Below are 57,671 nucleotides of genomic sequence, written 5' to 3' on the forward strand. Positions count from 1 at the left end.
ATCTAATGTAATATATGATCCTAGAGGATTGGTTTTTAATAAAAAGAAAAAATTCCTTTGGGATATGGTAGATTATTCTGCTCCAAAAATTAAAACATTTTTCAATTTTAAGACTGAAGAGAATGAAGAAATAATGGTAAAAATTGCAATTTCTTCTGTATCAATGAAAAATGCTTTAGAGAATTTAGAAACTGAAATTCCTCATTGGAATTTTACCAAAATTAAAAAAGAAGCTAGTCAAAAATGGGAGCAACAACTCCATAAAATAGTGGTAAAAGCAACGCCAGATATAGAAGCTAAATTTTATGCTGCTTTGTATCATAATAACATACATCCTACTATAAACCATGATGTAAATGGAGAATATAGGGGTATGGATCAAGAGGTTCATAAAACCAAAGATTTTACACATTACACCATGTTTTCTTTGTGGGATACTTTTAGAGCAGCACACCCACTTTTTACAATTATTCATCCAGAAAGAACAAAAGACATTGTGAGTACAATGCTTAATTTTCAAAAAGAAAATCCACGTAAAATGTTGCCTATGTGGTCTATGTATCAAAACGAAAATACGTGTATGATTGGCTTACATGCATTACCTGTTATTGCTGATGCCTATTCTAAAGGATTGATAAAAGAGGATGCAAAAGATTTACTAAAATCAATGGTAATAAGCGCCAATCAACCCGGAATAGATAGTACAGCACACAGAAATATTTATCCATCTTATTATGGACAACAACACTATCTTAAAAAAGGATACCATCCAAATGATTTGGTAAGAACAGGCGTTTCTGTAACATTAGAACACGCTTATGATGATTGGGCTGTAGCTTTATTTTCTGATAAATTAGGTGATAAAAAAACCACAGATACTTTTTTGAAAAGAGCACAATCCTTTAACAATGTTTGGGATGCTAATTCTAAATTTTTTCGGGCAAAACTCAATAATGAAAAATTTATAGAACCTTTTAATCCAAGAGCGTATCACAGAGAAGATTTTCATGATAGAGATTATACAGAAGGAAATGCGTGGCAATATTTATGGTTTGTGCCCCACGATGTATACGGTTTAGCAGATTTATTAGGAGGCAAAAAAGCGATGAGTAAAAAGTTAGACAAACTTTTTACTTTACCAGAACAAGATTCTAAAGTTGGTGATGTTTCTGGTTTTATTGGCGATTATGCTCACGGAAATGAACCTTGTCATCACGTAGCGTATTTGTATAATTATGTTGGACAATCTCATAAAACACAAAAACTAATTCATCAAATAGATAAAGAGTTTTATAAAGCTGCACCAGATGGATATATTGGTAATGAAGATGCTGGCCAAATGTCTGCTTGGTATGTGTTTAGTGCTTTAGGCTTTTATCCTGTAAATCCTGCTGGTGGAATTTATGTATTTGGTTCTCCTCTGGTTGAAGAAGCAACTTTAAATTTAGAAAATGGCAAAATATTTAGTGTAAGAGTAAAAAATTATGGAGATAAAAATATCTATATTAAATCTGTACAGTTAAATGGACAACCATATAACGAGGTATGGGTTAAACATGAAGATATTGTTAGAGGTGGGATATTAGAATTTACAATGTGTGCTAAACCTACAAAATGGGGTAAAAAATCAAAACCTGTGCCTTATGCAAACGGTAAAGTAAATTAATTTTTTTGTTAATGAAGAATTTTAAACTAATTATATTTTTATTGCTTATTGTAGAAATATCTGCTCAAGGAATTATTGAAAATTCGAGTGGTGATTTGGAATTAGATGAGATTCGAAAAGAAATAACTTCTAATATTACACAAAGAAAAACCTTTAAATTAAGAGCTATAAAAATGAAGTTATGGGCTGCTATGTTGCAACAACAAGGCATTCCTTTAAAAGAGTATGTTGCTATTGATAATAGGTTAAACAAAGTAACAAGATGGAATAATCTTTGGAGTGGAAATAAACCACAACAATTTTCAGACAAGCAAATGCAAAAAGTTTGTTTAATTATTGATGCTGGTTATGCTATTTTAGAAAAATATCAAGTGATTGCTAATACTCGAAAATCAACAGATTTTACCAGTAATCTAAATCTTTTAAACTACAACAAACAAAAAGAAATTCCTTGGACATCATACAAAGGAAATGAGGGTTTATCTGGTTATACAGGTGCTTTTGGACCAACAAAAGGTGAGAAAGCTTGGAAATTCCCTATTGGTTTAGCTTGGGAATCAAAACCAGCTATAGAAGGAAGTCGTGTGTATATTTCATCACCAGGAATTAGAACCAAGTTGTATTGTTTAGATTTAAATACAGGAAAAACAATTTGGAAAACCCAACAAGAAATAGAAATTATGGGTGATCAATTATACCACGCTCCTAATAACCAGTCAAGTCCAGTTATTTTAGAAAATTATATTATGTATAGAGAAATGGGTGCAAGAGGGAACAAAGGCCCAACAAAAGACGTGGTTTTGGTTGATAAAAAAACAGGGAAAATTACTAAAGAAATTGAAGTTGGTCATGTAGATTATAGAGCTGGTCATGCTCCTTTTACTGCTAATAATGATGTAGTTGTTTACCCTTTTGGTGTGCAAGATATTCATACAACACCCCCTTTAACACAAGCTTTTGACAGGATGATCGCCAAGAATATAAAAACAGGTCAAAAGTTATATGAAATGTATATTGGTTACACGTTTTCAGAACCTCATTTAGATAAAGAAAATTGGGCATATCAAGGAACTGTAGAAGGGTATTTATATGCTTGGAAAGCTGATGAAAGATTGCACAATAGGCCCAAGCCTAATTGGATGTTTAGAGCAGAAGGAGCTATAAATGATAAAGTAATTACCAGTGGAAACTTTGTTTTGTTTGGGGCAAATGATGGTGTTTTTTACTGCCTTAATAAAAGAACTGGTAAATTAATTTGGAAGCATAAAGTAGATATAATTGAAACTAACGCTTTCAGGCATTTTTCTGCACCTTATGTTGCAAACGGAAAAGTAGCTGTAGGTAGTGCAGACAAACATTTCTATGTTTTTGATATTAAAACTGGTAAAGTTTTAATCAATAAAAAGGCAGATGATTGGATTCGTTCAGCTCCAGTTGCATCAGAAAATAAATTCTTTTTTGCTACAATGAAAGGTACTTTATATGGTGTAGAATTTCATAAAAACAAATCCAAAGAATTGTTTAAAATACAAATTAGTCATCATCCTATTTTTGCTGATTTAAGCATAAAAGATGATAAAATTGTCATTAATGATTCTGATTTATACACGCATTGTTACAATACAAAAGGTGATAAAATTTGGAAAATTAGCACCATAGATAGTTTTGTAAAAGATAATACAAGAATATTTTCTGATCAAATTGCAGGAGGTGCATATTACCAATCTAAACCAACAGCCGCAGATGATATGGTTTTTGTAGGTTCTCCCTCAAGGTTTATTTATGCTTTAGATGCTAAAACAGGAAAAGAAATTTGGAAACATGAAATTGGAGCATCTATTTCTGGAGCACCAACTTATTATCAAGGTAAAATTTATGTAGGTCAACAAGGAGGTGAAGATGATTTTTACTGCTTGGATGCAAAAACAGGTAAACTCATTTGGAAACAAAATGTAGATTGGGTTTGGGGTTCTGCTACTTGTTCTGATAATATGGTTTATATCCCAGGAATAGATGGTTATGCCTGGGCTTTAGATTCAAATACTGGAGCTATGATTTGGAAAAAACCATTTTCACGTTCAGTTTGTAGTGAACCAGCAGTAGAAGGAAATATCGTTATTTTTGGAAGTTGGGACGATTATTTAAAAGCGTTTAATAAAAAAACTGGAGAATTACTTTGGAAATATAATGGAGGAGGTACAGATTCTGGTGTAGCTGTCATAAAAGATGGCAAAGTGTATTTAAAAAATAAATGCCTCGATTTAAAAACCGGGAAATTGATTTGGGAGTTTAAAGATGGTAATAACATTTTTAATATTACACCAGCTGTTCACGATGGAAAAGTGTATATGTCTTGTTGGCATGGTCTGGGTTTAGGTGGCGTTTGTATAGAAGCAGTTGTGTATTGTATAGATGCAAAAACTGGTGATTTGAATTGGACACAATTAGGTGCAGGATTAAGCAGTCCTGTTATTGGTGAAAAAGGTAATGTATATTTCTCAAATATTGCAGACCCATATTTTTACTGTGTTGACAGTGAAGGGAATTTTGATGGCACAACCAACATAAAATGGAAATATAAAATGGGTAATAAGGTAGAAGAATCTGCACCAGCTTTATATAAAGGAAGAGCATATATTATGTCTTCTGATGGATATTTACATGCTATTAAATAAAAAATAACAACGACCATAAACAGCTAACTATTTTTCTAATGGTTGAAGCATTTTAATGATTTGTAATGTTTCCTGAACTATTTGTTTTAGTTTATCAAAATCTTTGTTTTGGATAATGTCCTTTGAAATCAGTTTAGACCCCACACCTACACAAGTAACACCAGCATCAAACCATCCTTTTAGATTTTCCTTTGTTGTTGACACGCCACCTGTTGGCATAATATTGGTCCAAGGTTGAGGACCTTTAATAGCTTTTATGAAGTTTGGCCCATAAGTATCTCCCGGGAATAATTTTACTATCTCACAACCCAATTCTTCTGCATGGGCTATTTCTGTTAATGAGCCACAACCTGCAGACCATAATACTTTTCGGCGGTTACAAACAATGGCAATATCCTCTCGTAATACGGGGGTTACAATAAAATTAGCACCCAATGACATATATAAAGATGCTGCTGCCGCATCGGTTATAGAGCCAACACCTAATATCATTCCTGGTAATTCCTTTATTACATATTTGGTAAGTTCTCCAAAGACCTCATGAGCAAAATCTCCTCGTGCTGTAAATTCCAATAACCTGGCTCCTCCATCGTAGCAAGCTTTTAAAATGTTCTTACTTAATTCTATATCTTTATGAAAAAATAATGGGACTAACCCTGTACTTTTCATCACTTGTGCTACTTCTATTCGTGTGTATTCTGCCATTGTATTTTGTTTATCGTGCTACGCGTCCAGAGGCATCACCTTCCATTAATTTTTCTACTTCTTCAATCGTTACTAAGTTGGCATCTCCTTTAATGGTATGCTTTAAACAAGAGGCTGCTACTGCAAAATCAAGTGCATTTTGGTTATCTTCTGGATATTTAAGTAATCCATATATTAAACCTCCCATAAAAGAATCTCCTCCTCCAACTCTATCCACAATATCTGTAATTTGATATTGGCGAGTATAGAACATTTTTTTTCCATCGTATAAAACACCAGCCCAAGTATTATGAGATGCAGAAATAGAACCTCTTAATGTTGTAATTACTTTTTTTGCGCTTGGGAATTTTTTTATCATTTGCTTACAAACAGATAAAAATGCTTCTGCTTTAATATCATGTCCATGTTTGTGCACATCTAACCCTTCTGGATGAATACCAAAATGCTTTTCTGCATCCTCTTCATTTCCTAAAATGATATCGCAATAAGATGTAATTTCTGTCATTATTTTTTCTCTATGTGCATCACCACAATACTTCCAAAGTTTAGCTCTATAATTTAAATCTGTAGAAATTGTAATTCCTTTTGCGCTTGCAATTATAACGGCTTCTAAACAAACATCTGCAGCTCCTTGAGATATCGCAGGTGTAATTCCTGTCCAATGAAACCATTCTACACCATCAAAAACTGCATCCCAATCGATCATTCCTGATTCTATTTCAGCAATAGCAGAATGTGCTCTGTCATATACCACCTTAGATCCTCTAGACACAGCACCTTTCTCTAAAAAATATATTCCGAGGCGATTGCCACCCCAAATAATTTTATCAACCCCAACGCCTCTTTTACGCATTTCCATCATTGCACTTTCACCGATATCATTTTTCGGTAAACGTGTTACAAAATCTACATCTACTCCATAGTTTGCTAGTGAAACTGCTACATTAGACTCTCCTCCTCCGTATATGACATCAAAACTTGACGCTTGCGAAAATCTTAAAAATCCTTGAGGAGCTAAGCGCAACATGATTTCCCCAAATGTTACTACTTTTTTCATATTAAAAATAATTAGATTTTAAATTTATAAATTAAATAATCTTGTTAAAACATTGATATTTCTGGAATATAACTTACCAACATTAAAATAATTATTATTATCATCAGACTCGAACCTTTAACATGGCAAAACCAACATAAAGTGTAAATATATAATGGTTAATAAGGTAGAAAAATCTACACTAGATTTATGTAAAGGAAGCGCATGTATTATGTCTTCTGATGGATATTTACATGCAATTAAATAAAAAATAAATTGCTTATTCTACAGCGTGCACATATCCATCACCAGCAAGCGCAAACACTTTATCTCTATAAATACAAAGGGTAGATTCTTCAATACGAGTTCCCATTTTATAATTCCATAATAATTTTCCTGTTTCTTGATCTAAACAGTACAAATACGGATAGTTTCCAGAACCAATATACAGTCGTCCATTAGCTAAAGCAGGTGCAGATAAACCTCCTCCATCAGGAAATGTCCAATTTACTTTGGCTGTTTTTGCATATACGCTATACACTTTTGAGGTTAAAGGAACTCCTTTTAAACCAATACCAACTCTTGCTGTAAAAAAGCCTTTTCCGTTATGAAAAGCCGGGCTTGCATTAAAATTTGTATACTTTCCTTTATCACTTTCATTTGTGTTTCCTTCAGTTAAAATTTCACCAGTTTTAGAGTTAAAACTCATAAAAATATTACTGTGATGAGGCAAATAAATTTTACCGTCTTGAGAGATAAGGGTACCAGAATCTAAACCAACACCATTGGCTTTCCATATAATTTTTCCAGTTTTTTTATTGAAGGCGTATAAAGATCTACTCCAAGATCCAAAATAGACAATATCCCCATCAATAGCAGGTTCTGCAGGAACTGATTTTGCAGTTGGGTACATCCAAACAATATGGCCGGTTTTCCCGTCTAAACAAACTGCATAACCATTAACTGTGGGCACGTAAACTAAGCCGTCATCTACTGTTGCAGAACCCCAAACCCATCCACCTGGAACAGTTTGCTTCCAAACCACTTCGCCAGTTTCTGCATCTAAACAATAGAAGAAGCGTTCTCCTCCTTGTTGACCGACATATACTTTTCCGTCCATAATTGCAGGCCCAACTGAAATGGCTCCTCCCATTTCAAATTTCCATTTTTCTTTGCCTGTATCAGCATCAACAGCATATAAAAAACCAGCAGGATTTCCAAAAAATAATTTATTATTTGCTGCTGTAGGTTTAGATTGATAATAGGTGCCACCAGAAAGTACATCCGTAAAAATACGTTCTCCTTCGTTGTTCCAATAAGCTGATAAAATGCTGTGTTTCCAAATTACTTTTCCGTCTAAATTCAAGCAAAACGTTAATAAATTACTGTCGTTTAAAACAATTTTATCTTCAGAAATTGTTAAATCTGCAAAAATAGGATGCGTGCTAATTTGCTTGCACCAAACTTGTTTTCCGTTTTTCTTATACTTGTAAATATTTCCTTGTACATCAGCGAAATAAATGTGCTTTTTAGTAGCAACTGGTTTTGCTCTTATCCAATCTTTTGTTTCTTTTTTCCAAAGAATATCACCTGTATTTACATCAATTGCGTATGCATTTTTATTTGCAGAACCTATGAATAAAACGCCATTATCAATTAACGGATTTGTAAAATGTTTACGCGCTCTTTTTTCAATTTTGTTTACTTTTTTAGACCAAAGTAATTTTCCATCAACTTCATTTAAACAATAGATAACACCATCATTTGCGCCAAAATACACTTTTCCATCGTCCAATAATACTTTTGTATTTATAGCACCTTCAGCTTTAAAATTCCAAGCAATTAATTTTTTTTCATTGGTTGCTTGTTCGTTGTTAAAGTTTTTTTGACCCGAAACACCAGGCTTTAAGTTTAAAGCGTATAAATAACCTTCAGTAGTGCCTTGAAAAACTTGATATTTAGACAAAACAGGTTCTGCAAGTGCATCAATATCACCTACATTAAAATCCCACATTTGTTTTTTATTATTTTTATCTTTACAAATTAATCTATTAAAATTTTGACAAACAGGCGGATATTGGTAAATATCTGAAACTCCAAAAGGATAAACCACATAATCGTCATTACTTGCAACAGGTGCATTTTGCGTTCTATAATCTACATGACCTGCATAAGATTTTGAGATGGTTTTACCTGTGTTTTTATCAATATACACTAGGTTTTTTGCTTGTCCTTTATTTCCTCCGTGACTATTTACCTCACGTAAAATTATTTTATCACCTTGAATTACAGGTGTTGACATCATTGCAGGATATTTGTAAATACCAAACAAAGGATGCTCTTGTGTTGATTTCCAAAGAATTTTCCCTGTTTTTAAACTTAGCTTAAAACACGTAGTGTACATTCCTGGTGAAGTTACATAAACACTACCATTTTCAATAACTGGACGCACATACCAACCCAAACCTACGGGGAATTTCCAAGCAGTTCTTCCATATTTTGGACCTGGTGCCTCTGAATATCCATTGTTGTGTTTGTTGGATTGAAACATGGGCCATTCAGCATCCATATTTCCACCTTTTGGAAATCCTTTTCCATCACTTTCAAAAGGTTTAAAAATTGAACCATTTTTTAAATACTCATTGTGAATCTCTTCTAATTTTGCAAAACCTGCATCAATTAAAACAGTCATTTTTTGAGTTGCTTCTATTTTTTCTTTTCCTTTTTTTCTATTTACTTGGTTTTCTAGCTGATAATATTTTTTATCAATATCATAAAATGAACGTAAATCTGCACCTAAATGTTGCAATGTTCCTACCCACATATACATCAAAACAGAATGTTCTCTAAAATTTTCTTTGGTTGTTGAATTGATAACAATTTCTTTACGAACTCTATCTATATCTTCACTTCCACTTGTGGTAAATGAGTTTTGAGCATCTATAACAAAAGTTTGTGTTAAAAATAAGACTGTAAAAAATAGTTTTGAGGTTTTCATATATGTGCTTATTTTTTTTCTGTACTTTCTCTAAAAATAATCTTACCTTCTATTAATGTGTTTTCTGTAATGGGTTTATTATTAATAAGAAGTAGTAAATTTTCTAAAGCTTTTTCTGCAGCTTTTTTTAAATTCAATTTCACAGTGGTTAAGGGAGGGTTTAAGAGGCTTGAAATTTTTACATGTCCAAAACCACTAACAGCAATATCATCTGGAATTTTCAAATCAAATTTTTCACAAGCATTGTAAACTCCTATCGCAATAGAATCATTAGCGCAAATAACTACCTCTGGTAAATTGTTGTAGTTTTCAAGAAAAGTAGTAAAATCTTTTTCTGCATTAGTTTTATCTAATTTTGTAACTAGACACCATTCTTCAGGAACAGAAATATGAGCTTCTTTTACTGCTTTATTAAAACCATTTAATCGTTGCTCACTGATACTGATTTCTTGATTTCCGCTGATAAACATCAGCTTTGTAAACCCTTTATTAATAATCTCTTTTGCAAGCTGATATGATAAATTCTCATCATCAAAAAATACACCAATAGCATTTTTTAAAGAAACAGGTTTTCGATCTAAATATATAAAAGATTTGTTATGCTTATTTAATAATTTATGTACTTTGTGTTTTTGAGAAGTAGCTACAGAATCAATGATAATTCCATCAACATTCATAGAAAGTAAAGATTTTACATTATCCAATTCAGCCTCTTCATTTTCAAATGATACCATTAATATAATGTTGTAACCAACTTTTTTAGCATTACTGTATAATTCTTCTATTATTGTAGAAAAGAAAGAATGATTTATTTTTGGCACAATTACTCCAATAGTATTTGTTTTTTTTGTGGATAAACTTCTACCTACAATATTGGGTATATAGCCTAATTCGTCTGCAACTTTCTTTACTTTTTCTCTTGTGCTTAGAGCAATATCAGGATGATTTTGTAGAGCTTTGGTTACAGTAACTCTAGAAATATTAAGTAAATCTGCTATATATTTTTGATTTATTTTCACGGAACAATTTAATATGATTTTTGGCTAAGCTACAAAATATATTACACGTGTAATATATTTTAATTACATTTGATAAATATTTAAAAAAAAATGAGCGAATACAAACTACCAAATAAACCATTTGAGTACCAAAACTTCATAAATGGTGAATATATAAATTCATTAAGTAATGAAATTTTTGAGAGAAAAAGTCCTGCTCACGGAAATTTAATAGGAACTTATCAATTAAGTAATAAACAAGACACAGAACAAGCTATTTCTGTTGCCAAAAAAGCTTTTAAAAGCAATTATTGGTCAGATATGTCAGGTTCAGGTCGTGAAAAAATAATCAGAAAAGCAGCTTCGATTATAAAAGAAAGAGCTCACGAATTAGCTTTAATAGAAACTTTAGAATCAGGAAAACCGATTAGTCAGTCATTAAATGAAATGGAATGGGCAGCAGGTATTTGGGGTTATGCCGCAACTTTAGCAAGACATATAGCTGGAGATGTAAATACAAATCTTGGAAAAGATATGACAGTGATGTTGCAAAAAGTACCAATTGGTGTAGTTGCTATGATAACACCTTGGAATTTTCCTTTGCTAATTATTTCTCAAAAACTACCAATTGCACTGGCTGCAGGTTGCACCGCTGTTATAAAACCATCAGAAATGACTCCTGGAACAACATTGTTATTGGGAGGTATTTTAAAGGAAGCAGGTTTGCCAGATGGTGTTGTAAATATTCTTGCTGGTTATGGTGATCCAGTTGGAATGACGCTTTCTGAAAGCAATAATGTAGATATGATCACTTTTACAGGAAGTACAGATGTTGGAAAACATATTATGAGAGCTGCATCTGGGAATCTTAAAAAAGTAGCCCTAGAATTGGGTGGAAAAAACCCTCAAATTATTTTTCCTGACGCAAATATAGACGCGCTTATAGATGCTGTTGTATTTGGTGTTTATTTTAATATGGGAGAATGTTGTAATAGTGGAAGTAGAATTATTATTCATGAAGATGTTGTTGAAGAATTTCAAGAAAAAGTAGTAGCGCATTCTAAAAAAGTAAAACTGGGCGATCCCTTAGATCCAAGTGTGAAATTTGGGGCAATCATCAACAAAATGCAACTAGATAAAATTAAAAAGTATGTAGATTCTGGAACTGCTCAAGGAGCAAAACTATTGTTGGGAGGAAATCAAATAACCATAAATAATGGCAATTATTTTGAACCAACAATATTTACGAATGTAAAACCGGAAATGGAAATTGCTTGCGAAGAAATTTTTGGACCAGTACTTTCTATACTAACTTTTAAAACAAGAAAAGAAGCCATAGAAATTGCAAATAGTACACAGTTTGGGTTGTCTGCTGGTGTCTGGACAAAAGATCTAGATACTGCAATAATTATGACTAGAGAGATTGATGCAGGTACAGTTTGGGTTAATAATTGGATGTCTGGTAATCCTGAAATTCCTTTTGGAGGTTTTAAACAAAGTGGAATTGGTAGAGAGTTAGGTCCAGGTGCTATTGATGAATTTATGGAAACTAAATCAGTAATGATTAAAACAGAAGTTTCTAACGGAAGCTGGGTTTAAAAAGGGAAGTAAATGAGAAATAAAAAGTTTCAAATTGTAAGTGCAGAAGAGGCTGTATCTTATATTAAAGATAATGATACGGTGGTTTTTGGTGGTGCAGGTGCTGGTCATGCAGTTCCTGATAAAGTGATGGAACATTTAGGAAAACGTTTTGTAGAGACAAATTCACCTAAAAACTTAAAAACCATTCATCCCTGTGGTATTGGCGATAATGATACAAGAGGATTAAACCATATTGCTTTTGAAGGTTTAATAGATACAAATATTGGCGGTTTTTGGGGAAATGCACCAAAAATGTCTGCTTTAGCAAAAGAAAATAAGATAAAAGGCTATAATTTACCTCAAGGAGTATTAAGTCACTTAATGAGAGCTTCTGCTTCAAAAAAACCAGGTGTTATTACAAAAGTTGGCTTAAAAACATTTGTAGATCCTAATGAAGAAGGCGGTAAAATTAATGCGATTACAACAGAAAATTTTGTTTCTCACTTAATGATAAAAGGTTCAGATTATCTTTTTTATCCTTCAGTAAATGTAGATGTTGCCATTATTAGAGGCACTTCTATTGACAGTGAAGGTAATTTAACTATGGAAGAGGAGGTAGGTTCTTTTTCAATGCTATCAATTGCGCAAGCAGCAAAAGTAAATGGCGGAATTGTAATTGTGCAAGTGAAGAACATCAACACTAATAATTGTATTCCAGGTACTATAAAAGTGCCTGGAGTATTTATCGACTATGTGGTGCAAGACAAAACGCAAGGAATGACTTTTATTTCTGCTTTTGATAAAGCTTTAGTGGATAGAAAAGAACAATATACCTCTGATGATTTAAATTTAACAGGTTTAAAGCGCATTATTATGCGTAGAGCTTCTCTAGAATTAAAAGAAAATATGTTTGTTAATTTGGGTTACGGTATGTCTGATGGCGTTCCAATTGTAGCCCAAGAAGAAGGCATTGCAGATAAATTAATCTTTATGATAGAGCAAGGTTCTACAGGTGGTATACCAACATCAGGATTAAATTTTGGCGCGATGTATAATCCAACAGCTATTTTAGATGATGGTTATCAGTTTGATTTTTTTCAAGGTGGCGGTTTGGATATTGCTTATTTAGGATTTGCTCAAATAGATCAATTTGGCAATGTGAATTCTAGCAGATTTGGAAACATTTTAACAGGTTGTGGAGGTTTTATTGATATTTCACAGAACGCTAAAAAGGTTGTTTTCTGTGGGTCGTTTGCTGTAAAATCGCAACAAGAAATTACACCAAATGGATTAGAAATAAGCAATTCTGGTAAGTTTACTAAATTTATAAATAAAGTAGAACAAATTACTTTTTCTAGTGAATATGCTTTAGAAAATAATCAAGAAGTGTTGTATATAACGGAAAGAGCCGTTTTTCAATTAACAAAAGAAGGATTATTTCTGAAAGAAATTGCACCAGGAGTAGATTTACAAAAAGACATTTTAGAGATGATGGACTTTGAGCCTATCATGAATAAACCACTTTCTTATTTTGATTCCAACATCTTCAAACATTGCAAACTAGAATTATGACAAGAAAAAGTAGTAGTATGACAGATTTAATTTTATCATCCTTACACAATGGCGTTTTTACAATTACGTTAAACTATCCAACAAAAATGAATTGTATGGGTTTTGAAATGTTAGAAGGATTGAATGATGCTGTTAATTTTGCAAGAAAAAGTGATGACGTTAAAGTAATCGTAATTACAGGTGCTGGCGAAAAAGCGTTTTCGTCGGGTGCAAATATTAAAGAATTCAAAGCTTTAAAAGGCATTGAAATTACACGTTGGATAGAATTTGGAAATGGTATTAATAACAATATTGAAACGATTAGCAAACCAACAATAGCTTATATTAATGGCTATGCAATGGGTGGAGGGTTAGAATTGGCTTTGGCTTGCGATTTTAGATTGGCATCTAAAAATGCCATTTTAAGTACTCCAGAAGTTTCTAATGGATGGCTTCCTGGTTGGGGAGGAATGACGAGAATTAGACGTTTGGTTGGAGAAGCAAATGCAAAAAGAATAATTCTTCTTTCAGAAAAAATTGATGCAAATTCAGCACTACAAATAGGATTAATTACAAAAATTTCTACAAAAGAAGAACTGCATATTTTCACAAATAATTTGCTAGAAATAAAACCTCAAGTGTATGCGATGGCAAAATCTGCATTAATGGATGCTACCAGAACTACTTATGGATCTGATATAAATTTTGATGTATTAGCGGTAAAAATTTCTTCCTAATAAAAACCAAAGAATAACAGAATTTATGATACTAAGTGATATAAATATTCAAGATTTAAAAAAACCTTTAGATACTTTTTGGAAGCTAGCGACTGAAAAAGCGTTGCTGTTACAAAAAGAATATGATACAAACCAAGGTTCTCCTGTTTTTACGGTACATGGAAAATATACAACAAGAGGTTGGACAGAATGGACGCAAGGTTTTCAGTATGGAATTACATTATTAATTGCAGAAGCAACTTCAAATAAAGAGTTATTAAAAATCGGAAAAGAAAACACTTTTAATAATATGGCACATCATTTAAGTCATTTTGGTGTACACGATCATGGTTTTAATAATTTAAGTACCTATGGAAACCTGCTACGTATGGCAAATCAAAATTTGTTTGATGCCAGCAAAGAAGAAAAAGAGTACTATAAACTGGCATTAAGTATGTCCGCTTCTGTGCAGGCTAAAAGATGGACAAACACAAAAGAGGGTGGTTTTATCTATTCTTTTAATGGACCACATTCCTTGTTTATAGATACCATTCGTACTGCAAGAATAGTTCTTGCGGGTCATAAATTAAAACATCGTTCGCTAGATGAAAACGATACAAAAATAGATCTTTTACAACGTGCAATTGAACACGCCTTAACAACGGCAAAATATGCTGTTTTTTATGGAGAAGGTAGAGATATTTATGATGAATGGGGGCGTGTTGCACACGAATCTATTTTTAATACAAATGATGGTAAGTATCGTTGTCCAAATTCACAACAAGGTTTTTCTGGTTTTACAACTTGGACTAGAGGTTTGGCTTGGGCAATGGTAGGTTTTTCTGAATTTTTAGAATTTTTAGAAAGCGAGAAACTTTCTTTTGAAGGTCTTGAAGATGTAAAAGCAACACTTTTAAAAGCCGCAAAAGCAACTTGCGATTTTTATATAAAATATACTTCATCAAACGGAATTCCTTATTGGGATACTGGCGCGCCAAACATCAATAAACTAGGAAACTATAGCGAAAGAGAAGCAGAGATTAATAACTCTTATGAACCGATAGATAGTTCTGCAGCAGCAATTGGGGCTCAAGGACTTTTAAGACTTTCTCATCTTTTAAAAGAAACAGAAGCAAAAGCTTCAAAAAAGTATATGCAAGCAGGTTTAGGAGTCTTACAAACTTTATTGTCTGATGATTATTTGGCAACAGAACCAACACATCAAGGTATCCTAAAACATTCTGTTTATCATTGGCCAAATGGATGGGATAATGTACCTAAAGGAAGTAAAGTTCCACAAAACGAATCTAGTATGTGGGGAGATTATCATTTGGTAGAACTCTGCTTTTTAGCAAAAAAAATATCCGAAGATAAATACTATACGTTCTTTGATATGATTCATTAATTTAAAATCAAGAGTTATGTTTCATTTTTTACACATAACCATAGATACTTTATATTGTAGTACTTAAATTACTTTATTAAGTAATAAAGGTTAATGTTTTATTAGTGCTTTATTAATGAGGACTCTTATTATTGTGTTACTAAAAATAGAAGATGCAAAGACGAAATTTTATTAAAAGAACTGCGGTACTATCTGCTGCTGCATTTATATCTCCAAGAATATTCGCAACCGCAAATAGTTACAATACTAAAAAAGAAATTTTTAAAGGATTTATAGTTTCCGATTCGCATTTTGGTTGGGCACATAAAATGCAACCCACCATTGAAGAGCAAGCAGCAGCTGTAAAAAATATTTTGAATAAATTTCCAGATTTAGATATTTTTTTAGATACTGGGGATGCTCATCATAACGATCATCATAACAATGCAAACCCACACAAAGCCCGAAAAGATTGGGTAGATATTATACAAGGTGGCTGTGGCCAACTTCCTTTTTATTACGTAATTGGGAATCACGAATTACGCTCAAATGAAGATGATGATCCAGAAATGCGTTCAAATATTATGGGGAGTAATACCTGCAGACCCTATTATAGTTTTGATATGCAAGGCATTCATTTTATCTCTTTCCCACAACTGATTAGAGCTACCTATATTACAGAAGAAGCTTGGGATTGGTTGGATTTAGATTTGGCAATAAACAAAGACAAAACCATTGTAATGTTATCTCACAATAATATTATTGGCACAACAATAGGAAATGAAAATGGGTATAGAGGTGTAATGGATAGTGATAAAATGGTCGATATTTTTAAGAAAAATAAAAATATTATTGCTTGGATGCACGGACATAATCATAATTTTGAAGTCATAAATAGAGATGATATGTTATTCGTTTCTAATGGAAGAATTGGTGGTTTTGATCCTAGTAGAGGTAAATATGGTATAGGAGGTGTTTATTTTGAAATCACAAAAGAGATGCTAACTGTAAAATGTTATTCCGCAGAAAAAGATATGTTTTTAGATTCTTTTGATGTGTCTTTAAGTCAAACACTTGATGTAAAAACTACATTTGATAACAAAGCAGATTTCGCTTACAGTTATGGAGTTGGTGGAGCAGTAAATGGCGAACGTATTCCTGCATATCATCATCACTTTGGTGAAAATACCAAATCAGAATTATTTTTAACAGGTTGTGAAAATGCGGTTATTAACGATGATCACGCAATGACAAAATACACAGAACGAAAAGCGTATCATGGATTAGATAAAATTTTGTTTGCTGCAAAAGTGAATCACGGAAATGCTGGTTTTGAATATGCAAATCCAGGAATTCGTTTAAAAGCAAATGATAACTGGTGGACTACCTTAACAATGCCATCAGATAATTATGATAAATATTCATATTATAGATGTCCATTGGGTCAAAAGTACAAAGCGAGTATCGACTTAGATGTAAAAGGAATCAAAGGCACACAGCGTTTATGGTTTCGTTTGCATATTTATGATCTAAATGGACGAAAATTAAGAATTGTACAGTCAGATCAAATCATTTTAGGTGATGGAAGACAACAATTCGATTGTTTATTAGATGTGCCAAACTTGCCAGAATTTGATACGATTTATAGCAATCCAGAAAGCGATAATTTAGTAAACATCGCTGTAGAAGCTTCTTTTACTGGGATGAATACAGATGTAGATATTATCTATCTAAAATTAGAACAAGAACATACTTCTTTAAATACATTAGATGCTGGTGTAATTATTGATACAAAAAGCTACCAAACCTTTGGTGTTTTGGCAAAAGGGGATATTAAAAAGATTGATTTAGAGAAACCTTTAGAAACAAGAAGTGTCAATCAAATTTCAACATCAGGAAACAAAAGAGTTACCTATTTAGTTCGTCATTCAAATATGAAATGGCAAGTCAGAAATGCCACAGTAACGTATTTAGATAATCATATTAAAATAGGCAAAATAAGAAACCATATTTCGGATAAATTAGAGATTATTATCTCTCCACTTCAAAAAAATATAGGCCCTTATTTACATAGAGTTCGCTATGCAGAAAACATCAAATTAGTGCCTTATCAATCAAAAAACAGATCAATAAAAGCCACTATAGAAAATGTATTTCAAAATGCAGAAGTAGATTTTTATCTTACTAAAAAGCCAAAAGTGGTTGCAGGTGTTACCAGTTGGATTTATAAAGACAATATAGTCACCGCAAAAATATCAAAACCCACAACTGTTCTTGTTACGTTTTAAAAATTAGATTATGACTAAAACAAAAAATAATTTCAAATCATTACTTGTTGTAAGTACACTTGCTGCCATTTTTTTCGCATCCTGTAATACTCAAGGACAAACAACAAACTCAAAAGACAAGACTTTTTTAGTAGATTATGTAAATCCTTTAATGGGTACAGATTCTAAAAAAAGTATGTCTAATGGAAACACGTATCCTGCAATAGCTAAACCTTGGGGAATGAACTTTTGGACACCAATGACTGCAGAAATGGGAAATGGTTGGGCTTATAATTATGATGATGATAAAATTAGAGGAATCAAACAAACACATCAGCCAAGTCCTTGGTTAAATGATTATGCTGCATTTTCTTTTATGGCAGTTACAGGTGAATTAAAGTATCAAGAAGATGAAAGAGCTTCTTGGTTTTCGCACAAGGCAGAAACTGTTACACCTTATCATTATAGTGTTTATTTAGCAGAATATGATGTTACTGCAGAAGTTGCTCCAACTTCTAGAGCAGTACATTTTAAATTTACCTTTCCAGAGGCAGATTCTTCATACATTATGTTAGATGCTTTTTTCAAAGGTTCTATGGTTAAAATTTTACCGAAAGAGCGTAAAATTATTGGCTATTGCAGAAACAATAGAGGCGGTGTGCCAGAGAATTTTCATAATTATTTTGTAGCAGAATTTGATAAAGATTTTGAAATGACCCACACTTGGAAAGACAATTGGATACTTCAAAAAAACAACTTAAATAGCGAAGGAAAACACGTTGGAGCAATCATTGGTTTTAAAACCAAAAAAGGAGAAGTTGTAAACGTAAAAGTAGCATCGTCTTTTATAAGTCTAGAGCAAGCAAAAATAAATTTAGATAGAGAAATTGGAAAAGATTCTTTTGATGAAACAAAAGAGAAAGCAAAAAATGCTTGGGAAGAGGAGTTGAGTAGAATTAAAATTGAAGATGATAATATTAATAACATCAAAACTTTTTATTCTTGTTTATACAGAGTCTTACTATTTCCAAGAACATTTTATGAGTTTGATGCAGACAATAAAATGATGCATTACAGTCCATACAATGGAAAAGTTGTACCTGGTTATATGTTTACAGACAATGGTTTTTGGGACACCTTTAGGGCTGTTTTTCCATTTTTTAATATGATGTATCCAGAGCAGAATAATAAAATTATGGAAGGTTTGGCAAACACCTATAAAGAATCTGGGTGGTTACCAGAATGGGCAAGTCCTGGACATAGAGCTGTTATGATTGGTTCTAATTCTGCACCTATTATTGCAGACGCTTATTTAAAAGGAAACATTAAAAATGAAAAAACTGCAGAAATTTTATTTGAAGCCATTCTTAAAAACGCAACTGTAGAAGAAGGAAGACCAGTAAGGTCTGTAGGCAGAGAAGGGTTACATTATTACAATACTTTAGGCTATGTACCTTTTGATGTAAATATTAGAGAAAATGCTGCCAAAACATTAGAATATGCTTATGCCGATTTTACGATTGGGCAAATGGCAGAAAAAATGGGAAAAGATGCTATTGCAAAAAAGTATTATGAGCAATCGCATCGTTATAAAAATGTATTTGATCCATTAACAAATTTAATGCGTGGTAAAAATGAAGATGGTACTTTTCAAAGTCCTTTTGATCCTTTAAAATGGGGTGGTGCTTTTACAGAAGGAAATAGTTTACATTATACTTGGTCTGTTTTTCAAGATATAGATGGATTGATTAATTTAATGGGCGGAAAAGAAAATTTCATCAAACAATTAGATGGTGTTTTTACAATGCCACCAAAATATGATGCATCCTATTACGGAAAGGTAATTCACGAAATTAGAGAAATGGAGGTTGCAAATATGGGCAATTATGCACACGGAAATCAACCCATACAACATATGATTTACCTCTATAATTATGCAGGTGTTCCATTCAAAGCCCAAGATAAAATCAGAAAAGTTTTAACCAAACTATACACACCAACTCCAGATGGTTATTGTGGTGATGAAGATAATGGACAAACTTCTGCTTGGTACGTTTTTAGTGCTTTAGGTTTTTATTCTGTAACTCCTGCAACTGATGAATTTATTATAGGAAGTCCCTTGTTTAAAAAAGCAACATTACATTTAAGAAACGGAAATACCTTTATAATTGAAGCAAAAAACAATTCAAAAAATAACTTTTATATTCAGTCTGCAAGTTTAAATAATTCTGATTACCAAAACAGTTTTATTAAATGTAGCGACATTCAAAAAGGAGGTTTTTTAGAATTTGAGGTATCTAATACTCCAAATAAAAGTTGGGGAAGTAAAAAGCAAAACGCTCCTTTTTCTTTGAGTCTAAAAAAATACAAATAGGTATCAATAAATACTTTTTAAATAAAGTAAAATTTAAATTCAAGTAATAATTAATAAAAAGTGATATGTTTCATTTTAGTCCATTTGTTTTATCATCTAATTCTAGATCCGCTTTAGTTCTTTTTAGTTTTTTATCGACTCTTTTTTTGAACCCTTTAAATGCCCAAGATAGGTTACTCTCTAAAGACTCTTTTAGTATTTCAAAACCACAATTTACTAAAGTAGGTAAAGGTCTATGTAAAGTGCAAGATGGCGTTCTTGCAACACGTGACTCCTATGCTTCTATTGGGAGCGCGGAATGGGAAAATTATACGATTAGTTTTGAGGCAAGAACCCCAAAAACTGAAGAACAAGTACAAATATGGTTTGGTTTTAGAGAACAAGGAAGAAACAACCGTTATTTAGTTGGTTTTAAAGGAGGGTTTCAAAATGATATTGAAATAGCTCGCATGGGGCTTATGGGGGATGATCGATTTTTGGGAATTAGAAACTTAGATTTTAACCCAACTTTAGGGGTGTGGTATGCTTTTAAAATAGAAGTATGTAAAAATCGTTTTAGAGTTTTTATAAATAATGAAAACACTCCAAGAATTGATGTAATTGATGATAAAGGAGATATTTTAACTAAAGGAAAAGTAGTGCTTGGTGGTGCTTGGATAAAGAATGAATTTAGAAATTTGGAAGTTACAAGGCTTTCAGATACTTACATGGATCCTATTAAGTCTAAAGAATACTCTTACTATTTAACCCCTAAGCAGAAAGTTGAAAAGCGAATAAAAGAAAGAAAACAATATAAAAAAGTAAAAATTTCTCATATAAACCCAATACGAACAACAATTTCTTTAGATGGCAATTGGTTGTTTAAACCAGATCATGAGTTAATAAATAGAGAACAAGCAATTGACGCTAATTCATCTGATGACGATTGGCATATTTTGGAAGTGCCAAATTTTTGGAACCCTTCTCGTATATGGTTACATGGTGAAACTTTTATGGATGAAGAACACCAAAAAGGGGCTTCTGATACTTATTTTCAAAAAGAAACTGACCGTTGTGAAAACTACACTTTCGATTATAAAAAAACAAATATTGGATGGTATAGGCAATGGGTTGATTTGCCAGATTCATTGAATGATAAAAATATAGAACTAAATTTTGATGCTGTTTCAAAAATGGCAGAGGTTTATGTTAATGGCAAACTTGCGGGAAACAACAAAGGCATGTTTGGCGAAATTAAATTAGATATTACTAAATTCCTTAAACCAGGTAGTAATTTAATTGCCGTTAAGGTAATGAAGGATTATACTAAAGATATTAAAAATGCTAATGAAATTGCTACAATAGCCGTTACTGTAGAGGTAACAAACCAAATGCTAAAAGATATACCTCACGGTTTTTTCCGTGATGAACCCGTAGGTATTTGGCAACCAGTGAAGTTAATAATTACAAATCCTGTAAAGATTGTAGATACTTATATTAAACCAAATTTGACTGGAGCACGTTTTGAAATACAACTAAGAAATACAAGTAAATTAAAAAAGATATTTAATTTAAATACGTCTATAAAAGAAAAGGGGACAGATGATATTTTAATTGAAAGGGAATCAATAAAAAAAATCATACTAAAAGAGGGTGAGTATAAAACAGTCACTTTTGAAATTAATAATCTAAATCCCAAATTATGGTCTCCTGAAACCCCTAATTTATATAGTTTTAATTTTAATTTAAAAGAATCCAAAACTAATAAATTATTAGATTCAGAAACAATTCAATCTGGATTTAGAACATTTGAAACTAAAGGAGACTATTTCTATTTGAATGGAAAACAATATTGGCTACGAGGTGCGAATCATACGCCCCATGCGCTAGGTATTAATGATGCAGATTTGGCAAACAAAACGCTTCAAATGTATCATGATGGAAATATTGCAGTAACTAGAAGTCATACAATACCATATAGCGAAGTTTGGCTAAAAGCAGCAGACGAACAAGGGGTAGGAATAAGTTATGAAGGCACTTGGCCTTGGCTTATGATAGGGATTGGAGAAGAATCCATACCTAAAAAGGAACTATTGAATATTTGGTCTAATGAATGGATTCGATTAATGAAAAAATATCGAAATCACCCATCTTTATTATATTGGACAATTAATAATGAAATGAACTTTACTCACAAAAAAGATAAATTATCTAAAATGGAACAGAAAATGCAAATTGTATCTGATGTGGTAAAGCAAATGCGTATTGCAGACCCAACTCGTCCAATATCTTTTGATTCAGGGTATACTAGAAAAGCAGTTAAGAATAACCCTAACGAGAACTTTTTTCAAAAATACGATGATGGAGATATTGATGATGGTCATAATTATCAAGGATGGTATAATACCTCAGTATTTGATGTATTTGACAAAAAACAACTTCTAAACAGAAAAACGAATGGACGCCCTTTAATTTCGCAAGAATGGTCTTCGGGATATCCAAATACGGAAACTGGACACCATACACGTTCTTATTTATGGCAACATCAAAATACACAAACCCATATAGGAAATCAAGCGTATCCTTTTGGAAACCCTTCCTACAGTTTAGAAAATAATGCTTTTTTAACTTCAGAATTAGTAGAAGCTGTTAGAAGAACGCATGATAAATTAGCTGGTATGCATAATTTCTCAAGCATCACATGGTTTCAGAATGTGTATGATGCAGAAAAAGTGAAACCATATCCAACGTATTACAGGATGAAAAACTCCTTAAACCCAATATTGGTCAGTGCTGAATTATGGGGTAGACATTATTTTACTGGAGATAAATTACCTACACGTTTTTGTATCGTTAATGATAAATTAAATGGAGAAGATTTAGAGGCATCTATTTTAGAATGGGAGATCACTTACGAAGATAATAGAATTGTTTCTTCTGGAGAATATTCTATTCCTAAAATTGCTCACTATTCACGTAAATGGTTAACTCCAAATATAATTTTGCCTGAAAATTTTTCAGGAAATAGATTAGATGGTAAACTAAAACTGTATTTAAAACAAAATAGAAAAGTTGTTGCTAAAAATGAATATAATCTTCTCATAGCAAAAAAATCTTGGGTAAAACCTTTACATAATTCTAAAAAAATTATTGTCGTAGATTTTGATAATAATACAATACCTGTTTTAGATATGTTGAATTATAAATATAAAAAAGTAAATAACTTAAAGGAGGCCTTCAGCAAAAAAGCAGATATTTATATTGTCTCTGGTTTATCTGAAGTTAAAGAATTTGATGCTAAAAAAGCTAAATTAATTTTAGACAATGTAAATAAAGGAGCAAAAGTACTATTATTAAAAACTGGTGAAAAAGCTACTGCTATTTTTCCAAAGCATATTACTAAATACCTTAACAAAAAGATGGAAACAGCTCATATAGATATAACAGAATCAAAAGTTTTTAAAGATTTAGAATATTTTGACTTACGTTATTTTTCAAATCTCAAAGCAGAAAAACCATTAGTTTACTCCGGTCTATATCAAATTAATGAGAGTAAGTCAAATATAGTATGCATAGCATCTGGATGTCAACACAGATATGCCAGAGGCCAGGATAGAAGAAAAGAAATGTTAACTATGAAAGGGTTTCCGATAATCTCTATTACAAATAAAGGAAAAGCAGTATTTTCGGAAATGATGACTAATAAAGGTTTGTACGATCCTGTTGCTGCAAAATTAATAATCAATTTAATTTCAGAAACATTAGAATAATAATATCAATCTTGCATTTATAAAATGGAAAATTTGCTATTTTCTTTGAGTAGAACAAAATAGAATTATATCACAGTATTAAATTGATTATAAATGAAAGCTAAAAAAATATTTTTTTTAATGATTAGTATACTTTTTTTAGGATGCTTTTCATCGAAGTCACAGGTTGGTAATCCCGAAAAAACAAAGAAAAACCAGAAGCCAAACGTTATTTTTATTTTAACAGATGATCAAGGCTCTATTGATGTAAATTCTTATGGAGTAAAAGATTTGGTAACTCCGAATATGAATTACATTATAGAAAACGGAGTCAGTTTTACTCAATTTTACGCCTCGCCTGTTTGTTCGCCTTCAAGAGCTGCTTTATTAACGGGTAAAACTCCTCAAAGAGCAGGTTTATCAGGAAATGCTGTGCCAAATTCAAAAGTAAAAAAAGGACTTCCTGGTACAGAATACACTATGGCAGAAATGTTTAAAGATGCAGGTTATGCTACAGCTCATATTGGAAAATGGCATTTAGGCGATGCTCCAGAAATGACTCCAAATGCTCAAGGGTTCGACCATTCTTTTGGTCATATGGTGGGCTGTATAGATAATTACTCGCATTTCTTTTATTGGAGTGGACCTAACAGGCACGATTTATTCAGAAACGGAAAAGAAGTCTATTATGATGGACAATTTTTTCCTGACTTAATGGTCAACGAAGCTTCTAATTTTATTGAAGAAAATAAAAAGAATCCTTTCTTTATGTATTTTGCTGTGAATATGCCGCATTATCCATATCAAGGCGATGCAAAATGGCTAGACTATTATAATGATAAAGGAGTTTCATATCCCCGAAATTTATATGCTGCATTTATTTCAACTTTAGACGAAAGAATTGGTGCACTACTTAAAAAACTCGATGAATTAGGGATCAAAGACAATACTATTATTGTTTTTCAATCTGACAATGGTCATTCAACAGAACAACGTGCGCATTTTGGCGGAGGAAACGCTGGGCCTTATAGAGGTGCAAAATCGAGTTTGTTTGAAGGGGGCATTCGAGTTCCTGCAGCCATCACTTGGCCAAATAACATTCAAAAAGGAGCCATTAGAAATCAGTTTGGAGTAAATTCAGATTGGATGCCAACTCTAGCAGAATTATGTGGAATTAAACTTGATCAACAAGATTTGGATGGTAAAAGTTTAGTTGACATCATCAATAATGAAAAAGAAAAAACTCGGCATACAGAGGGCTATTGTTGGCAATATCAAGATATGTGGGTGGCACGCAAGGGAAATTGGAAATTGTTAGGGAACCCAAGAGATACCAGTCAGAAAACATATAAATTAAAGGAAAAAAGATTCTTGGTAAACCTTGATGATGATATTGGTGAAACTATAAATATGGCTAAAAAACACCCCAATAAAGTTATTGAATTAGAACAACAGTATAGAAATTGGTTAAAAAAAAATAAAAACTAAAGTAAAAATGAAAAATCTATCATCTACACTATTACTATCACTTATTTTAATTGGATGTTCTAGTGCTAAACCAAAACCCGTACAAGAAACGAAACAACCTAACATTCTTTTTATCATGTCTGATGACCATACGAAGCAAGCTTGGGGAATCTACGGTGGGGTTTTAAAAGACCATGTACAAAATAGAAACATAGAAAGGTTAGCGAACGAAGGAGTTGTTTTAGAAAATTGTTTGGTTTCAAATTCAATTTGCACGCCAAGTAGAGCTACCATACTGACAGGACAATATAGCCATAGAAATGGTATTACAACATTAGGAAAAGGGTTAAGTCCTACGTATAATAATATTGCTAAAGAAATGGGTAAAGGAGGTTATCAAACCTCTATAATTGGTAAATGGCATCTAAAACAAGAACCAAGTGGTTTTGATTATTATTGTGTCTTGCCAGGTCAAGGCTTGTATAATAATCCGATTATGAAAACCAAAGAAAATTGGAAAGACTATAATAAAGGAGGAAAAATATACGAAGGTTTTAGTGCTGATATCATTGCAGATAAAACAATAAATTGGATTGAAAATAGAGATAAATCAAAACCATTCATGTCTTTTTGCCATTTTAAAGCGACACATGAACCCTATGATTATCCAGAACGTTTCTCACATCTATATCGTAATGAAACAATTCCAGAACCTACCTCTTTGTATGATAAGGGACCCAATACTACAGGACGTTCACTAATTGGTCAGTCTATAGATAGTTTAGGAAATCGATATGTTTTTTCAACAAATAATCCTGATAAAAGGTCAGATTATATGCAATACCCAGAATTGCCTTTTTCTATTGATGGATTAAGTAAAAAAGAAGCAAGAAGTAAAGTATATCAAAAATTTGTAAAAGATTTTATGCGATGCGGTGCGGCAATTGATGATAATATAGGTAAGCTTTTAGATTATTTAGAAGCGTCTGGTTTAGACGAAAACACGATCGTTATTTATACAGCAGATCAAGGATATTTTTTAGGAGAGCATGGTTGGTTTGATAAAAGATTGATTTATGAAGAATCCATTCATATGCCATTTGTAATTCGTTACCCCAAAGAAATTCCCGCAGGAAAACGCAATAAAGATATTATAGAAAATGTAGATTTCTCTGCATTATTTGCAGATTATGCGGGGATAAAATATCCAGAAAATATGCAAGGTAAAAGTTTTAGAGAAAATTTAAAAGGCAACACTTCTAAAGATTGGAGACAATACGGGTATTACCGATATTGGCAACATCAAAAAGACAGACCAGGTCATTTTGGAATTCGTGGGAAGCGTTATAAATTAGCTTTTTACTATGGAAAAGGGTTTAAAAATAATCATAAACAAGCAGATGAAAATACGAAATTTTGGGATTTTTACGATTTACAAAAAGATCCTAATGAACTCCATAACGCCTATAAAGATTCAACATATCAAAAGGTTATAACAAAATTAAAAAAAGAACTTCTCAAACAGAGAGCGCTTTTAGGCGATACAGATAAAGATTCTAAAAAAATACAAAATAGTATCAAGACGTATTGGGATAGTAAATCTTAAAAAAGAGTATTCAATAATTTAGTAAAGATCAATGATTCTATTGTAAATAGTATTGTTTTTAAGGGTGTTGTGTTTCGATACTTAAAAAGATAGGAAATTTTTGAGCTACCTAAATTCATGAGTTTTTTTGGAATATTACTCGCGATATAAGAATCTTGACCAATAAATACTTTATTGTGTGGCATTAAAGAAATCAATAATTAGTAAATAAAAAATGTATAATAATGAGAGTTGGAAAAAAGATAATATTTTTTTATGCTGTGTTATCTTTTCAAATGATAGCAAATTGTCAAAAAACACAAGTCACTCAAAAACCTAATATTCTACTCATTTGTGTGGATGACCTTCGCCCGGAATTGAAGAGTTTTGGAGCAGACTATATTAGCTCGCCAAACATTGATCATTTGGCAACAGAAGGAATTAAATTTCAGAAGCATTTTGCAAATGCTCCTAGTTGTGGACCATCTCGATATACTTTATTAACAGGGCAGTATGGAACAGCAGGAAATAATGCACTTTTTCTTCGGGCAAATAAAATAAAAGAGGGCACAAAAATAATAAATCAAAGTATGCCGGAGTGGTTTAAAACACATGGTTATACAACGGTTTCAGTTGGGAAAGTATCTCATCATCCTGGAGGGAGAGGTGGTAAGGATTGGAATGATAGCACAAAAATAGAGATGCCAAATACATGGGATAGACATCTTATGCCGGTTGCGGAATGGGAGCATCCACGGGGCATTATGCACGGATTGGCTAACGGAGAGATTCGCTTAAAATCAAGTGATATGAACGTTTTTCAAACAGTAAAGGGAACTGATAATATATATCCAGATGGGGCAATTACAGAGGAGGCATTGAAACAATTAAAAGAACTCACTACAATTAATAAAAATCCATTTTTTCTTGCCGTAGGAATTATCAAACCACACCTGCCTTTTGGTGCGCCAAAATCTTATTTTGATCAATATGAAGGTGTTCAACTTCCTTCAATAGAACACCCTGGAAAACCAGAAGGGAGGAGCACATGGCATGGTTCTGGTGAATTTAAGCAATATAATCGTTGGGGTAAAAACGCGAATACAGATACCGTTTTTGCGGATGAAGTGCGTCGTCATTATGCAGCTTGTGTTAGTTATGCGGATGCTCAAGTGGGGAAAATTCTCGCAGAATTAAAACGTACTGGAGCGGATGAAAATACCATCGTTGTCATTTGGGGTGACCATGGTTGGCATTTGGGAGAACACGCAATTTGGGGGAAACATAGTTTGTTCGAGGAATCGTTACATTCACCTTTAATAATTCACTATCCTCGTATGAAACACAAAGGCGCTAACACAGATGCGATCGTGGAAACCTTGGATATTTTTCCGACATTATGTGATTTAACAGGAATTGAAATTCCTAAGTATGCCCAAGGGGTATCACTGAAAGGAATATTAGTAGATCCAGAAATACCTGGTCACACGGCTTTAGCATATAAAAAAGGGGCTTCAACAATAAGAACTTCAACGCATAGGATGATACTTCATCAGGACGGATTTGTAGAATTGTATGATCATACTACTGCAGAAAAGGAAACAAAAAATGTAGCTGTAAAATACCCAAAATTAGTTGAGGAATTAAAGAATGCTTTAAATACTAGATTAAATTAATTAAATAACAACATATGATTTTAGCAACTAGATGTATCTTTATAGTAGTATTCGTTTTAAGTAGCATGCTAACGAATGCTCAAACAAAAATAATTGCGCATCGCGGATTTTCAGGAATAGCTCCCGAGAACACGCTTATTGCTTTTCAAAAGGCGATTGAATGTAAAGCGGATTATTTCGAGTTGGATGTTCATAGAACCAAGAATGATTCTATTGTTGTTATTCATAATTCATCTATAGATAAGACGAGCTCCAATGGTTTTAAAGGAGAAATTGCCGAAATGAATTATAGTGATTTAACTGCTGTTAAAGTAGGTTACAGTGCTAAATTTGGTGATAAATATGAAAATGAAAAGATTCCAACTTTAAGAGAAGCCCTTGCGTTGGCAAAAGGAAAGATTAAGGTCTGCATTGAAATAAAGGTTTATGGAACAGAGAAAGAGGTTCTTAAAATTGTAAATGACCTTGGAGTAAAAGAGGATGTAATCATATTTTCTTTTAAGTACCCCGTATTAGCCAAAATAAGACAACTGGATAAGAATATTCCAATCCTTTGGCTCATAAATAAAGCAGATAAAATGACCCTAGAGTATGCTAAAATTATTGAATTGAATGCTATTGGAGTTGGACCAGAAACTACTGTTACAAAAGAATATCTAAACTTTGCGCACGAAAACGATCTTGAGGTGTGGAAATGGACAGTAAATAAGAAAGATGAAATGCAACGATTAATTGATCTTGGATTAGATGGATTAATTACTGATTTCCCAGATAAAGTCTTAAAAAAAACAAAGCAAAACTCAAAATAAACGCAACTAAATAAGGCGTTTATTCAAAACGTTGTTAAAGCCATCAATAGCAATGTTTAAAAAAAGAGATGGTATTTGTAGTTTTTCTAACTTGCTAACAATTAATTTTGTTTCTACTAAAAAGATAGGAATTAGGATGATCGCCGTTGGTTTCATTTCTAACAAAGAAAGGAAGAAATCATTTTCGTGTATTACTTTTCCTCCATTTTTAAAATCATTTCTTTTATTTAAATTCAGTTTAAAGGTAATGTCAAATTCAGGTGGTACTTTGATCATCCGTAATTATAAAAACAATGTTTGGTTTATTATTTCGTGAAATGAAAGATTGAATGCAAAATAAAAAACAGGGTTTTAAAAAAAACCTGTTTTTTATTTTTAAGTGTTTCCTGTAAAATTATATTTCTTAATTAATCAAGAATTTTTTAGAGAAAAATTTAGTAGGTGTTTTACCTACTAATATATAAATGCCAGTTTGTAATGAATTCGCATTTACTCTTTGATTTTTAGCTACATCTTTTAAGGTTAAAATTTTAACTCCTAAAATATTATATATTTCAATGGATACTGGTTCTGTTATTGTATGTTGTAATTCTAAAATTTTTGACGATTTGTTATAATAAACAGAAAGTTTAGTTGCTAAAAAATCTTCTTTATCTAAAGATAAGGTTAAGCCAGAATCCCAAGCACCAACGTCATTACCATCAGATCCAAAATCAATAGGGCTATGTTCCGTATAACTTACAGCATCATATTCTACTTTGCCAGTAGTTGGATTAAATGTTAGATTAGAAGATGCAAGATCTGCTGGAGTACCTGTACCTCCTTTGATTCCTGTTATAGAACCAGTACCTTCATCTTGATTATCTATATTAGTACTAATCCATTGTGCTATAGAAGTCTCAAAAGTTTGTGTTCCATTAGAACCTGCACCCCAATCTGATGGAGCATTTTGATCATTATTCAATTTATTATCATAAAATAAGCTATTTGAAACAGTAGTATTACCGTTATCTGTTCTTATTGTTCCATAATCTTGGTTAGTAGTGCCGGTTGTATTTTGATAAAATGTACAATTTGTTATACTATTTGTACTATTAGCCCCTGCAATATATAAAGCAGCACCACCAACGGCACCAGCATCACCAGTTGTTTCATTATCATAAAAAGTAGAACCTGTTATGGTGAAATTTGCTGAATTAGCATACAAAGCTCCTCCTTTTGTAGCTGCTGAATTACTTTTAAAAAGTGAATTTGTTATTTTAATTGTACCTGATTGCCCAAAAATAGCACCTGCTTCTTCTATCGAAGTATTACTTTCAAATGAGCTGTCTATTATATTCAAATTTCCATTGGCAAAAAATATGGCACCACCACCAGCTCCATTAGATACAGAATTACCCGTTATAATGCAATTATTAAAAGTGGCTTTAGCCCCAGCATTGTTATTAAAAAACACACTACCACCTGCAAGCGATGTATCATGACCTGAAAACGTAAGATTTTTAAAAGTAACATCTGCCGACGTTGCTCCATTTATTGTAAAGAGTCTGTCTGTACCACCATTTCCATCTATAACTGAGTTAGCATCCAAACCTTCTATAGTAAATGCAAAATTCTTAGAGGTTAGATTAGCGCCATCTGGTGCAATGGTTCCTATAATTATAAGTTTATCACCTTCAGAGGTTATATTAGACATGGCAACGCCAAAGTTGTCTAATGCATTTGATTCACTTGTGCCATCCATACTACCAGCACCTGTTGCAGAAACATAAACTATATTTTGTGTAGTTATTTGGTAATCATTGGTTTGTATTGTATTAGACGCTGGAGAAGTCCCTATTGTGTTTGTGGATTTTAACCTGTAAAAATAGTTTTCTTGTTGTAAATCTGTATCTGTATAAGTTTCTGTATTTGCAGGAAGTGTTGCAATTGTCTGAAAGATAACACCATCTGATGAGCGTTCTAAAATATAGCTATCTTCTTCAATAGATACATCATGCCATGTAAGTTCTAAATACTTTTCTGTATCTGTAAACATATAATCATTTGGAAATAACTTTCCTGGTGTATCTGGCAATACACCATGTGAAGTTCTATCTTCAAATTGAGCGGTATATAAAGATTGTATTCTTAAATTCTCTCCAGTTCCCTCAATATAACCTACTGGATGCCTAAAAGGGGCCTCTCCATTAACAGTGGCATCACAACCAATAGCATAGTTTTGACCAATAGGTGGTTTTTGAATTGCTATTTGATTAGAAGGTGCACTAATATTCCAAGCCACGCCGTTCGTTAAAGTCCAACCATGCCCTGTTCCATAGCTCCCTCTATTGTGTAACCCTAAAATACCAGTTGCATTGGTGTTTGTCCAAGAAATATTATCCCAAAGTATTCCTTGACTCCAACGTCTATGGGACTCAGATCTGGTGTAATCTCCAGAAGATGAACAATTGGTAAACACAATTCCATTAACATCACTCGCTCCATTAGCAACAAATGTATGCCTACCGTTAGATGCTGTACAATTTTCAAAAAGAATATTGTTACAGAAGTCAGTTACTTCGAAATTGTATCTCCATCCCCCAGAAATTGGCCCATGCATATCTAGGACATTGGTATCAATTACAGAACAACGTGTGGCTTCATCAAATTTAACGCCTTGGTCGCTCACTCTTAAAATGGTGACGCCTTGGACCCAAGAATTATCTACCCCAATCATATGAATACCTATTTTGACATGATCTCTGCCTGTTACTCCTGATGATTCTACAAATATTCGTAAGTTTTCAACACCACATTCTTTTAATTGACTATTACCATTATATGTGTACACGTAGGATTGAGACAATGACCGATCTAATGTATCGTAAATAGGCGTTGCTACCTGAATTTTGTTACCATCAATACTCGTAATATGTCTATTGAAAACTAAATTTATTGTATTAGGCTCCCACGGGGCGTCCGAAGCAACACCACCATTATCAACTGCTGCTAACCACGCTGCTGTACTAGGATGTTTTATGATAATATTATCACCAACATTATAAACTGATGCATCTGCAACTTCAATAGTTCTGCTTCCAGCTGGAATATAAGGGCTCACAATATCTTGCCTAGTTCCTGCAACTTGCCCTCCAAAACCACTTTTGTTATTCGTGCCAATTCTAATTAGTGTTCTTTCGTCTGGAACGTTCCCTACGCCTCTAATAATTGTATTTGTTGTTGCATTTTCACCATCTCCAGAACCACGTAGTACAACGCCGCTTCTATTTATGATGAGTTCACCACTAACAAGATATTCTCCTGGTAATAATAACAAGGCTCCTCTATGTCCATTTGTGTTTAGTGCTAATGCTTCTACTTCGTCAATGGCAGCTTGGATATGTGCTGTGTTATCTCCAGCGACAGGACTTATTTCTTTAACAACTGCTACAGTTGGTAATGCTTCTTCACCATTTTTATAACCTACATAACTATAATCAGGAATGTGATTTCCATCTTCATCAGATACGTAAACTAACTGATTTGAATTGTTATAGAAAAGGATAGATGGCTCATATTGCGCCTGAATAGAGTTTGATACAAAAATTAGGAAGTAAATTGTAGCAATATTTAAATAAGTGTTTATTTTCATAATTTATATTCTTTTTTGTAATATTAATACAAAAGAAAACGTATTCATTAATTTAAAATTAATATTTACTTAATATGTAATATTTTAAATATAAATTTATTTTAAAAAATTGATATAGCATCACATAAAGAAAAGTTTTCAAAGATTAGATTTGGGAATTTATTCGGCTAATGTAGTTTGTGATTTTTTATAAAGAAGATAAAGTTTAGCAGAATTTACAATCCTCATCCTGTAATTACCCCGCACCTTAGGCCATGAATTTTTGGATACCAATGACCTCATAAAATATTCTTCAAATCCTCATGTAAATGTTACTTTTTTAATCATAAGTTCATTATTATTTGATACTGCTGTCTTATATAGTTCTATGCATATAATTCTAAATAAAACTTTAGGGATTTTCGCAAGGCTTTACTTTTCAAGACTAATTTACTCAAAAAGAAACTCTGTTATAAAAATATTTTAAAAGAGTTATGTGGTAAAGATAGCTTGATGAAGAAATAATATTTTAGGGTAAACCTAAATTAAAGGAGATGATTTTCGTAAAATGAGCATACCTCTAGAATGTCAAAACCAAAAAGTAGTCTATGCAATAAAACAATTATAATTTTAATTTAGTATTTTTTTAATTGTGTGTTATTTTTAAAGGAATTATAAAGTACCTATAAGCGACTATTTAAGCCTATTTTTTTTGACAACTGCAGCCACTAAAAAAGGCCTCTATGACGTGGGTCATAGCTTTGGTGAATAGGCTTTATTACTTTTGAAACAGAAGTTATATGGCAACAACGCTGGAAATTTTTATAAACTATGAAACAAAGTCAAAAAGCAGGGATTGTAGGAGGTTTGATGGCCCTCAGTTTTTTTGCGTATAATCTGTATGTTGCGCTTGGCATCAGCAGGGGGGTTGACTTTTCTAAATCGTTATACCCCGAGGTATTCATAGCGATTGGAATTCAAATTCCGCTGCTCGCACCCGCACTTGTTTTGATCTTCGTAAAGCACTTTGAGAAAAGTGCTGCTTGGATATTTTGGTCATATCCCGTTGTTATGGGAGTAGGATTGCTAAATACACTGTTAGCCAAAGATCCCATTACTGCCGGACTTCCAATGGTGTTATTCGTTTTACCTTTTTGCATTATTCATGCGATATCAGTATGGGGCTTAAAAATAAATCTTAAAAGCGAGGAGCAAGATACATGTAATACTAAAATAAAATGAAAAAATCGATCCAGCTATTTCATTGGTTACCTCGAATTATTTGCATACTCGCTATTCTTTTTGTGAGTGTATTCGCAGCAGATGCTTTTTCACCCAAACTAACCATCTGGCAACAATTTAGTGCCTTTGTCATCCATCTCATTCCATCATTTCTTTTAATTGTCTTTCTTATCATTGCATGGAAATGGGAATATATTGGCGGTATACTCTTTCTTCTTATTGGTCTGGGGTTCAGCCCAATTGTTTTTCTACACAACTATAAAATGAACGACTCCATTTTAATGAGCCTTGTTGTTATAATGACTATCACAATGCCATTTGTTATAGTGGGGGTTCTTTTTATAGTGAGTCATTTTCTTAAAAAAAAGAAGCTTCCTAAAAAACCAATTAACAAATAGTAGAAAAGTAAACCAGCCGATACACATTTTACAATTAAGTACTCTTAGTAAGCTGCTTGCGGAAACCCGCCATTTTAACTGCGGTTTACCACAAGCGATTACTTCATTAAAAACGATCTTTGGTGCATACCTTAAAAAGTAAGTATTACAAGTACCGAACTCAACAGAAAATATTTGAAAACGAAAGATGTATAGAAATTGGAAGATGACCAATATCATAAAATAAATGCAGTATAGTTTTTACTTTTGAAAGACAAACTAAAAAAATTAATAACTATGAAAACAAAAAGATCTCCTCACAAAAGTGGTTAAAATATTTATTACTATGATATTGCTTGGCAGAATTGTCTTGTCTAAGTATGTCTAATACTCAACTTAACATAAGGTTTGTGCATAGTTTTTCGGAGCTAAAAAAGCAATCAAGCACAATAAATATAACTATAAGCATAGATCTTGCCTAGCGTTATTTATTTAAATCTGATTTGTTGATTTCTACATTTTTTTTACAGAAAAAATGTGCGGAATGAAAAGAAATGCTTGAATGAATATAATATAACTATTAATATTTTTGGAATAATACATGAACGAAGCCAGCATAAGTATGAATAAATATGATTTTTCTTTTACTGTGTCTTTCCTTCGATTAAATGAGATGATACTTGTAGCGAAAGCGTACCTCGAAAACAGACCTATCGATTTTGTAAATGAATTAGGCATCGTTAAATCTTCAGCCGGTAAAAGGTTATTACTAGAGTTTGAAAAGCGAATTTCAAAGTTAACAATACAGCAATTAAAACTTTTAGCAAATGGTGATTTAACAACACAAAAGCAAATCGCTTATTTATCAGCATGCAAGACTTATGGTTTTATCCGAGATTTTGCTGTAGCTGTTTTAAGAGAGAAATACTTGGTGTTCGATGATCAAATAAGTGAGAGCGATTTCATAAGTTTTTATAGACGAACGAATGATTTACATCCTGAGATGGATGAGTTTACAGAGCAAACGATTAAAAAAATACGCCAGGTAACCTTTAAAATATTAGAGCAAGCAGGCTTAATTGATGCAGTTCGCAACAGCCTTATTATTCCACAAATTATGGATGATACTATAGCTAAGTCCATCATAAATGATAATCCTGAATGGCTGAAGGTTTTTTTAATAAGTGATATCGATATTAATAACTGGACAAATAAATGGAAAACATAGCTTCAAAATTTGAGTATAAATATGTAATAAAGGTATCTACTGAAAGCTTTTTAAATAAGCACTTGGAGGGGAGTTTTCTTTTTTTATTGCACTCTACAAAACCTGTCTAAAGAATCAACAAGCCTATCGAATGGGTAAGACGAAAATCATATATTTCATTTATTATGTAATCATTTTAAAGTTATGAGAATTGATATTCCAGTAAAAGACAAACAAAAAAAATCGCTACCTAGTTATCGATTAGCTCCACCAAAATAGAAAATTTAAAATAACCCAAACTTCAAAAAAAAAAGGCTTTTATAGCAAATGTTTCTATAAACTATGAAAAACTATTGCGCACGTTTTTTGGTTAGATATGAGTATCACTTAATCCAACAATTGGTTGGTTTGGGCTACAAATCTGTTAAAGTAATGGATGGCAATGCTTTCGTTTCTAATTTAAAAATACAACTAGAAACCTTTTATAAAGCTAGCTATATTGATAAATAGTTTGATGGGATTCTCAACCATTTATCCAAAGGCAATCTTTTTGAAAAAGCAAAAACGTTAAGAGACCGTTTTAGTTTTAACAAAGAAAACTAGGAAATAACTTATGTGCGTTTTTTCGATTCCGAAAATTAGAACAATAACTTATTTTAAGTGACCAACTAAGTCAAGTTAGAAGGAAGTTTTAAAAACAGATATAATGCTATTTTACTGGTCAATGGATTGCCACTGGTTCAAATAGAATTCGAATGCAGAGGTATTGAAATTAAGGAAGCTTTTAATCAAATGATTCGTGATCAATTGGATTTATTTTGGAGCAACCAAGGCTTGTTTCAATATGTGCAACTTTTTGTTAATAGCAATGATTGTATCTTTTTTTGTTTAGTTATAGAAGTTCACACCCTGCTAAAAATCCCATAGTTATTTTTAGCAGGGTGTGAACTTTCAATTACGGAAAGCCTTGGTAAGCAATCTTTATTCAGTATCAATAATAATTTTCATAGCTTTTTCTTTAGCACCATTTAAAAATACTTGATACGCATGTTCCAATTCTGAAAGAGGGAAATGATGTGTAATCATTTTCTTTAAATCTAAATGATTCGTAGCCGCGGCTTTTAATAGCATGGGCGTTGTATTGGTGTTTACAAGTCCGGTAGTGATGGTAAGATTTTTAATCCATAATTTTTCAATATTAAAATCTACCTTTTTGCCATGTACACCTATATTTGCGATGTGTGCCCCTGGTTTTACAATTTTCTGACAAATATTCCAAGTTGCGGGAAGTCCAACAGCTTCTATAGCCACATCAACCCCTTCAGTGCCCACTATTTCTATAGTGGCTTTTGCCACGTTAGTAGTTCCAGAATTAATGGTATGAGTAGCACCTAATTCTTTGGCTAATTGCAGTCTGTTGTCATCTAAATCAATCATAATTATTTTAGAAGGCGAGTAGAACTGCGCTGTTAAAAGTGCAGACATTCCAACCGGACCTGCACCAACGATTGCAATTTCATCGCCGGGTTTTACATTTCCATATAGCACACCTATTTCATGACCAGTAGGCAGTATATCACTTAACAAAACCGCTATTTCATCATCAATGTTTTCAGGAATGCTATGCAAGCTGTTATCGGCATGAGGAATTCTTACATACTCTGCTTGAACGCCATCTATCATATAGCCTAAAATCCAGCCTCCGTCTTTACAATGGGCATACATTTGTTTCTTACAATATTCACAAGAACCACAAGAGGTAATGCACGAAATTAGCACCTTGTCTCCCTTTTTAAACTGAGAAACACTTCCTCCAATTTCTTCGATAATACCTACACCTTCATGACCTAAAATTCGGCCACTTTCTATTTCGGGGTTTTTGCCTTTGTAGATTCCTAAATCAGTACCACAAATGGTTGTTTTTAAAACTTTTATAATAACATCTGTTGGTTTGATGATTGTTGGTTTTGGTCTTTCTTCAAGAGCGATATTATGATCGCCGTAATAAACTAATGCTTTCATTTTTTTCTTCTTTTTGGTTTATAATTATATTGAACTGGTCTTATCAAGAAAAGTGTGCTATTTTATCGATATTTATTTTTGGATAAAAGGAGGTGACACGATTTATAACTTTTTGTATTAGGTATATGATGCTTTAAATTAAAGATAAATGGTATGAACATGATAACAAATGATCTGGGTCATGTATTGGGTTTTATGGCAATAAGCCATAATTTTAGTGCACACGCAAAGTGCAATTGTTTAGTGCGCATTATAATTACGTGATTTCATTTTTACAGGGGATGCTGCGCTTATTTTACATTTATAGCGCTATTTTTTTGAGGATAAACGATACATGTCGCGAGTTGTGCTCATAAAAATAAAGTATCTTTAGCTTTTAAAATATGTACACCCATGATGCGCGCGTTTCTACAACCTATACTACTTCTTTTTGTGTTTTTTATAGCCTGTAAAAAGGAATCAAAATCCACAAGTACCCAGCAAACCGAAACTCCGAAAGGCATGGTTTGGGTAGTCGGAAAAACATTTTTACAAGGTGCAAAGGCGTCAGATGCCTTTGCGATGCCAAGAGAAAAGCCTGGGCATAAAGTTACTGTGGATGGATTTTTTATAGATAGTACCGAAGTAACAAATGCACAATTTAAAATTTTTGTTGCAGCTACAGCATATGTAACCATTGCTGAACGAGCTATAGACTGGGAAGAATTAAAAAAACAATTACCGCAAGGCACGCCTAAACCACATGATTCTATTTTACAACCTGGTAGTTTAATCTTTAACAAAAATGTAAATGCGGTGGTAAACATGAATAATTACCAACAGTGGTGGACCTGGAAAATTGGTGCAAACTGGCAACATCCAGAAGGGCCAGCATCTTCCATTGAAGGCAAGGATGCTTTTCCGGTTATACACATTGCTTATGAAGATGCGTTGGCATATTGCAAATGGGCAAAAAGGAGGCTGCCAACGGAAGCAGAATGGGAATCTGCAGCACAAGGAAATAATGCATCAACCATTTTTACATGGGGCAATGATCCAGCAATATTAACTGCAAATGCTAACACTTGGCAAGGCACTTTTCCGGTGAAGAATGAAAGCACAGACGGTTTTGAGTTGATTGCTGCTGTAAAATCATATCCGCCAAATAGTATTGGTTTACACGATATGTTGGGTAATGTTTGGGAAATTACGAGTGATTTATTTAATGTGAACCATTACCAAGAGTTAGATTTATCTGAAGAAATAAGAAATCCAACAGGAGCAAAAACATCTTACAGTCCCAGCAATCCGTATCAAGTAGAGCATGTTATAAAAGGCGGATCTTTTTTATGTCATGTATCCTACTGTGCAAGTTTTAGGATTTCTGCTAAAATGGGCGTAAGTATCGATTCAGGCTCTGATCATGTCGGGTTTAGAACTGTTGCCACACCAGCGATGCTCTTGGAAAAGTAATTCTAATTACTTTTAAGAATATAAATTTGGACTTTAATTTTTTATGAAGTTATAGCTACTATTGTTTTAAGGTAAATCGCTCTTCGATTGTTCGAGTATCCGCACCGTAAAATGTTACATCGATTTTGATGTTCCATTGCTTATCTGAAATTTTCTGTCCACTAATGCTTCCTGTGGGATCTACATTTTTTGACACATCCATAGGGAAATAACAGAAGCAATCTTTTGAAAATACGAGTTTCATGGTGGCTAGTTCGGTATTCGAATATGAAAATTCATTTAAATCTTCATCAATTTCAAATCGTATGGTTTCTCCATACTCGTCATCAGCAATTTGTGCGTCATCTTCAGCATTAAAGCGATATTCAAAGACTAAATTTTCTCCGGATGCTACCGTTCCAAATTTCATATAACTGTCTTCAGAGGTGTTAATGATTAAATCACTTTTGTTCGTATAGGAATATGCGTATTTATCTCCATCAATTTCCTCATCACTGCAGGAGAGCATGCATATAGTAACTATCAATAATGTAAATATATTTTTCATTTTATATTTTTTTTAAGTGTTAGAACGATTTCTAATGGTGATTTTTATAATGTGAATTGATAAATAATTCTATCGGTCTACTTGGGTTAAATATCCAGAAAGAGCGTTGTTTAAGTATGCCCAAACTTACTAAAAATTTATAAATTTTAAACGAAATGATTGTTTTAGCGCTCGCAAGCCAAGATAAACGATTTTAAAAAAAAACTATTTACTAACTTTTATTTGCGTGTGCCTATTTTTTATTTCTAAAAATAGGTCATCATACCGTATAGAAATTGCTGTAGAACATTTTTTTGTCTCAAATATTCTGATTACTAGTTGTATATGATTAAATAGAAAAAATAATAATCTCAAAATTAATTCAAGCCCAATTTTTTAACAACTTTTATTTTATATTAGTAGGCTAAAAAACATAATAATCTGAATTTTTATAGGGGAAGAAATGCTAAAAATATTTTATACGATTACAGCTTTTCAGCTCTTATTTTTTGGACTTGTTGTGATTACTTCAAAAAGCAAAAAGCAATTTCATTATTGGATGTCTGCATTTTTATTTATTCAGTCTGTTGTTTTTATTTTGACTGTTTCTCGCTGGCACTATCAGATTATTCCGGATAGCCATTTTTTTAGATTATTAAAGGTTTTATTTGAATATTCTTTAAGTCCAGTATTTTATTTCTTTGTTGTTAAAGCCACCCAACAAGATATTGCATTCAAACCAAAAAAGATTCTTTTGGCTATTCCTTTTTTCATAGGGCTCATTTTTCTGTATTTACCTGAATCTTTATGGGGTGCCTATTGGTTGGAATTTCATACGTTCCTTACCTTTAATTTTTATTGTCAGGCAATTCTTTTTTATTCATTGGCTTTACACAGTTATAAAAGTTATGAAGTGAGCATGAAAGATTATTTAACTCAAGACTATTTTCAGAGGTTAAAATTATTGAGATTAGTTCTTATCTCATTTATCATCATATTAATTCTGGGATTTATTAGTAATGTTATTAGAATACAATTAAATTTTGATGCTGCGGCTACGGCGATTAACTTTGGGATTGAAACGGTAATGTTATTTTTAATTAACGCCTTTTTGTTTATTGGCGTTAAACTTCCTTAGGAAATAATAGATATTTCTTTAGAGGACAATAAAGACACCAATGATGCGACTGAAAATAATAAATATAAGAACTCTAAGTTATCCTTAGCAGATAAAAAAAAGATTATCGAAAAGCTGCAACATAAGGTAATAGAAAACAAATACTATTTAACACCCAACCTAACGATTAAAAAACTAGCCCAAGAGCTCAATGTTCAGTCAAAACATCTTTCACAGGTTATTAATGAGAATTTTGATCAAAATTTCTGTGATTATATTAATTCTTGTAGAATTAATGCTGCAATAGACCAACTAAAAGATCCACAACAACAGCAGAAAACAATACTTGAAATTTGCTATACCATCGGTTTTAATTCAAAATCTGCATTTAATGATGTTTTTAAAAAACAAACGGGACGAACTCCAACAGCCTATCGAAAATCATTTCAGCACAAACAATGATTTCATGGTAACCAAAATAAAGATCACAAATATTTTTTTTCAATGAAAAAATAGTCCTGAATCCTATCTTTGGACGATTCGTGCTATCCAAACCTTTAGTTTTGTAAAAAAAAAACGTTCTCGACACAATAGAGATGTTACCTCTTAAATATCAATACTATTTCTATGAATTTCACTTTAAAATTTCAACTTATGAAAAAAATAATAATCGGTTTATTAATGCTTCTGCTTTTCGCAATAACGATATCATGTGATAATGATACTGCTTCAAATGAATCAGAAGAGGTTACAACAGTATATGAAGGTTGGACCTTGGAATGGAGTGATGAGTTTAATGCTACGGAAATAAATACGAATAATTGGACGTATGAACTTGGTGACGGAACGGATTATGGTTTGCCAGTCGGTTGGGGGAATAATGAAAAACAAATTTACTTACAGCGGTCTGAAAATGTAAGTATCGTTAAGGATGGGGAAGTATCAGCTCTGGCTATTACAGCATTGGAGGATGCTACTGGTGGCTATACTTCAGCAAAACTTACTACACAAAATCTTTTTAGTGCACGTTTTGGGCGTGTCGAAGTAAGAGCCAAAATGCCGAAAGGTCAAGGTTTACTTCCTGCCATTTGGATGCTAGGAGATAATAAAGACCAGATTAGCTGGCCAGGATGTGGCGAAATAGATATTGCTGAAGTAGTAGGTAATGAACCTTCAAAATTTTATTCAACGCTTCATTATACCAGTGCTGAAAATAAGCATGCAGAAAAGCAGGGTTCTACTGTTTTGCCAGATGGCGATTTTAGTGATGCATACCATATTTTTACACTAGACTGGACACCTGAGTCAGTAACATTTAGTTTAGATGGTCAAAAACGGTATATGTTTTTGATAGAAAACGATATGAAAGAATTTCTTAGAAGTGCTTATTTAATTTTAAATGTTGCTGTAGGAGGGAACTGGCCAGGTGAGACTGATGAGACAACCCTATTTCCTCAAACAATGTATACCGATTATATTAGAGTATATTCTAAGGACGGCTTTCAAGCACCAGAGGCGCCTGTATTAGATATTGAAGAGGAAACTGTTGGGCAAATAATTGAAGTTGGCATTGCGGATAATGCGATTCAAGATACATTTACCAGTCTTGGAGGTTTATCGGTGATTGCTTATGGACCTGGGGCACCAGACATATCATCTTCTGCAACCGCAATTAATGGCGATAAAAGTTTAGTATATGATTTTTCCGGTGGTGATTGGGGTGGTGCTTATCTTCTCTTGGATACTCCCACTGATATCAGTGCTTTCAATCAAATTAAATTTTCGTTGAATAAACCAGATACTTTCGTAAATGCTGAGATAAAATTGGAAGCAGGTGCAACAAATGCTCTTGTATTTTTAAAAGATTATTCTGGGATTGAACTTACGAATGGTTTTGTAGAATATACTATTCCATTAGCAGATTTTGTTGGCTTGGAACTAAGTGGATTAACAGTGCCATTTTCTATATGGAATCCTCAGGATGCTAACGATGCTTTTGTGGAAATAACAGTGCTGATAGATAACATCTACTTTGCGATGTAACGAATGCAATGCGCATGATTGTATCAGGTAAATTTGTTAATTTTATAAAGTATGAGCTTATTAGAATTATAGATAGGGTGTCTAATTAGGACACCCTATTTTAATTAGTAAACGCAAATTTTCACTATTTTTTATCTTCCAATATAGAGTTCTGAATTTTGATTTTTTTATAATGATTTTATAGAATTTTTTTGTTGTAGAAAACAAAATCTATCCATTGAATCAGTTGTTTGAACTTATTGAATCATAAAAAATGAATACTTTAAAAATTAGTAAGAATAGAAATATAATATTTTAAGAGCTACAACTCTGTTTAATTTTTAAAGATTATAATCTTATTTTCTTTTTTTTGTCAATAATGAAATAAATGGTTTTGCTGTAATTCCATGTAAAACAACACTCAGAAAAACGGTGCACATCATCGTTAAAATGATGGTTCCTTCATGCGGCAATTCTAGATCTAATATCATAACTGCAAATACAATACTTGCCAATCCTCTTGGTCCAAACCATCCTGAAAATAATTTTTCGGAAGGACTAAAACCAGATTTAAATAACACCAAAAATACGGGTACCATTCTTACAAAAGTCAAACTTAAAATAGCATAGAAAACAACTTCTATGGAAAAATCATAGATATATTCACTAACAAATGCTGAACCAAAAATAATCCAAGTGATCATACCTAAAGTATCGCCTAAACCTTCTGCAGCTTCCACCAATTCTTCATTTTTATTCATATGCATGGCGCCATAGAGTAAGCCTCCCGAAAAACAAGCGATAAAACCGCTTCCACCAGCCCATTGGGCTAAGGCGAAACAAGTAAACGATAGCCCTAAAATTATAACGGCTTTTCTAGGTCCATTTATCCAGTTTTTTGAGGTGCTATAGGTAATTAATTTTGCTCCTACAAAAGTAATTAGACCACCAATAAGAACACCATAACCAATTTGCTTTAAAAATAAACTTAAACTAAACTCAAAATCAATACTTCCTCTAGTTGATGAAGAAAATAGTGCCATAAACAATAGCAATATAGGTACACAAATTCCATCGTTCAATCCACTTTCTACATTTAAAGATTCTCTAATTTTTGAAGGAACTTTAGGATTGGTTGCTACAGATTTTCCTAAAGCTGCGTCTGTTGGGGCGAGTGCAGTGGCTAAAATTGCCAATTCAATCCACCCAAAACCATCAAAAATTGCAACACCTGCCAAATAGCCAAATAAGATGGTTATGGGCAGCCCTATCAATAATAATTTCGAAGGAATTTTAATGTTCTTTTTTAAAACACTGATGTTTGCATTAGAGGCATCTGTAAATAAGACAAGAGCAAGTGCTAATTCAGCAAGTGTCATATAACTTTCATATTCTATCTGAATATCAAAAACATTCAAAAACAAGGGGCCAATTGCAATGCCAAAAATCAAATATAATAAAGGGCCATTAATAGCTGTTTTTTCAATTTTTTCAGCAAATAAATTATAAATTAATACGAATGAAGCCAATAACGCTATATGGATGTACATAATTGTAAGTTTAAGTATTTTTTTTGATTATTGGATTTGTCTATGACTTCAAAAATAAGGATATAAAATTTATTTTTTTATTTTCATAAAAGTGAACTTAGTCTACTTTATTTTTTGATTCCTTTTCTTTTTGTTCAATTTCCATATTTCTTGCCTTTGATAAAGCGCTTGCAATTAATCCGGTAGGTACTGTAATAATGGCCAAACTTAAAAGTAATATTGCAAAAGTAAATATTCTGCCACCAATTGTTATGGGATATACATCGCCATAACCAACTGTTGTTATGGTTATAATTGCCCACCATAAGCTATGAAAAACGGATGCAAATTCAATGGGCTGAACTGCATGCTCAAAATAGTAAATTCCTGTAGCCGACAAGAAAAGAAAGATACTGGTGATAATATAAAATAATGTTATTTCAGGTTTAATAATTTTAATTGCAATTGCAAACGTTTTTAGAGATTCATCATATCTTGAAATTTTTAAAACACGCGTAAGACGAAATACACGAAGTGCCCTAATTGCTCTCAAATCGAATTGTCTTGCAAATAAAAATGGAAGAATGGCTAAAAGGTCTACGATGCCAAAAAAACTAAAAATATATTTTAGTCTTTTGTCTGAAACATATATTCTCAAAAAATATTCGATTGCAAATATGGAATAGAATAAAATATCCACATAATTTATAATATTCTGCCATAGGGGCGTTAAGTTCGGCAAAGTTCCCAGAGAGAATATTATTATGGAAAAAACAATTAAAACCTGAATTGTTATATCGAAAATAGGACTGAGTTTTCGATCATTTCCTTCTATAATTTGTTTTATTTTCTCTTTGGTACTTACATTCAGATTATAGGCTAGATTTGCGGTTTCTTTCAGTATTTTTTTTTGCTTTTTCATGGCTAATTTCTTGTACTCATTTTTGGGGTTCATTTTTATTTTAGAGCGTAATCATCAATAATATTTCGAATTCCTTGTTGATAGGAAGTTACTTTAAAATCTGGAAATCGATTCTTAAACTTAGAGGAATCAAATATATTGTCAATAGCATAACGAGGTAGTAATTCTTCTGTTTCTTTGATGTCTTTATTAAAAAATGAAGCTAGTTTTAATACTAATGAATTTAATACTTTATATGGTATGGTGCGGTCTAATTGGATGGAGATTTCCGCTAATATTCCTTTGTATGTGAGTCGATTATCATCGCAAGGAAGATGCCAAGTTTGACCATACGTATCTGGAGTATTTCCAATCAATGCCATTGCCCTACTAGCATCAGATGTGTAAATTAAAGTTCTTACGACCGTATCTTTTAGGAATATTTTTGGTTTTTTATATGCTTTTAGCTTTTCGAAAATAAGCGTATTTGTAATCCCTTTCGTTTTTCCTGGGCCGTAAAACTCAGGAGCTCTGCAAATGACAGCATGTAGTTTTTTTTCTTTAATGGCTTTCAATAAGATTTTAGCAGTCATTCTTTTAGCTTTCCCTTTCTTTCCTTTCGATTTTAAATGGGTGCTTTCTGTTTGAAGTATGCTATCTTGAGGGTATGCATAGGTATTATCAAAGTACACTAGTTTACAATTATGGGCAATACAACCTGCTATGACATTTTGCATAATTTTAGGCCAATCTTGCAGCCAAACTTCCGATCTATAAGGAAGTCCAGCGGTTATGTATGCAATTTCAGCGTTTTCTAATGCCTTATGGACATCTTCGTATTTGAGTAAATCGCCTGTGGATAAGATGTCTTCGGCATGCACTTTTTTAGGATTTCGACCAACTAACTTTATGTCATTCGTATAATTCGCTCTTAATTCTTTTGCCAATTCTTCTCCTATGATTCCGTTCGCTCCTAGAATTACCTGCATATTATTTTTTTTCAAATGACGCCTAACATGATTCGTTTTTAGAGTGCGCTAAATCTAAATTACTAAAAGAAAATGAGTCCGAGGAAAAATCGAAAGGTTTTTCGAGGATATACATTGCTATTTATTCATTTTAAATTTTATGTTAGCTCGTTTATATGGATTTTTCGTAGGCCTCTTTTATCCATTTTTTTAATTCTTCGTTGATGTCCATCAATTCTGATATTCTTACGCGATGTGTGCACATTGTTCCAAAAGGACCAGAGTTTTCGAGCCTTTCTGTAGTAGGTTTCTCTTTTAACTTTAGACCTAAATCAATTCTTGTTTTAGTTGCTGGTTTGATCAAAATAAATTGTCGCTTCCGAAGGACACTTACACTTCCTTTTTTGGGTGTTATCGTTACATCATTCCCTAATGATTCGATATAGGTGATCAGTGCCATGTATATCGGTAATAAATTTTCTTTCCCCAAGTACTGATTTTTAAGAAGGTCTCGGGTAGCATTATCTTTTTCTTTGGAGAGTGTTACAATCGTATTTGCGAATCCGTGTGTAACTTCATGCGTTGTTTTTAAGTAATTGACGCCTTCTGAATGTTTTTTAAAAGCTTTTTCTTTTAAGATTATTTTCCATTCCTCTAATAATTTTCCCGTTTTTTCGGGCATATTTTCAATCATTGTTTTGAGTGCTTTCTCCATAGGAATACTATTTTAGTTTTTAACCTGTTACACACAGTCTTTGCTGAAGGAACTTAGTGGTTTTTTTTGTGAAGGATTTTCGAATAAAAACAAACACATTAAAATACGACTACCTTTTTTCGAAACTAATTTAGTGATTTTTTAAGTACGTTGCAGCCAAAACGCTTTCTAATTTTTAGAAGGTAGATTCCATCTATAACCAAAACTCAAGATCCCTTTTGACTCAAATGACAAAATGGTTTCGTACTTAAGTGGATTCAATTCAACTGCTGCAATCCAATATCCTTTTTTTCCGGCAGGAAAACTCGATTGCAGGTAAAGATTGAATGGGAAAGGTCTTATCCCAACAATCACTTTCGTATTATTAAACTTTTTACCAATTCCTATTTTACCCGTTACCAATGTTGGAAGTGCAAAACCTGCTTCATATTCAAAAATAGTATTATTTTCATTTATAAATGTTTTACCCCAAAGCACCGAGGTACCTGGCATAGGGAAATTCACATCAGAAATAAAGGCAACTCCAAAATTCCACTCAAAGAAAGAATGCACTGTTTTTCCATTAGATAATTCTTGCGCCTTACTATTTTTTAAGAAAAAAAATGATAAAAGAAAACATAAAAGTAGTTTTTTCATGATCTATTTTTTAGAGAGTAAAAGTAAAGATTTTTTATGTTGATTTCAGGTTTATTTCTACGTTCTTAGTTATTCATTTTTTAGGAATTTAGTGATTTTAAAATAATTTTGGCTATTGCAGTTCGATTTCGAAATTTTTAATCATTTAAATTTGTAGAGGTTTTGGTTTATTAAAATACTTTGGGTAATACCATTATTCCTTAGTTATAAACCTCAACTTCACAATATCAATTTTGGGCAACGAAGCCTAACACATGTGTCAACAAATAAACGGGTCTTTCTTTAAGAAGATGATAAAATTTAGAATACCTAGGTAGATGTTGTTATTACTAAAATTGTTTTTTTATTTTTACAGATGGATTTATTTAACTCAGAAATCATTACAAATATTTTACCGTTCGACGGTATTACAAATTATCATGGAATAATTTTAGATAAGGAAAAATGTACTTTTTACTATAATCAATTACTGAAAACCATTCAATTTAAGAATGATGAAGCAATGCTATTTGGCAAAAAAATCATTACCAAACGAAAAGTGGCTTGGTATGGCGCATCAGAATTCTCTTATACGTATTCTAAAGTGACAAAAACGGCTACTATTTTTACAAAAGAACTGCTCGAGTTGAAAGCAATAGTGGAAAAAGAAAGTGGTGAAACCTATAATTCTTGTTTGTTAAATTTATACCATTCTGGGGAAGAGGGTATGGCCTATCACGCTGATGGAGAAAAAATGTTAAAGAAAAATGGCGCAATAGCCTCTTTGTCTTTGGGCGCTGAGCGTAAATTTTCTTTTAAACATAAAGCGAATAAGCAGCGTATAGATGTAATTTTAGAAAATGGAAGTTTATTGGTGATGAAAAAAGGAACTCAAACAAATTGGCTTCATAGATTACCGCCAACAAAAAAAGTAAACTCACCCAGAATTAATTTAACTTTTAGAACTATAGAATTATAATCTTATACTTACTTTTACCGAAAATATTTTTCATTGGAAAACACAAACCAACAATCCATAAACCTAAATAAATATATAAGTTCTTCAGGTGTTTGCTCTCGTAGAGAAGCTGAAAAATTTATAAATGAGGGTAGGGTTACGATCAATGGAAAACCAACTCAATTAGGAAATAGAGTCGCTAAAAACGATGTTGTAAAATTAGATGGGCGATTGGTAGTGCCCAAAAACAGCACCCTATATATTGCTTTAAATAAACCTATTGGTATCGTCTCCACGACAGACGAAAGAGAACCCAATAACATTGTAAAGCATGTAAATTACCCAGAAAGATTATTTCCAATTGGTCGTTTAGACAAACCTTCGGAAGGTTTAATTTTTTTAACAAACGACGGGGATATTGTCAACAAAATTTTGAGGGCTGGAAACAATCATGAGAAAGAATATTTTGTTACTGTAAATAAATCGATTACAGACGATTTTTTGGTAGGCATGGGAAATGGAATTCCGATTTTAGGAACAGTTACTAAAAAATGTTTTGTAGAAAAAGTAAGTGATAAAATCTTTAAAATTATTTTAACACAAGGTTTAAATCGACAAATTCGTAGAATGTGCGAATATTTAGACTATGAAGTGACCAAGCTAAAGCGAACCAGAATTATGAATGTTGATCTCGGCTATTTACAAGCTGGAGATTGGCGAGAATTAACGGACGAGGAGATGAAAGAAATCAATAAAATGATTTCTAGCTCTTCAAAAACGGAAGAAGCATCTTTAGTTAAGGAGAAACCAAAACAAGCAAAACCGAAAAGAAATAAAGCACCTGCAAAAACCGATTTCAACAAAAAAAGTGCCTCATTTAGAAAATCGTCAGCAAAAAGTAAAAGAAACACTGGCAGTTTTTCTTCGAAAAAGAAAAGGTATTAATTTTTTGGATGTTCTTTTCTTCTAATGATAATCAGGATTAAGATTAGGCTTTTTACCTCAATATTTTTTTTTAAATCCTCAATCAATTATTTACAAGACCATGTTAAAACTTCACTAGGAAACAAAGGTAATATTGAGATAAGTGATAAATTCAAAAGATTTAGAATTTTAGAAGTCAGGAAAAAAAAATAGATCTAAAAAGAAACGAACAGTAATTTAAAGACTTTATTTTTTTTGGAACACACTGTTGCCGAAATTGTATATGTGCATAGTCCTTTTTTCAGAGAGCAAATAGCTGTTTTTTGTGGTGGTGTATAAATGATAAACACGCAGCTAGAGACTAAAAAATCCTATTAGTTTTCTCATTAATCTTGTGAGATGATTGATGAAAAATATCATCGAAATAAAGAAAATCGTTAAAATCAATAAATCTTTGAAAGATTCAAGTTCATCTATTGCAATTAAGTACTTTCCCGATTGATATGTTACAATTGAGGTTATAATAAAAAGAATAATTTGTTGTATTGTGCTTTTGAACATAACCATAAGATTTAAAAGTTCATAAAAGAAATGATTCAATATAGTTATTCACTTAAATGTACTATTCTTTATAAATATCACAAGTTATTTTTAAAAATATCTTTATTTCAGGTCAAAAACAATTATGTTAAGCTAAAAAACATTTTCCTACCTTTAGAGGGCATGAAATAAATGAAAGAGGTAATAATGAAAAGCCTTTTATTTTTTTTGCATGGCCGGTGGTATTAATGGTAATTTCAATTATTAATTTTGTAGAAATTAAATACCAGTTGTTATTATAAAATATCTACTCTTATTTTTTTCCAAACCTTCACCAATAATAGACCTGAAACAGCAGCTAAAATAGATGTGACCATAGCAATTTTATATGCTCCGTAAATCCAGTATCCGGTTGTAAAAAGACAACTATAAATTAATACACATCCTAAAAGCATTGCTAATATGCCAGAAGGAACACTCCATGGATTTTCTTTTTCTTTCAGTATAATATTTTCTTTTAATGCTTCCTGAATAATTTTTGACCATCCCGGTCCACCAGGTTGGGTTTTCTCATAAAAAGATTGTAAAACTTTTGCTTTTTCGGGTTTCGTTATAAAAGTAACAAGCAGCCAAACTACGGTTGTTATGAATACAACCATTGGAAATTTTGCCCAATTTGGCATCATACCTTCATTGCCAAAAAGAGCAGTACTAATGGCTTCTGAAGAAAATAATAATGAAACAATTCCAGAAACAATCATTGCAGAAATTTCACTCCAAGCATTAATACGCCACCAAAACCATCTTAAAATAAAGATAAGTCCTGTTCCTGCACCGAACATGATAATGATGTCAAAAAGTTGTTTTGCATTTTGAAGATACAAAGCAAATAGTGCGCTAAAAATCATTAATGCTATGGTTGAAATTCTACCCACTAAAACCAATTCTTTTTCTGAAGCATTTTTTTTAATTTGTTGCTTATAAAAATCATTTACCATATAGGATGAACCCCAGTTTAAATGTGTAGAAATTGTAGACATATAGGCTGCAATTAAGGAGGCTAATACCAATCCTAAAAGGCCACTAGGTAACTTTGTTAACATTGCAGAGTACGCTAAATCATGACCTAATTTATCTTGAGGGATATTCGGGAAAGCTTCTCGGATGCTGGCTACATCCGGAAAAATAATTAAGGAGGCCAAAGCCACTAAAATCCATGGCCAAGGACGCAAAGCATAATGCATAATATTGAAGAAAAAAGTAGCCCCAATTGCATGGTTTTCATCCTTTGCCGCTAACATTCTTTGGGCAATATATCCTCCGCCACCAGGCTCTGCACCTGGATACCAAGAGCTCCACCATTGCACCGCTAAAGGAATAATCAAAAGGGTAATAATGGCTTCAGTATTATTAAAATCTGGTAAAATTGATAATTTGTTCACAACATTTTCATGCGTAATTAAAGCTTGTATTCCTCCAATTTCTGGCAGGTTTACTAAGTAAATCGCGGCACCAATAGCACCTGCCATCGCAACAAAAAATAATATAAAATCTGTATAAATAACACCTTTAAAACCACCTAAAGCGCTAAAAATAACAGTAACAGAACCTGCGTATACAATGGTTTCCCAGGGTTGTAAACCTAGCATGATACTACCGATTTTTATAGCTGCTAACGTAACACCCGCCATGGCAAAAACATTGAATAATAAGCCCAAGTATAGGGCTCTAAAGACTCTTAAAAATTTTGCTGGTTTTCCGCCATAACGCAATTCATAAAATTCAATATCTGTATTTACATTTGATTTTCTCCATAATTTTGCATAAACAAAAACAGTTAGTAAACCTGTAATTAAAAAAGCCCACCACATCCAGTTTGCAGAAACACCATCTTTTCTTACAATATCTGTTACAAAATTTGGCGTGTCTGTGGAGAAAGTTGTGGCAACCATAGAAATACCTAACAACCACCAAGGCATAGTTCTTCCTGAAAGGAAAAACTCAGTTGAGTTTTTTCCTGATTTTTTGGATACATAGACTCCTATTGATAATGTAATTGCAAAAAAAGTGAAAATTAACACATAATCTAAAGTACTTAATGTTATCATGAAAAGCTATTTCGTTCTTGTTTAGTAGTATTGCAATATATATATTTAAAATTTACCAGTTTAACTTATTTGGAAAATGCTTTTTTAGATATTCTTTTAAAATGACAATATCCTCTTTTGAAGTTAAATCTGGCACATGTTCAGAAATAGGAATCCCTTGCACCGCTTTAGCATTTTCTTTTGCCATATTTAAAATAGCTGTTGGTAATTCTTTTTCTTTTCTTGTTGCGTGCGTTGGGCAGTTCTTTAAATAAGGATAAATCATGTTTCCATCCAATTTAAAAATATTCATACTCACTCTTATTTTACCAAAGTCATCTTTGCTCGTGTTGGCAGTTTCTAAGGATGGTTTTTCAATAATATTTTTAAGATAATTTTCAGTATCCAGATTAACAATGGCAAAACTTAAAATTTTTTCTAATGAGAATTCTAATGCATCTCTGTCGTAGCTTATAAATGCATTTAAAGTGCTCGTTTCACTTAACTTTTTGAATGCTTTTTCTGAATAAAAATTATCACTATTACACACTGTAAATTGTTGAGTTTGTAATTCAGGAAACTGTTCAACTGCCTGAAAAACAGCGTCTGCAGTACCCAAAGGTTTCGTCCTGTTTTCTGGAATGTATTGTATGGCATAAGAAATGGTTAAATTCTTAAAATTATTTTGGGTACTACGTACTCCATAAAATTCTTTGAATAAACTATTTTTTTCATTGATAACAAGGTAGATGTTTTTATAACCTGCTTTTTTTGCATTGTATAAAAGGTAATCCATTAAAGGCCTGCCTTCATGACCGACACGAATTAAACTTTTACTTTTAATATTTGCTTCCTCTTCCTCTTCTTTACTCACTTTGTCTGAAGTTGCAGGTTTTTTCATTCTAGAAGACATTCCGCCAGCCAGAATAATTAAGTTATCATGCATATTTTATTTCAATAAATTTATTTCTGAGACATTAGCACCTTTAGCAACCGCAACGCAATAGGCATCTTTAGCGCCGGCATTTAAAATTGCTTTTATAATTTGTGCTTCTTTATTTTTGGGAGATATCACTGCAATACTACCTCCACCTCCAGAGCCTACAATTTTAGCTCCTAAGGCACCTGCATTTAAAGCAGCATCAATCATCGTATCAATTTTAGGAACTGTAATTTTTAAAAGATTTTTTAAATAATGATGATGTCGATTCATTAAGTCACCAATTTCGTGCAGGTCTAGAACTTCTTTTTTGAACTCTAAAAGTGCTTTTTTTGTAATGTTAAAATTACCAATAGCAGCCTCTAAATAAGGTTTTAAATCATCTGTTAAAAATGAAAGATACATTTCTAAATCTTCAACTTTGGATTCTTCAATTTTAAATTCTGGAATCCTTTTTTGTACCTCAGTGATCGCTTTCCAAGCCTTTTCTTTCACTCTTTTTAGCAACCCTATAGTTTCCTTTGGAACGCCAGATTCTGCCAAAATTAATCCTGATAAAGGAGCTTGTAAAACTTCATAAGAAAAATCATTGCCAGTTTCTAAATAAATGATATTTCCAATGCCAATACTAAATTGATCCATTTTTCCTCCAGGATTATGAAATTCTAAAACTTCTGATTCAAAAGTTAATTGGCCTACCGATTCTGGAGTCAATAATTCATTGGGGCCGAAGGCTTTTAGTAAAAATTGAACCCAAGTAACTACTAAAGCAGAAGAACTAGAAACACCTGCATTGATCGGAATACTGCTTGTAATCTCAATTTCATAACCAGTATTAGGAATGCAATGATAGCGCTGCAGAACTTTAAGGGCCGACATAAAAAAGTCTTCTTTCTCTAAATTTAGTGCCTTCTCACTTATAGGAATGATTCTTGTTTGGTTGATATCGGGCAAATTAATAATGAAATTATTTGAATTGTTTTCTCGAGCTTTTAACGTAATATGTCTATTAATTGCACAAGCAATAATTGGTAAACCTAAATAGTCTTGATGGTCTCCAAACAAACAAGTTCTTCCTGGCGCTATAGATATAATTTCTCTCAAAAGTTATTTGTTTTTTTCTACAAATTTATCATCAGCAAAATAAATTCCTTTTTTCTCCCATCTGTTTTGAAGATTCTTTAGAGCTGTTTTAAAAGTTTTAAAATTTTTATTTTCGTTTTTTGTCCAGCCAATTTCTGCATATGCAGCTATTCTTGGAAAAACTCTAAAATGCATCTCACCATTTGTCGGAATCCATTCTCCCCACATTTGGGCACCTAAACCAATAATTTTGTCATGGTATTTTGTGTCTAGTTTTTTGGGAATCGGATTAAAAGAGTAGGCTTTAGACAGCGGTAAGTCTATATATTTATAATCTAAGTAGGTGTAGGAGTGGAGCGAGTTTACAATTTCATATCCATTACTTGCAGCAGTTGTAATTAGATCAATATCGCCTTTCCAAAAATGAACAATACTCTCTTTTGCTAACGTTTGAGTCGTTTTGGTATCTTCTTTATTTTGGTAATAATGCAAATTGTGTCCCATAATTTCATTCCATCCCATCATCCTTCGACCTTTCTTTTGTAAGTATTTAGATATGTTATTCGTAAAATAAACTTGCAAATCAGCAGGCGTTTTCAATTCTTTTTCTTTCATGTATTTTCTTACAGAAAGTGAAGATTTCCAATGATTGTATTTTACTTCATCTCCGCCTATATGAATCACTTTGGATGGAAAAAGACCCATCACTTCATCTAAAACATCCGTTAAAAATTTTGATACTCTTGGATTTGTTACATCATACACATCTTTACCCACTCCAAATTTAATAGGAACTTCTATCTCTTTCTGGGAAGTTCCTAACCAAGAATAAGAAGCAATTGCAGCTGAGGAATGGCCTGGCATTTCTATTTCTGGAACTATCGTAATATGTCTTTCTTTTGCATATTGTATGAGCTCTTTAATCTGTTCTTGGGTATAAAAACCTTCATGTGGTTCTGCCGATTGTATGGGACTTTCCCACATTAAAGCGCCAACCTGTGTACTTTTTCTTTTAGAACCAACTTCAGTAAGTTTTGGATATTTTTTTATTTCTATTCTCCAACCTTGATCATCGACTAAATGCCAATGAAAAACATTCATCTTTAAAAAAGCCATTTCATCTAGCAGTATTTTTACTTGTTGCATTCCTTTAAAATACCGTGCTTCATCCAACATAAAAGCTCTCCATTTAAATCTCGGGGCATCTTTAATTGTAACTTCTTTTAGATTTATTAATTTTTCATATTTAGAAAAATAAGAACTGGAAGAACAATATTGCATTAAACTTTGAACCGCATAAAACCAACCTTTATCATCTAAAGCACAAATCGTAATTCCATCTTCAGAAACCGACAATTCATAAGCTTCATCGGCTAAGTTATTATTCGTTTTAAAATAAATCGATTTTTTTTTAAAACTGTGAAATTCAGCAGCTTTTAGTTGTAAATTAAAATTTTCTTTAAAGTATTTTTGTAATATTTTCGCTGATTTTTCACTTTCTTTTAGGCTGATAATGAGCGTGTTTTCATCAATAACAAAAGTATTTTTGCCAAAAGAAAACTCTTGAGGTTTCGGAATAATATTGATGTCTTGCGAATTTGTCGTCAAAATATGAATAAAAAGAAAAGAAATAAATGTAAAGAGAATTTTACCTTTCATGTTTATCAAAATTTTATTTTTTAAAAATAGGGGTTTTTTATCAATTCATTTTTAAAAATGATAAATGATATTTTATCCCAAAATTGACAAAGGGGTTGCTTAAATTTCCGCCTTTTGCTTTTACAAAACCTGCAGCAGTTCTAAAACTGAGTGTATTATTAAGTTTGTAGCTGAGACCAGCACTTGGTTTTACAATGAAACCTTCACCAGTACTAATGTCTCCGCCTCCGGCTGCTCCTCCTAAAATTTGCCCAAAAAAGATAACTTTATCTTTTAATAGAGGATTTGTTCTAGTGCCTAAACCAACAATTCCTTCTGCATAAGCTCCTGCATTTCCAAAGTTTGCAAAAGAAGTTTGACCCGTAACATAGATGTTCTTATTCAAGTTTAAATTTATTTGTAAAGAAATTTGGTGTAAGTTTTCTGTTGGGTTCCCATCTCTTTTCGCATTAAAATAAAGGTCTTGTTTGGTAATCACTTCTATACCTTTAAATTTTCCTTTAGAGAAAGATTTTTCTTCAGATATAATTCCATTTCTATCAATATAATATTTTAACCCAACTCCAAAAGATGACGTGTAAAAATGTGAATCTGGAGACATTACGAAACCTTTATTTATAGATAGAAAAGTATTCTTGAAAAGTTTTTGTTCTAAAGAAATGTCAGGATACATTAAAAAACCACCTTTCGTGCCTACACCGCCGCCCCCGCCGGCACCTACGCCGAATTTTGCTAGTATATTTGTTCGGTTTTTATTAAATGAAAAGTGATATCCACCACCTAAAAATACGTCCATGTAGCCTGCTTTTATTCCATCAAAGGCACCATCCACTTTTAAGAAACTAAACCAGTTTTTAGAAAAGTATGTAGCCAATTCAAAACCAGCAAGTCGAATGGTTGCTCTATTAAATTTTTGAACATTAATATTTGTATCATCACCCTCAATTTTTAAATTATTTAAATGAAGCATTAAAGAAGTTCTTTTTGAGTTTACGTTCCAACTAGATCGTTCTAACATTTCAAAATTGAATTCATTTCCTGAAGCCTCATAATTAGAAAATGAATATCCTAGAGGAATTTCAAGTCCTACATTTAATTGATGTCCATTTATATTTCCACCATCAAAAAAGTCAACATAACTCCACCCAGAATTGATAGAAAAATGCTTGAAATTGTATCCTAAATTAAAGTGAGGTAGTATAAATGCTCCTCCACCATCAGGGGCGCCAGCGCCACCTCCACCACCAAAATGAAATCCTGCGTCCATATAAAAAACATCTGATACATATTTTTTAATTCCGGCATTAACACCCAACGTAAAAAAGCCTCCTTTGTTACCAGAAACGGCTCCGTAAATACCTAAGCCTGCGTAAGACCAATCATTTAACATTAGATTGTAATGAATTCCTGTAAAACCCATATTTGGGTCATCTTTAGGCAAATCAAGAGAGAGAAAATCTAGTTTTGCAAATGCTTTTTGACTCTTTTTTTTAGGCACTATTTCATTTTGTGCATCAAGTAATTGACCAGATAACACAAGTGCAAATACAAATAAAATCTTTTTCATAGTTTAAAATTATTTTTTTTTGATAGTAATGATTACTGTTTTTGAAGCAGGAGTATTACTAATATCTGCTTTACTTTTTAAAGGAACTAACACATTCGCCTCAGGAAAATAGGTTGCTGTACAGTGTTTTGGTATACTATATGGAATTGCCAGAAAACCTTTTGCTTCTCTTACTTCATTGTTAAAATGACTAGTTAAATCAACCAAATCTAGTTTTTGTAAACCCAAAATTTTCATATCATCAACATTCATAAAAACAACTCTTCTTTCATTTAAAACACCTCTGTATCTGTCATTTAATCCATAAATTGTGGTGTTGTATTGATCATGAGTTCGTATTGTCATCATCATAAATTGATTGTTTTCTAATTTGATTTCAGAGGGTTTATTA

Annotated in this window: 42 protein-coding genes and 1 pseudogene (2 of these 43 only partly in view); 23 read left to right on the forward strand and 20 right to left on the reverse strand. The window is 32.4% G+C overall.

Annotation, left to right across the window (positions count from 1 at the left end; genetic code table 11):
- Positions 1-1,666, forward strand: the 3' portion of a protein-coding gene (locus BLT88_RS05300; RefSeq protein ID WP_091953482.1) for a GH92 family glycosyl hydrolase. It extends 674 nt beyond the left edge of the window; only the last 1,666 of its 2,340 coding nucleotides appear in the window; its start codon lies beyond the left edge, outside the window; its stop codon occupies positions 1,664-1,666.
- A gap of 11 nt (positions 1,667-1,677) precedes the next feature.
- Positions 1,678-4,341 (forward strand): PQQ-binding-like beta-propeller repeat protein, encoded by a 2,664-nt coding sequence (locus BLT88_RS05305; RefSeq protein ID WP_091953484.1) that lies wholly within the window; start codon positions 1,678-1,680, stop codon positions 4,339-4,341.
- A 27-nt stretch (positions 4,342-4,368) separates the two neighbouring features.
- Here BLT88_RS05305 and BLT88_RS05310 read toward each other — a convergent pair whose 3' ends face one another.
- The 4 genes from BLT88_RS05310 to BLT88_RS05325 all read right to left on the reverse strand — a co-directional run bounded on the left by BLT88_RS05310 (position 4,369) and on the right by BLT88_RS05325 (position 10,099).
- Positions 4,369-5,046 carry a bifunctional 4-hydroxy-2-oxoglutarate aldolase/2-dehydro-3-deoxy-phosphogluconate aldolase gene (locus BLT88_RS05310; RefSeq protein WP_091953485.1) on the reverse strand — a complete coding sequence of 226 codons (678 nt, stop codon included), beginning with the start codon at positions 5,044-5,046 and terminating at the stop codon, positions 4,369-4,371.
- 10 nt (positions 5,047-5,056) lie between these two features.
- Positions 5,057-6,103 (reverse strand): sugar kinase, encoded by a 1,047-nt coding sequence (locus BLT88_RS05315; protein WP_091953487.1) that lies wholly within the window; start codon positions 6,101-6,103, stop codon positions 5,057-5,059.
- A gap of 259 nt (positions 6,104-6,362) precedes the next feature.
- A complete protein-coding gene (locus BLT88_RS05320) occupies positions 6,363-9,080 on the reverse strand; it encodes a PQQ-binding-like beta-propeller repeat protein (protein ID WP_091953488.1) in 2,718 nt (905 codons plus the stop codon).
- An 8-nt stretch (positions 9,081-9,088) separates the two neighbouring features.
- On the reverse strand, positions 9,089-10,099 hold the full coding sequence (locus tag BLT88_RS05325; protein WP_091953490.1) for a LacI family DNA-binding transcriptional regulator: 1,011 nt from the start codon (positions 10,097-10,099) through the stop codon (positions 9,089-9,091).
- Between the two features lie 90 nt (positions 10,100-10,189).
- Between BLT88_RS05325 and BLT88_RS05330 the strand changes: the two genes are divergently transcribed.
- From BLT88_RS05330 to BLT88_RS05380, 11 genes are all read left to right on the forward strand, one after another.
- Entirely contained in the window at positions 10,190-11,677 is a 1,488-nt protein-coding gene (locus BLT88_RS05330; protein WP_091953491.1) for an aldehyde dehydrogenase family protein, read from the forward strand.
- A 12-nt stretch (positions 11,678-11,689) separates the two neighbouring features.
- Entirely contained in the window at positions 11,690-13,231 is a 1,542-nt protein-coding gene (locus BLT88_RS05335) for an acyl CoA:acetate/3-ketoacid CoA transferase (RefSeq protein ID WP_091953493.1), read from the forward strand.
- Positions 13,228-13,947: an enoyl-CoA hydratase/isomerase family protein gene (locus BLT88_RS05340; RefSeq protein WP_091953494.1), complete on the forward strand. Its 720-nt coding sequence runs from the start codon at positions 13,228-13,230 to the stop codon at positions 13,945-13,947. The genes BLT88_RS05335 and BLT88_RS05340 overlap by 4 nt, the downstream gene beginning before the upstream one ends.
- A gap of 25 nt (positions 13,948-13,972) precedes the next feature.
- Positions 13,973-15,331 carry a glycoside hydrolase family 88 protein gene (locus BLT88_RS05345; protein ID WP_091953496.1) on the forward strand — a complete coding sequence of 453 codons (1,359 nt, stop codon included), beginning with the start codon at positions 13,973-13,975 and terminating at the stop codon, positions 15,329-15,331.
- Between the two features lie 152 nt (positions 15,332-15,483).
- Positions 15,484-17,598 carry a metallophosphoesterase gene (locus BLT88_RS05350; RefSeq protein ID WP_091953497.1) on the forward strand — a complete coding sequence of 705 codons (2,115 nt, stop codon included), beginning with the start codon at positions 15,484-15,486 and terminating at the stop codon, positions 17,596-17,598.
- A gap of 10 nt (positions 17,599-17,608) precedes the next feature.
- The gene (locus BLT88_RS05355; protein ID WP_091953499.1) at positions 17,609-19,951 is read left to right on the forward strand and encodes a GH92 family glycosyl hydrolase; all 2,343 of its coding nucleotides are present in this window, start codon (positions 17,609-17,611) and stop codon (positions 19,949-19,951) included.
- Positions 19,952-20,016: 65 nt separating this feature from the next.
- Positions 20,017-23,700: a glycoside hydrolase family 2 protein gene (locus BLT88_RS05360; protein ID WP_091953500.1), complete on the forward strand. Its 3,684-nt coding sequence runs from the start codon at positions 20,017-20,019 to the stop codon at positions 23,698-23,700.
- Between the two features lie 120 nt (positions 23,701-23,820).
- Positions 23,821-25,167 carry a sulfatase-like hydrolase/transferase gene (locus BLT88_RS05365; RefSeq protein ID WP_197675654.1) on the forward strand — a complete coding sequence of 449 codons (1,347 nt, stop codon included), beginning with the start codon at positions 23,821-23,823 and terminating at the stop codon, positions 25,165-25,167.
- A 7-nt stretch (positions 25,168-25,174) separates the two neighbouring features.
- Positions 25,175-26,752: a sulfatase gene (locus tag BLT88_RS05370; RefSeq protein WP_091953503.1), complete on the forward strand. Its 1,578-nt coding sequence runs from the start codon at positions 25,175-25,177 to the stop codon at positions 26,750-26,752.
- Positions 26,753-27,027: 275 nt separating this feature from the next.
- A complete protein-coding gene (locus BLT88_RS05375; RefSeq protein ID WP_231960079.1) occupies positions 27,028-28,407 on the forward strand; it encodes a sulfatase in 1,380 nt (459 codons plus the stop codon).
- Positions 28,408-28,421: 14 nt separating this feature from the next.
- Positions 28,422-29,216, forward strand: a complete 795-nt coding sequence (locus tag BLT88_RS05380) for a glycerophosphodiester phosphodiesterase family protein (RefSeq protein WP_091953507.1) — start codon at positions 28,422-28,424, stop codon at positions 29,214-29,216.
- A 6-nt stretch (positions 29,217-29,222) separates the two neighbouring features.
- On the opposite strand, the gene BLT88_RS05385 is transcribed toward BLT88_RS05380, so the two are convergent.
- Positions 29,223-29,492: a hypothetical protein gene (locus BLT88_RS05385; protein WP_091953508.1), complete on the reverse strand. Its 270-nt coding sequence runs from the start codon at positions 29,490-29,492 to the stop codon at positions 29,223-29,225.
- A gap of 127 nt (positions 29,493-29,619) precedes the next feature.
- Positions 29,620-32,850: a right-handed parallel beta-helix repeat-containing protein gene (locus BLT88_RS05390; RefSeq protein WP_091953510.1), complete on the reverse strand. Its 3,231-nt coding sequence runs from the start codon at positions 32,848-32,850 to the stop codon at positions 29,620-29,622.
- Between the two features lie 810 nt (positions 32,851-33,660).
- Here BLT88_RS05390 and BLT88_RS05395 point away from each other — a divergent pair.
- Positions 33,661-34,071 carry a hypothetical protein gene (locus BLT88_RS05395; RefSeq protein WP_091953511.1) on the forward strand — a complete coding sequence of 137 codons (411 nt, stop codon included), beginning with the start codon at positions 33,661-33,663 and terminating at the stop codon, positions 34,069-34,071.
- 19 nt (positions 34,072-34,090) lie between these two features.
- On the opposite strand, the gene BLT88_RS14130 is transcribed toward BLT88_RS05395, so the two are convergent.
- Entirely contained in the window at positions 34,091-34,246 is a 156-nt protein-coding gene (locus BLT88_RS14130; protein ID WP_157691137.1) for a hypothetical protein, read from the reverse strand.
- Between the two features lie 824 nt (positions 34,247-35,070).
- Between BLT88_RS14130 and BLT88_RS05405 the strand changes: the two genes are divergently transcribed.
- The 3 genes and pseudogenes from BLT88_RS05405 to BLT88_RS14340 all read left to right on the forward strand — a co-directional run.
- Complete coding sequence (locus BLT88_RS05405; protein ID WP_157691139.1) at positions 35,071-35,676, forward strand: BrxA family protein; 606 nt, start codon at positions 35,071-35,073, stop codon at positions 35,674-35,676.
- A gap of 321 nt (positions 35,677-35,997) precedes the next feature.
- On the forward strand, positions 35,998-36,165 hold the full coding sequence (locus BLT88_RS14335; protein WP_231960082.1) for a hypothetical protein: 168 nt from the start codon (positions 35,998-36,000) through the stop codon (positions 36,163-36,165).
- 177 nt (positions 36,166-36,342) lie between these two features.
- Positions 36,343-36,582, forward strand: a pseudogene (locus BLT88_RS14340) (type I restriction endonuclease); the annotation flags it as partial.
- A 54-nt stretch (positions 36,583-36,636) separates the two neighbouring features.
- Here the strand turns inward: BLT88_RS14340 and BLT88_RS05415 are convergent.
- The gene (locus tag BLT88_RS05415) at positions 36,637-37,677 is read right to left on the reverse strand and encodes a zinc-dependent alcohol dehydrogenase family protein (RefSeq protein WP_091953515.1); all 1,041 of its coding nucleotides are present in this window, start codon (positions 37,675-37,677) and stop codon (positions 36,637-36,639) included.
- 393 nt (positions 37,678-38,070) lie between these two features.
- Here BLT88_RS05415 and BLT88_RS05420 point away from each other — a divergent pair, with 393 nt between their 5' ends.
- Positions 38,071-39,129 carry a formylglycine-generating enzyme family protein gene (locus BLT88_RS05420; protein ID WP_091953517.1) on the forward strand — a complete coding sequence of 353 codons (1,059 nt, stop codon included), beginning with the start codon at positions 38,071-38,073 and terminating at the stop codon, positions 39,127-39,129.
- 58 nt (positions 39,130-39,187) lie between these two features.
- Here BLT88_RS05420 and BLT88_RS05425 read toward each other — a convergent pair whose 3' ends face one another.
- Positions 39,188-39,637, reverse strand: a complete 450-nt coding sequence (locus BLT88_RS05425; RefSeq protein ID WP_091953518.1) for a hypothetical protein — start codon at positions 39,635-39,637, stop codon at positions 39,188-39,190.
- 481 nt (positions 39,638-40,118) lie between these two features.
- On the opposite strand from BLT88_RS05425, the gene BLT88_RS05430 reads away from it, so the two are divergent.
- From BLT88_RS05430 to BLT88_RS05440, 3 genes are all read left to right on the forward strand, one after another.
- Complete coding sequence (locus BLT88_RS05430; RefSeq protein ID WP_091953520.1) at positions 40,119-40,793, forward strand: hypothetical protein; 675 nt, start codon at positions 40,119-40,121, stop codon at positions 40,791-40,793.
- Between the two features lie 165 nt (positions 40,794-40,958).
- Positions 40,959-41,234: a helix-turn-helix domain-containing protein gene (locus tag BLT88_RS14500; RefSeq protein ID WP_368086554.1), complete on the forward strand. Its 276-nt coding sequence runs from the start codon at positions 40,959-40,961 to the stop codon at positions 41,232-41,234.
- Between the two features lie 192 nt (positions 41,235-41,426).
- Entirely contained in the window at positions 41,427-42,815 is a 1,389-nt protein-coding gene (locus BLT88_RS05440) for a family 16 glycosylhydrolase (protein ID WP_157691141.1), read from the forward strand.
- 335 nt (positions 42,816-43,150) lie between these two features.
- Here the strand turns inward: BLT88_RS05440 and BLT88_RS05445 are convergent, their stop codons facing one another.
- The 5 genes from BLT88_RS05445 to BLT88_RS05465 all read right to left on the reverse strand — a co-directional run bounded on the left by BLT88_RS05445 (position 43,151) and on the right by BLT88_RS05465 (position 47,543).
- Positions 43,151-44,344 carry a sodium:proton antiporter gene (locus tag BLT88_RS05445; protein ID WP_091953523.1) on the reverse strand — a complete coding sequence of 398 codons (1,194 nt, stop codon included), beginning with the start codon at positions 44,342-44,344 and terminating at the stop codon, positions 43,151-43,153.
- A gap of 97 nt (positions 44,345-44,441) precedes the next feature.
- Positions 44,442-45,278 (reverse strand): ion transporter, encoded by an 837-nt coding sequence (locus tag BLT88_RS05450; RefSeq protein ID WP_231960085.1) that lies wholly within the window; start codon positions 45,276-45,278, stop codon positions 44,442-44,444.
- A 2-nt stretch (positions 45,279-45,280) separates the two neighbouring features.
- Positions 45,281-46,213, reverse strand: a complete 933-nt coding sequence (locus BLT88_RS05455; RefSeq protein ID WP_091953524.1) for an NAD-dependent epimerase/dehydratase family protein — start codon at positions 46,211-46,213, stop codon at positions 45,281-45,283.
- A 151-nt stretch (positions 46,214-46,364) separates the two neighbouring features.
- Positions 46,365-46,907, reverse strand: coding sequence for a DUF5655 domain-containing protein (locus BLT88_RS05460; RefSeq protein ID WP_091953526.1), 543 nt, complete (start codon positions 46,905-46,907; stop codon positions 46,365-46,367).
- Positions 46,908-47,075: 168 nt separating this feature from the next.
- The gene (locus BLT88_RS05465; RefSeq protein WP_091953527.1) at positions 47,076-47,543 is read right to left on the reverse strand and encodes a hypothetical protein; all 468 of its coding nucleotides are present in this window, start codon (positions 47,541-47,543) and stop codon (positions 47,076-47,078) included.
- Positions 47,544-47,898: 355 nt separating this feature from the next.
- Here BLT88_RS05465 and BLT88_RS05470 point away from each other — a divergent pair, with 355 nt between their 5' ends.
- The gene (locus BLT88_RS05470; RefSeq protein ID WP_091953529.1) at positions 47,899-48,501 is read left to right on the forward strand and encodes an alpha-ketoglutarate-dependent dioxygenase AlkB; all 603 of its coding nucleotides are present in this window, start codon (positions 47,899-47,901) and stop codon (positions 48,499-48,501) included.
- A gap of 33 nt (positions 48,502-48,534) precedes the next feature.
- Positions 48,535-49,425 (forward strand): 23S rRNA pseudouridine(2604) synthase RluF, encoded by an 891-nt coding sequence (gene rluF, locus BLT88_RS05475; RefSeq protein ID WP_091953531.1) that lies wholly within the window; start codon positions 48,535-48,537, stop codon positions 49,423-49,425.
- An 815-nt stretch (positions 49,426-50,240) separates the two neighbouring features.
- On the opposite strand, the gene BLT88_RS05480 is transcribed toward rluF, so the two are convergent.
- The 6 genes in view from BLT88_RS05480 to BLT88_RS05505 are tightly spaced (at most 52 nt apart) and all read right to left on the reverse strand, a layout consistent with a single transcriptional unit that may run on beyond the window.
- Positions 50,241-52,052, reverse strand: coding sequence for a sodium:solute symporter family protein (locus BLT88_RS05480; protein ID WP_091953532.1), 1,812 nt, complete (start codon positions 52,050-52,052; stop codon positions 50,241-50,243).
- 52 nt (positions 52,053-52,104) lie between these two features.
- On the reverse strand, positions 52,105-52,977 hold the full coding sequence (locus tag BLT88_RS05485; protein ID WP_091953534.1) for a sugar phosphate nucleotidyltransferase: 873 nt from the start codon (positions 52,975-52,977) through the stop codon (positions 52,105-52,107).
- Between the two features lie 3 nt (positions 52,978-52,980).
- Positions 52,981-54,075, reverse strand: a complete 1,095-nt coding sequence (locus tag BLT88_RS05490; RefSeq protein ID WP_091953535.1) for a mevalonate kinase — start codon at positions 54,073-54,075, stop codon at positions 52,981-52,983.
- A 3-nt stretch (positions 54,076-54,078) separates the two neighbouring features.
- The gene (locus BLT88_RS05495; protein WP_091953537.1) at positions 54,079-55,713 is read right to left on the reverse strand and encodes a beta-N-acetylhexosaminidase; all 1,635 of its coding nucleotides are present in this window, start codon (positions 55,711-55,713) and stop codon (positions 54,079-54,081) included.
- A gap of 40 nt (positions 55,714-55,753) precedes the next feature.
- On the reverse strand, positions 55,754-57,280 hold the full coding sequence (locus BLT88_RS05500; protein WP_091953539.1) for a hypothetical protein: 1,527 nt from the start codon (positions 57,278-57,280) through the stop codon (positions 55,754-55,756).
- Positions 57,281-57,289: 9 nt separating this feature from the next.
- Positions 57,290-57,671: the end of an FdhF/YdeP family oxidoreductase gene (locus BLT88_RS05505; protein ID WP_091953540.1), read on the reverse strand. It continues 1,910 nt past the right edge of the window; the window shows 382 of its 2,292 coding nt (coding positions 1,911-2,292); its start codon lies off the right edge, out of view — the gene reads right to left on this strand; it ends in the stop codon at positions 57,290-57,292.

Source organism: Polaribacter sp. Hel1_33_78 (assembly GCF_900106075.1).
Lineage (GTDB): Bacteria > Bacteroidota > Bacteroidia > Flavobacteriales > Flavobacteriaceae > Polaribacter.

Bases quoted from the DNA above. Each gene is read 5' to 3' on its own strand.
- BLT88_RS05370 (WP_091953503.1), top strand. From the start codon at position 25,175: ATGAAAAATCTATCATCTACACTATTACTATCACTTATTTTAATTGGA.
- BLT88_RS05455 (WP_091953524.1), bottom strand. From the start codon at position 46,213: ATGCAGGTAATTCTAGGAGCGAACGGAATCATAGGAGAAGAATTGGCA.
- BLT88_RS05355 (WP_091953499.1), top strand. From the start codon at position 17,609: ATGACTAAAACAAAAAATAATTTCAAATCATTACTTGTTGTAAGTACA.
- BLT88_RS14335 (WP_231960082.1), top strand. From the start codon at position 35,998: ATGAAAAACTATTGCGCACGTTTTTTGGTTAGATATGAGTATCACTTA.
- BLT88_RS05360 (WP_091953500.1), top strand. From the start codon at position 20,017: ATGTTTCATTTTAGTCCATTTGTTTTATCATCTAATTCTAGATCCGCT.
- BLT88_RS05380 (WP_091953507.1), top strand. From the start codon at position 28,422: ATGATTTTAGCAACTAGATGTATCTTTATAGTAGTATTCGTTTTAAGT.
- BLT88_RS05445 (WP_091953523.1), bottom strand. From the start codon at position 44,344: ATGTACATCCATATAGCGTTATTGGCTTCATTCGTATTAATTTATAAT.
- BLT88_RS05485 (WP_091953534.1), bottom strand. From the start codon at position 52,977: ATGCATGATAACTTAATTATTCTGGCTGGCGGAATGTCTTCTAGAATG.
- BLT88_RS14130 (WP_157691137.1), bottom strand. From the start codon at position 34,246: ATGATAAGAAAGACAATTAAAAGAAATGATGGAATGAGATGGATGACA.
- BLT88_RS05425 (WP_091953518.1), bottom strand. From the start codon at position 39,637: ATGCTCTCCTGCAGTGATGAGGAAATTGATGGAGATAAATACGCATAT.
- BLT88_RS05450 (WP_231960085.1), bottom strand. From the start codon at position 45,278: ATGAACCCCAAAAATGAGTACAAGAAATTAGCCATGAAAAAGCAAAAA.
- BLT88_RS05405 (WP_157691139.1), top strand. From the start codon at position 35,071: ATGAATAAATATGATTTTTCTTTTACTGTGTCTTTCCTTCGATTAAAT.
- BLT88_RS05495 (WP_091953537.1), bottom strand. From the start codon at position 55,713: ATGAAAGGTAAAATTCTCTTTACATTTATTTCTTTTCTTTTTATTCAT.
- BLT88_RS05305 (WP_091953484.1), top strand. From the start codon at position 1,678: ATGAAGAATTTTAAACTAATTATATTTTTATTGCTTATTGTAGAAATA.
- BLT88_RS05480 (WP_091953532.1), bottom strand. From the start codon at position 52,052: ATGATAACATTAAGTACTTTAGATTATGTGTTAATTTTCACTTTTTTT.
- BLT88_RS05390 (WP_091953510.1), bottom strand. From the start codon at position 32,850: ATGAAAATAAACACTTATTTAAATATTGCTACAATTTACTTCCTAATT.
- BLT88_RS05335 (WP_091953493.1), top strand. From the start codon at position 11,690: ATGAGAAATAAAAAGTTTCAAATTGTAAGTGCAGAAGAGGCTGTATCT.
- BLT88_RS05315 (WP_091953487.1), bottom strand. From the start codon at position 6,103: ATGAAAAAAGTAGTAACATTTGGGGAAATCATGTTGCGCTTAGCTCCT.
- BLT88_RS05430 (WP_091953520.1), top strand. From the start codon at position 40,119: ATGCTAAAAATATTTTATACGATTACAGCTTTTCAGCTCTTATTTTTT.
- BLT88_RS05500 (WP_091953539.1), bottom strand. From the start codon at position 57,280: ATGAAAAAGATTTTATTTGTATTTGCACTTGTGTTATCTGGTCAATTA.
- BLT88_RS05330 (WP_091953491.1), top strand. From the start codon at position 10,190: ATGAGCGAATACAAACTACCAAATAAACCATTTGAGTACCAAAACTTC.
- BLT88_RS05460 (WP_091953526.1), bottom strand. From the start codon at position 46,907: ATGGAGAAAGCACTCAAAACAATGATTGAAAATATGCCCGAAAAAACG.
- BLT88_RS05345 (WP_091953496.1), top strand. From the start codon at position 13,973: ATGATACTAAGTGATATAAATATTCAAGATTTAAAAAAACCTTTAGAT.
- BLT88_RS05395 (WP_091953511.1), top strand. From the start codon at position 33,661: ATGAAACAAAGTCAAAAAGCAGGGATTGTAGGAGGTTTGATGGCCCTC.
- BLT88_RS05420 (WP_091953517.1), top strand. From the start codon at position 38,071: ATGATGCGCGCGTTTCTACAACCTATACTACTTCTTTTTGTGTTTTTT.
- BLT88_RS05365 (WP_197675654.1), top strand. From the start codon at position 23,821: ATGATTAGTATACTTTTTTTAGGATGCTTTTCATCGAAGTCACAGGTT.
- BLT88_RS05470 (WP_091953529.1), top strand. From the start codon at position 47,899: ATGGATTTATTTAACTCAGAAATCATTACAAATATTTTACCGTTCGAC.
- BLT88_RS05320 (WP_091953488.1), bottom strand. From the start codon at position 9,080: ATGAAAACCTCAAAACTATTTTTTACAGTCTTATTTTTAACACAAACT.
- BLT88_RS05440 (WP_157691141.1), top strand. From the start codon at position 41,427: ATGAAAAAAATAATAATCGGTTTATTAATGCTTCTGCTTTTCGCAATA.
- BLT88_RS05415 (WP_091953515.1), bottom strand. From the start codon at position 37,677: ATGAAAGCATTAGTTTATTACGGCGATCATAATATCGCTCTTGAAGAA.
- BLT88_RS05340 (WP_091953494.1), top strand. From the start codon at position 13,228: ATGACAAGAAAAAGTAGTAGTATGACAGATTTAATTTTATCATCCTTA.
- BLT88_RS05350 (WP_091953497.1), top strand. From the start codon at position 15,484: ATGCAAAGACGAAATTTTATTAAAAGAACTGCGGTACTATCTGCTGCT.
- BLT88_RS05310 (WP_091953485.1), bottom strand. From the start codon at position 5,046: ATGGCAGAATACACACGAATAGAAGTAGCACAAGTGATGAAAAGTACA.
- BLT88_RS05375 (WP_231960079.1), top strand. From the start codon at position 27,028: ATGATAGCAAATTGTCAAAAAACACAAGTCACTCAAAAACCTAATATT.
- BLT88_RS05385 (WP_091953508.1), bottom strand. From the start codon at position 29,492: ATGATCAAAGTACCACCTGAATTTGACATTACCTTTAAACTGAATTTA.
- BLT88_RS05465 (WP_091953527.1), bottom strand. From the start codon at position 47,543: ATGAAAAAACTACTTTTATGTTTTCTTTTATCATTTTTTTTCTTAAAA.